General features: G+C 62.0%; 56 protein-coding genes and 3 pseudogenes (2 of these 59 only partly in view). 33 read left to right on the top strand and 26 right to left on the bottom strand.

Annotation, left to right across the window (positions count from 1 at the left end):
- From MIC97_RS14620 to MIC97_RS14610, 3 genes are all read left to right on the top strand, one after another.
- Positions 1 to 753: the 3' portion of an ABC transporter substrate-binding protein gene (locus MIC97_RS14620; RefSeq protein WP_239800607.1), read on the top strand. Its footprint begins 465 nt before the window's first position; only the last 753 of its 1,218 coding nucleotides appear in the window; the start codon falls outside the window, past its left edge; its stop codon occupies positions 751 to 753.
- 127 nt (positions 754 to 880) lie between these two features.
- Positions 881 to 1,747 (top strand): branched-chain amino acid ABC transporter permease, encoded by an 867-nt coding sequence (locus MIC97_RS14615; protein ID WP_239800606.1) that lies wholly within the window; start codon positions 881 to 883, stop codon positions 1,745 to 1,747.
- 12 nt (positions 1,748 to 1,759) lie between these two features.
- Positions 1,760 to 2,743, top strand: coding sequence for a branched-chain amino acid ABC transporter permease (locus tag MIC97_RS14610; protein WP_239800605.1), 984 nt, complete (start codon positions 1,760 to 1,762; stop codon positions 2,741 to 2,743).
- 115 nt (positions 2,744 to 2,858) lie between these two features.
- Here MIC97_RS14610 and MIC97_RS14605 read toward each other — a convergent pair whose 3' ends face one another.
- The 3 genes from MIC97_RS14605 to MIC97_RS14595 all read right to left on the bottom strand — a co-directional run bounded on the left by MIC97_RS14605 (position 2,859) and on the right by MIC97_RS14595 (position 8,111).
- A complete protein-coding gene (locus MIC97_RS14605; RefSeq protein WP_239800604.1) occupies positions 2,859 to 4,196 on the bottom strand; it encodes an amidase in 1,338 nt (445 codons plus the stop codon).
- A gap of 14 nt (positions 4,197 to 4,210) precedes the next feature.
- Positions 4,211 to 4,417 carry a hypothetical protein gene (locus tag MIC97_RS14600; protein WP_239800603.1) on the bottom strand — a complete coding sequence of 69 codons (207 nt, stop codon included), beginning with the start codon at positions 4,415 to 4,417 and terminating at the stop codon, positions 4,211 to 4,213.
- A gap of 70 nt (positions 4,418 to 4,487) precedes the next feature.
- Entirely contained in the window at positions 4,488 to 8,111 is a 3,624-nt protein-coding gene (locus MIC97_RS14595) for a hydantoinase B/oxoprolinase family protein (protein WP_239800602.1), read from the bottom strand.
- A gap of 138 nt (positions 8,112 to 8,249) precedes the next feature.
- Between MIC97_RS14595 and MIC97_RS14590 the strand changes: the two genes are divergently transcribed.
- Together MIC97_RS14590 and MIC97_RS14585 are read left to right on the top strand one after the other, a co-directional pair.
- A complete protein-coding gene (locus MIC97_RS14590; protein WP_239800601.1) occupies positions 8,250 to 8,795 on the top strand; it encodes a winged helix DNA-binding protein in 546 nt (181 codons plus the stop codon).
- Between the two features lie 59 nt (positions 8,796 to 8,854).
- Positions 8,855 to 9,187, top strand: a complete 333-nt coding sequence (locus tag MIC97_RS14585; protein ID WP_239800600.1) for a DHCW motif cupin fold protein — start codon at positions 8,855 to 8,857, stop codon at positions 9,185 to 9,187.
- A gap of 255 nt (positions 9,188 to 9,442) precedes the next feature.
- On the opposite strand, the gene MIC97_RS14580 is transcribed toward MIC97_RS14585, so the two are convergent.
- The 4 genes from MIC97_RS14580 to MIC97_RS14565 form a co-directional block, all read right to left on the bottom strand.
- Positions 9,443 to 10,585: an IS701 family transposase gene (locus MIC97_RS14580; protein ID WP_239801151.1), complete on the bottom strand. Its 1,143-nt coding sequence runs from the start codon at positions 10,583 to 10,585 to the stop codon at positions 9,443 to 9,445.
- A 236-nt stretch (positions 10,586 to 10,821) separates the two neighbouring features.
- Positions 10,822 to 12,600: an adenine deaminase C-terminal domain-containing protein gene (locus tag MIC97_RS14575; RefSeq protein WP_239800599.1), complete on the bottom strand. Its 1,779-nt coding sequence runs from the start codon at positions 12,598 to 12,600 to the stop codon at positions 10,822 to 10,824.
- Positions 12,597 to 13,505 (bottom strand): ATP-binding cassette domain-containing protein, encoded by a 909-nt coding sequence (locus MIC97_RS14570; protein WP_239800598.1) that lies wholly within the window; start codon positions 13,503 to 13,505, stop codon positions 12,597 to 12,599. Before MIC97_RS14570 ends, MIC97_RS14575 begins: the two co-directional genes overlap by 4 nt.
- Entirely contained in the window at positions 13,492 to 14,379 is an 888-nt protein-coding gene (locus MIC97_RS14565) for an ABC transporter ATP-binding protein (RefSeq protein ID WP_239801150.1), read from the bottom strand. The genes MIC97_RS14570 and MIC97_RS14565 overlap by 14 nt, the downstream gene beginning before the upstream one ends.
- On the opposite strand from MIC97_RS14565, the gene MIC97_RS25230 reads away from it, so the two are divergent.
- A complete protein-coding gene (locus MIC97_RS25230; RefSeq protein WP_239801183.1) occupies positions 14,287 to 14,508 on the top strand; it encodes a hypothetical protein in 222 nt (73 codons plus the stop codon). The two genes, MIC97_RS14565 and MIC97_RS25230, sit on opposite strands and share 93 nt — an antisense overlap.
- On the opposite strand, the gene MIC97_RS14555 is transcribed toward MIC97_RS25230, so the two are convergent.
- Genes MIC97_RS14555 through MIC97_RS14545 form a run of 3 tightly spaced genes read right to left on the bottom strand, consistent with a single transcriptional unit; the run spans position 14,496 to position 17,858 of the window.
- Positions 14,496 to 15,389, bottom strand: a complete 894-nt coding sequence (locus MIC97_RS14555; protein WP_275592351.1) for an ABC transporter permease — start codon at positions 15,387 to 15,389, stop codon at positions 14,496 to 14,498. The two genes, MIC97_RS25230 and MIC97_RS14555, sit on opposite strands and share 13 nt — an antisense overlap.
- Complete coding sequence (locus tag MIC97_RS14550) at positions 15,386 to 16,366, bottom strand: ABC transporter permease (protein WP_239800596.1); 981 nt, start codon at positions 16,364 to 16,366, stop codon at positions 15,386 to 15,388. The genes MIC97_RS14555 and MIC97_RS14550 overlap by 4 nt, the downstream gene beginning before the upstream one ends.
- Positions 16,367 to 16,391: 25 nt before the next feature.
- Positions 16,392 to 17,858, bottom strand: a complete 1,467-nt coding sequence (locus MIC97_RS14545) for an ABC transporter substrate-binding protein (RefSeq protein ID WP_239800595.1) — start codon at positions 17,856 to 17,858, stop codon at positions 16,392 to 16,394.
- Positions 17,859 to 18,215: 357 nt separating this feature from the next.
- Between MIC97_RS14545 and MIC97_RS14540 the strand changes: the two genes are divergently transcribed.
- Entirely contained in the window at positions 18,216 to 18,917 is a 702-nt protein-coding gene (locus MIC97_RS14540) for a GntR family transcriptional regulator (protein ID WP_239800594.1), read from the top strand.
- A 36-nt stretch (positions 18,918 to 18,953) separates the two neighbouring features.
- Here the strand turns inward: MIC97_RS14540 and MIC97_RS14535 are convergent, their stop codons facing one another.
- The 8 genes from MIC97_RS14535 to MIC97_RS14500 are packed head-to-tail and all read right to left on the bottom strand — an operon-like array spanning position 18,954 to position 26,753.
- The gene (locus tag MIC97_RS14535) at positions 18,954 to 19,352 is read right to left on the bottom strand and encodes a cupin domain-containing protein (protein ID WP_239800593.1); all 399 of its coding nucleotides are present in this window, start codon (positions 19,350 to 19,352) and stop codon (positions 18,954 to 18,956) included.
- 3 nt (positions 19,353 to 19,355) lie between these two features.
- Complete coding sequence (locus MIC97_RS14530) at positions 19,356 to 20,414, bottom strand: Gfo/Idh/MocA family oxidoreductase (protein WP_239800592.1); 1,059 nt, start codon at positions 20,412 to 20,414, stop codon at positions 19,356 to 19,358.
- A complete protein-coding gene (locus MIC97_RS14525) occupies positions 20,411 to 21,283 on the bottom strand; it encodes a TIM barrel protein (protein ID WP_239800591.1) in 873 nt (290 codons plus the stop codon). The genes MIC97_RS14530 and MIC97_RS14525 overlap by 4 nt, the downstream gene beginning before the upstream one ends.
- A 26-nt stretch (positions 21,284 to 21,309) precedes the next feature.
- Positions 21,310 to 22,137: a phosphoenolpyruvate hydrolase family protein gene (locus tag MIC97_RS14520; protein WP_239800590.1), complete on the bottom strand. Its 828-nt coding sequence runs from the start codon at positions 22,135 to 22,137 to the stop codon at positions 21,310 to 21,312.
- A complete protein-coding gene (locus MIC97_RS14515; RefSeq protein WP_239800589.1) occupies positions 22,130 to 23,365 on the bottom strand; it encodes a Tm-1-like ATP-binding domain-containing protein in 1,236 nt (411 codons plus the stop codon). Before MIC97_RS14515 ends, MIC97_RS14520 begins: the two co-directional genes overlap by 8 nt.
- Before the next feature lie 20 nt (positions 23,366 to 23,385).
- Positions 23,386 to 24,228, bottom strand: coding sequence for a QueT transporter family protein (locus tag MIC97_RS14510; protein WP_239800588.1), 843 nt, complete (start codon positions 24,226 to 24,228; stop codon positions 23,386 to 23,388).
- Between the two features lie 30 nt (positions 24,229 to 24,258).
- On the bottom strand, positions 24,259 to 25,038 hold the full coding sequence (locus MIC97_RS14505; RefSeq protein ID WP_239800587.1) for an energy-coupling factor transporter transmembrane component T: 780 nt from the start codon (positions 25,036 to 25,038) through the stop codon (positions 24,259 to 24,261).
- Positions 25,035 to 26,753 carry an energy-coupling factor transporter ATPase gene (locus MIC97_RS14500; protein WP_239800586.1) on the bottom strand — a complete coding sequence of 573 codons (1,719 nt, stop codon included), beginning with the start codon at positions 26,751 to 26,753 and terminating at the stop codon, positions 25,035 to 25,037. Before MIC97_RS14500 ends, MIC97_RS14505 begins: the two co-directional genes overlap by 4 nt.
- Before the next feature lie 236 nt (positions 26,754 to 26,989).
- Between MIC97_RS14500 and MIC97_RS14495 the strand changes: the two genes are divergently transcribed.
- Both MIC97_RS14495 and MIC97_RS14490 read left to right on the top strand, forming a co-directional pair.
- Complete coding sequence (locus MIC97_RS14495; RefSeq protein ID WP_345773550.1) at positions 26,990 to 28,708, top strand: AMP-binding protein; 1,719 nt, start codon at positions 26,990 to 26,992, stop codon at positions 28,706 to 28,708.
- A gap of 72 nt (positions 28,709 to 28,780) precedes the next feature.
- A complete protein-coding gene (locus MIC97_RS14490; protein ID WP_239800585.1) occupies positions 28,781 to 29,272 on the top strand; it encodes an enoyl-CoA hydratase/isomerase family protein in 492 nt (163 codons plus the stop codon).
- A 206-nt stretch (positions 29,273 to 29,478) separates the two neighbouring features.
- Here the strand turns inward: MIC97_RS14490 and MIC97_RS14485 are convergent, their stop codons facing one another.
- Positions 29,479 to 30,438: an IS481 family transposase gene (locus tag MIC97_RS14485; protein ID WP_239800584.1), complete on the bottom strand. Its 960-nt coding sequence runs from the start codon at positions 30,436 to 30,438 to the stop codon at positions 29,479 to 29,481.
- A gap of 65 nt (positions 30,439 to 30,503) precedes the next feature.
- Between MIC97_RS14485 and MIC97_RS14480 the strand changes: the two genes are divergently transcribed.
- A complete protein-coding gene (locus MIC97_RS14480; protein WP_239800583.1) occupies positions 30,504 to 30,989 on the top strand; it encodes a CopG family transcriptional regulator in 486 nt (161 codons plus the stop codon).
- Between the two features lie 7 nt (positions 30,990 to 30,996).
- On the opposite strand, the gene MIC97_RS14475 is transcribed toward MIC97_RS14480, so the two are convergent.
- Positions 30,997 to 31,389: a helix-turn-helix domain-containing protein gene (locus tag MIC97_RS14475; RefSeq protein WP_275592464.1), complete on the bottom strand. Its 393-nt coding sequence runs from the start codon at positions 31,387 to 31,389 to the stop codon at positions 30,997 to 30,999.
- A 110-nt stretch (positions 31,390 to 31,499) separates the two neighbouring features.
- On the opposite strand from MIC97_RS14475, the gene MIC97_RS14470 reads away from it, so the two are divergent.
- The 13 genes and pseudogenes from MIC97_RS14470 to MIC97_RS14410 all read left to right on the top strand — a co-directional run.
- Complete coding sequence (locus tag MIC97_RS14470) at positions 31,500 to 32,393, top strand: NmrA/HSCARG family protein (RefSeq protein ID WP_239800581.1); 894 nt, start codon at positions 31,500 to 31,502, stop codon at positions 32,391 to 32,393.
- A 201-nt stretch (positions 32,394 to 32,594) separates the two neighbouring features.
- Positions 32,595 to 33,578 (top strand): P-type conjugative transfer ATPase TrbB, encoded by a 984-nt coding sequence (gene trbB / locus MIC97_RS14465; protein WP_239800580.1) that lies wholly within the window; start codon positions 32,595 to 32,597, stop codon positions 33,576 to 33,578.
- 104 nt (positions 33,579 to 33,682) lie between these two features.
- Positions 33,683 to 33,964, top strand: coding sequence for a TrbC/VirB2 family protein (locus MIC97_RS14460; RefSeq protein WP_239801148.1), 282 nt, complete (start codon positions 33,683 to 33,685; stop codon positions 33,962 to 33,964).
- 21 nt (positions 33,965 to 33,985) lie between these two features.
- Positions 33,986 to 34,246: a VirB3 family type IV secretion system protein gene (locus tag MIC97_RS14455; RefSeq protein ID WP_239801147.1), complete on the top strand. Its 261-nt coding sequence runs from the start codon at positions 33,986 to 33,988 to the stop codon at positions 34,244 to 34,246.
- 13 nt (positions 34,247 to 34,259) lie between these two features.
- Positions 34,260 to 36,707 (top strand): conjugal transfer protein TrbE, encoded by a 2,448-nt coding sequence (trbE, locus tag MIC97_RS14450; RefSeq protein ID WP_239800579.1) that lies wholly within the window; start codon positions 34,260 to 34,262, stop codon positions 36,705 to 36,707.
- Positions 36,704 to 37,471, top strand: a complete 768-nt coding sequence (trbJ, locus tag MIC97_RS14445; protein ID WP_239800578.1) for a P-type conjugative transfer protein TrbJ — start codon at positions 36,704 to 36,706, stop codon at positions 37,469 to 37,471. Before trbE ends, trbJ begins: the two co-directional genes overlap by 4 nt.
- 10 nt (positions 37,472 to 37,481) lie before the next feature.
- The gene (gene trbK-alt, locus MIC97_RS14440; protein WP_239800577.1) at positions 37,482 to 37,769 is read left to right on the top strand and encodes a putative entry exclusion protein TrbK-alt; all 288 of its coding nucleotides are present in this window, start codon (positions 37,482 to 37,484) and stop codon (positions 37,767 to 37,769) included.
- Between the two features lie 3 nt (positions 37,770 to 37,772).
- On the top strand, positions 37,773 to 39,119 hold the full coding sequence (trbL, locus tag MIC97_RS14435) for a P-type conjugative transfer protein TrbL (protein ID WP_239800576.1): 1,347 nt from the start codon (positions 37,773 to 37,775) through the stop codon (positions 39,117 to 39,119).
- Entirely contained in the window at positions 39,116 to 39,805 is a 690-nt protein-coding gene (trbF, locus tag MIC97_RS14430; protein ID WP_239800575.1) for a conjugal transfer protein TrbF, read from the top strand. The genes trbL and trbF overlap by 4 nt, the downstream gene beginning before the upstream one ends.
- The gene (locus tag MIC97_RS14425; RefSeq protein ID WP_239800574.1) at positions 39,802 to 40,488 is read left to right on the top strand and encodes a TrbG/VirB9 family P-type conjugative transfer protein; all 687 of its coding nucleotides are present in this window, start codon (positions 39,802 to 39,804) and stop codon (positions 40,486 to 40,488) included. Before trbF ends, MIC97_RS14425 begins: the two co-directional genes overlap by 4 nt.
- Complete coding sequence (locus MIC97_RS14420) at positions 40,392 to 40,736, top strand: TrbG/VirB9 family P-type conjugative transfer protein (protein ID WP_239801146.1); 345 nt, start codon at positions 40,392 to 40,394, stop codon at positions 40,734 to 40,736. Before MIC97_RS14425 ends, MIC97_RS14420 begins: the two co-directional genes overlap by 97 nt.
- The gene (locus MIC97_RS14415; RefSeq protein ID WP_239800573.1) at positions 40,733 to 41,758 is read left to right on the top strand and encodes a TrbI/VirB10 family protein; all 1,026 of its coding nucleotides are present in this window, start codon (positions 40,733 to 40,735) and stop codon (positions 41,756 to 41,758) included. Before MIC97_RS14420 ends, MIC97_RS14415 begins: the two co-directional genes overlap by 4 nt.
- Positions 41,755 to 41,865 (top strand): annotated as a pseudogene (locus MIC97_RS14410) (hypothetical protein); the annotation flags it as partial. The gene MIC97_RS14415 and the pseudogene MIC97_RS14410, both read left to right, overlap by 4 nt.
- Here MIC97_RS14410 and MIC97_RS14405 read toward each other — a convergent pair.
- The 3 genes from MIC97_RS14405 to MIC97_RS14395 all read right to left on the bottom strand — a co-directional run bounded on the left by MIC97_RS14405 (position 41,817) and on the right by MIC97_RS14395 (position 44,307).
- The gene (locus tag MIC97_RS14405) at positions 41,817 to 42,683 is read right to left on the bottom strand and encodes a hypothetical protein (protein ID WP_239800572.1); all 867 of its coding nucleotides are present in this window, start codon (positions 42,681 to 42,683) and stop codon (positions 41,817 to 41,819) included. The pseudogene MIC97_RS14410 and the gene MIC97_RS14405 overlap by 49 nt on opposite strands.
- A 212-nt stretch (positions 42,684 to 42,895) precedes the next feature.
- Positions 42,896 to 43,594 (bottom strand): transposase, encoded by a 699-nt coding sequence (locus tag MIC97_RS14400; RefSeq protein ID WP_239800571.1) that lies wholly within the window; start codon positions 43,592 to 43,594, stop codon positions 42,896 to 42,898.
- Complete coding sequence (locus MIC97_RS14395) at positions 43,522 to 44,307, bottom strand: transposase (RefSeq protein WP_239800570.1); 786 nt, start codon at positions 44,305 to 44,307, stop codon at positions 43,522 to 43,524. The genes MIC97_RS14400 and MIC97_RS14395 overlap by 73 nt, the downstream gene beginning before the upstream one ends.
- 201 nt (positions 44,308 to 44,508) lie before the next feature.
- On the opposite strand from MIC97_RS14395, the gene MIC97_RS14390 reads away from it, so the two are divergent.
- From MIC97_RS14390 to MIC97_RS14345, 10 genes and pseudogenes are all read left to right on the top strand, one after another.
- Positions 44,509 to 45,255 (top strand): sulfite exporter TauE/SafE family protein, encoded by a 747-nt coding sequence (locus MIC97_RS14390; RefSeq protein ID WP_239800569.1) that lies wholly within the window; start codon positions 44,509 to 44,511, stop codon positions 45,253 to 45,255.
- Between the two features lie 135 nt (positions 45,256 to 45,390).
- Positions 45,391 to 45,762, top strand: a complete 372-nt coding sequence (locus MIC97_RS14385; protein WP_213332542.1) for a metalloregulator ArsR/SmtB family transcription factor — start codon at positions 45,391 to 45,393, stop codon at positions 45,760 to 45,762.
- Positions 45,755 to 46,282 (top strand): arsenate reductase ArsC, encoded by a 528-nt coding sequence (locus MIC97_RS14380; protein ID WP_239800568.1) that lies wholly within the window; start codon positions 45,755 to 45,757, stop codon positions 46,280 to 46,282. The genes MIC97_RS14385 and MIC97_RS14380 overlap by 8 nt, the downstream gene beginning before the upstream one ends.
- 8 nt (positions 46,283 to 46,290) lie before the next feature.
- Complete coding sequence (gene arsC, locus MIC97_RS14375; protein WP_239800567.1) at positions 46,291 to 46,716, top strand: arsenate reductase (glutaredoxin); 426 nt, start codon at positions 46,291 to 46,293, stop codon at positions 46,714 to 46,716.
- A 9-nt stretch (positions 46,717 to 46,725) separates the two neighbouring features.
- Positions 46,726 to 47,781: an ACR3 family arsenite efflux transporter gene (gene arsB, locus MIC97_RS14370; protein WP_239800566.1), complete on the top strand. Its 1,056-nt coding sequence runs from the start codon at positions 46,726 to 46,728 to the stop codon at positions 47,779 to 47,781.
- On the top strand, positions 47,781 to 48,497 hold the full coding sequence (gene arsH, locus MIC97_RS14365; protein WP_239800565.1) for an arsenical resistance protein ArsH: 717 nt from the start codon (positions 47,781 to 47,783) through the stop codon (positions 48,495 to 48,497). Before arsB ends, arsH begins: the two co-directional genes overlap by 1 nt.
- 66 nt (positions 48,498 to 48,563) lie before the next feature.
- Positions 48,564 to 49,763, top strand: coding sequence for a chromate efflux transporter (chrA, locus tag MIC97_RS14360; protein WP_239800564.1), 1,200 nt, complete (start codon positions 48,564 to 48,566; stop codon positions 49,761 to 49,763).
- A gap of 235 nt (positions 49,764 to 49,998) precedes the next feature.
- Positions 49,999 to 50,958: a zincin-like metallopeptidase domain-containing protein gene (locus MIC97_RS14355; protein ID WP_239800563.1), complete on the top strand. Its 960-nt coding sequence runs from the start codon at positions 49,999 to 50,001 to the stop codon at positions 50,956 to 50,958.
- Positions 50,955 to 51,339 (top strand): annotated as a pseudogene (locus MIC97_RS14350) (DUF2958 domain-containing protein). The gene MIC97_RS14355 and the pseudogene MIC97_RS14350 overlap by 4 nt, the downstream one beginning before the upstream one ends.
- A gap of 124 nt (positions 51,340 to 51,463) precedes the next feature.
- Positions 51,464 to 53,605 (top strand): ParB/RepB/Spo0J family partition protein, encoded by a 2,142-nt coding sequence (locus tag MIC97_RS14345; protein WP_239800562.1) that lies wholly within the window; start codon positions 51,464 to 51,466, stop codon positions 53,603 to 53,605.
- 39 nt (positions 53,606 to 53,644) lie between these two features.
- On the opposite strand, the pseudogene MIC97_RS14340 reads toward MIC97_RS14345, so the two are convergent.
- The 3 genes and pseudogenes from MIC97_RS14340 to MIC97_RS14330 form a co-directional block, all read right to left on the bottom strand.
- Positions 53,645 to 54,736, bottom strand: a pseudogene (locus MIC97_RS14340) (ATP-dependent metallopeptidase FtsH/Yme1/Tma family protein); the annotation flags it as partial.
- Between the two features lie 122 nt (positions 54,737 to 54,858).
- Positions 54,859 to 55,218, bottom strand: a complete 360-nt coding sequence (locus MIC97_RS14335; protein ID WP_239800561.1) for an SPW repeat protein — start codon at positions 55,216 to 55,218, stop codon at positions 54,859 to 54,861.
- A 354-nt stretch (positions 55,219 to 55,572) separates the two neighbouring features.
- A protein-coding gene (locus MIC97_RS14330; RefSeq protein ID WP_345773549.1) for an NADH dehydrogenase ubiquinone Fe-S protein 4 crosses the window boundary here: on the bottom strand, positions 55,573 to 55,936 show its end. 368 nt of this gene lie beyond the right edge of the window; 364 of the gene's 732 nt are visible here — the last part of the coding sequence; its start codon lies off the right edge, out of view; its stop codon occupies positions 55,573 to 55,575.

The following is a 55,936-nucleotide window of genomic DNA, read 5'->3' as shown; positions in this document are numbered from 1 at the left end:
ACCATGAAATACGTGGCGAAGAAAAACCCGGACGCCAAGCGCTGGTACATGCTCACCTCCGACTATTCGTTCGGCTGGACGCTTGAGGAACTGGAAAAGAAATTCGCCGAAGAGCTTGGCATCGAGATCGTCGGATCTCAGCGTCATGTTCTGGGTGAGCGTGAATTCAGCCCTTACATGGGCGAGATCGCGGCCGCCCGTCCCGACGTCATTCTGGTCAATAATTTCGGCCTCGACACGGCTCAGTCCCTGCGCACCGCACACTCCTTCGGTCTGTCGCAACAGGCCAAGATTCTGGTGCCATGGGGCAGCGGCATCGAAGACTATATCCGTCTCGATCCGAGCATCACCCAGGGCGTGGTCATTGGCTCTGCCTTCTACTACACGATCGACAACCCGATCGCGAAGAGCTTCTCCGAACGCTATATTGAACGCTTCGATGAAGCTCCGGGCTACCCCGCAGGCAGCGGCTACGGCACCATGCAGCTCATTCTGGAGGGCCTTGCAAAGGCCGAAGGCCTCACCCCGGCCGATCTGGTGACAGCTCTGGAAGGCTGGGAAAGCAATGATACGGTGGTTGGGCCGACCCGCATTGGTGCCGATAACCATCAGGCCTATCGTCCTTTCTTCGTGACCGAGGGCAAGGCTCCCAACGAAGTCGAAAACAAGTTCGACCTCGCGCGCATTGTCGATACCCATAGCGGCGACGTTCCGGCCGATGTTCTGGGGTGCAAAGACATGGGCGCACTGTAATCAAGCCGCAAGAGGAAGGGCAGCGCTCTGTTGCCCTCTTCCTACGCGATGAAAATCTGGCACCTCGCCTCTATTGCGGCGGCCGCTCGCTCGACATGCGGCCCCGCACACAAATCGGACGGATACCGTGGATCTCCTGTATCTAAAGCTGCTGAACGGACTAACGACCGGCGCGCTCTACGCGATGACCGCTTTCGGGCTGACGTTCATCCTGGGCATGCTGAACATCCCGAATTTCGCCCATGGCGCCCTGTTCGCGCTTGGCGGATATGCGGCTTACAGCATCATCCAGATCACCGGCTCCTACTGGTGGGCCTTGTTGCTGGCCCCGCTGCTGATGTCCATGCTCGGTGCGCTGCTGGAGCGGGGTGTTCTGCGCCACCTCTACGGTTCCAATCCCGATGACGACAACTATCTGCTGCTAGCACTGTTTGCGATGGCCATCATGCTGCAGGAGATGATCATCATCATCTGGGGCGGTGCGGGCGCAAGCAGCCTGCCTCCAGACCTGCTGGTCGGCGCGGCAAAGATCGGTCCGGTGTACTATCCGAAATTCCGCCTCTTCCTGCTCGTCATCTCCGCCGTCGTCATTCTGCTGGCATGGCTGTTCATCGAGCGGACCAGAGCGGGTGCCCTGATCCGCGCCGCGATTGAAAATCGCGAGGCGGTGATGCTGCTGGGGGTCGACATTCGCATCCTGTTTGCCCTGAGCTTTGCCCTTGGCACCTTCCTCACGGCTCTGGCGGGCGTGCTGAGCCTGCCGGTTCGTGGGCTCCATCCGTTCATAGGGATGGACATTCTGACGGTGTCCTTCGTCGTGGTCGTTGTTGGCGGCTTGGGCAATCTCTATGGAGCGATCTTCGCCGGCCTGCTGATCGGGCTGTTACAGGAGTTTGCTACCTATATCGATCCGCTGGCTTCGTGGCTGACGATCTATCTCGCGATGATGCTCGTTCTTCTCGTCCGCCCGAACGGTCTGTTCGGACGCCGCTGAGGAGATGCAATCATGCTGAAAAAGGAACATGCTCCGGTGCCGGCGAACCGCGTCATCTTCAATTTTCTGGGTCTGGGAGCCTTTCTTGTCCTGATCCCGTTTCTGCTGCCGATGTCGATCGCCATCGACATTCTCATCTACTCCATCGCTGCACTGGCGTTCGCCCTGTTGCTCGGACAGGCAGGAATGCTCTCCTTCGGTCAGTCTGCGTTCTTTGCGCTTGGGGCGTATTCGGCAGGCTATTTCCTGAAGGAATTCCAGTTCACAGCTATTCCCGCCTTGCTGGTCGCCGCGATTGTCGGCGCCGTGGCAGCGGCGGTCGTTGCACTGCTGACCGCGCGCCTGAAGGATGTCTATTTCATCCTCATGACGCTCGCCTTTGCGCAGATGGTCTATTTCATCGCCATGACCTGGCGTTCCGTGACAGGTGGACCTTCAGGACTGACAGGTTTGCCGCGCCCGGTTCTTTCCTTCGGAATTACCGAAATTGGGCTCGGCACGCCGATGAGCTTCTATCTGTTTGCCGCTTCCGTTCTGGTGGTGGTGTTCTGCCTGTTTTATGCGCTCGTGCTGTCGCCTGTCGGGCTGGTGCTGCGTGGCATCAAGGACAATGCCGACAGGCTGGAGGCGGTTGGCTATCCGGTGTGGAGCTATAGGCTGTTCGTCTTCACCGTATCCGGCGCGCTGACCGGAATCGCCGGCGCATTGTCTGCCTTCCAGTGGCAGATCGTTCCTGTCAGCAAGGCCAGCATGAACGAGTCCGCCAACATCGTGTTCATGTCAATTCTGGGCGGCGTCACCGCGCCGCTCGGGCCGGTGGCGGGAACCACCGCCTATATCGTGCTCAGCGATATCGTTTCCACTTACTGGGCTCGCTGGCCGATCCTGTTCGGCGCCTTCATCATCGCCATCGTGTTCTTCCTGCGCGGCGGAATCATTCAGGGCGTTTCCCTCATCTTCTCCGGATTGTCCCGTCTTTTCGCTCGTCGGGCCTGACGATCCGGAAGAACAGTCAGCCATAAAAAAGCGCCGGAACATGATGTTCCGGCGCTTTTTTCATGGATGGGGTCACGGCAAATGCCCGGCTCTCGGGGGAGTGGGTTCAGGCCGATCACGCAGCCTGCGCGCGCAGGCGTTCGAACTCTTCAGCTACGGAAAGCAGGTGGCGTTCACAATGAGGCTTTGCTGTCAGCATAAGGCTTGAGGGTATGCCCAGTCCTTCTGCTTCGCATGGCAGGGCAATGGAGGGCCAGCCGCTGAGATTTGCAATCCACTGGTAGAAAACCATGGCGTCGCGGGCAGACATTTCCCCATTGCCAGCCTGAACGACGTCAGCACCCCGCAAGGGCACAGCTGTCGGCAGCGTCGGGTTGGCGATGATGTCGATTCCGTTCATGTCGTCCATCAACTGCGCGCACCATGATCTGCGATAGCGCTGGGCATCGAGATACTGGCTGCTCTCCAGACAGGCTCCGGCCATGAGGAAAGGCCTAATGCCGGGATCGATCAATTCGCTTGAATCGCGCAGGTTCGCCCGATGATAGGTGGCAGATTCCGCCAGCATCACCACCAGCCAGGTGCGATAGGCTTCTTCGGTTTCGCCATAGTCGAACTCACGAATGACGGCCCCATTGTCCTTCAGCAGCTCCATCGCCTGCCAGAAAGCGCCCAGCGTGGTGGGGTCAGCGGTATCGGTCATGCTGCGCGGAACGCCGATCCGCAGGCCTTTCAGCGCCGGACTGCTGCAAGAAGCGTGAAAATTCTGCCCGGTCGCCGCTTCGAGCAGCAGTCGAACGTCGGTGACGGCGCGGCCCATCGGTCCAAGATGGTCCAGCGACCAAGCCTGCGGTACGGCATCGGCGGCGTCTATCAGGCCATAGGTGGGCTTGAGGCCGACGATCCCACAGCAGGCCGCAGGAATGCGGATCGAGCCGCCGGTATCGGAACCTATGCCGGCCGACACCATTCCCGAAACGATCGCAGCCGCCGTGCCGCCGCTTGAGCCGCCGGGAATCCGGTCCGGCGCACGCGGGTTGAGAACGGTCCCAAAGCGACGGTTGGCACTGGTGATGCCAAAGGCGTATTCGTGCATGTTGTTCTTGCCGACAAGAACGGCACCGGCCTGCTCAAGCCGTTTGATCAAAGGCGCGTCACGTCCGGCCATATAGGTTTCGAGGATTGGACTGCCCGCGGTGGTGGGTGCCCCCGCCGTCGCCAGAATGTCCTTCACGGAAATGGGAATGCCGTCCAGCGGGCCGAGACGGCGGCCCTCGCGCGCGCGCTGATCGGCGGCGCGCGCTTGCGCTCTGGCGCTGTCATCCATGACGGTGATGAACGCCCTGATCTCAGCGTTCTGCCGGGCGATGCTGTCGAGACTTGCGTCCAGCAGCTTATCCGCAGATGTTTCGCCGGCGGCAAGACGTGCCGAGAGTTCCGAGATCGTGGTCAAGGTCAGCCTGCCCGTCACAACGTCGTTTCTTTTCCTTCCGCAGCGATCGGAAGAAAGTGAGTTGCGGGATCGTCTCCGGTGGGGTGCATTGTGCCGAAAGGCTTTCGCGCCGTCTCCACAAGACCCATGATGATGTCGAGTTCCTGCACGGTCGGACGATAAGACGTCACTTCGCTGAACCGGGCTTCGAGCAGAGCCTGTTGCGGCGGTCTGTTCACCATCTGAAACGTCCTTTCATGAGCAGCGGCTTTGCCGCACCTCAACTGTGGTGCGGCAAAGCCGGTGTTTTAATCAGCGCTTTCGCGGCCCGAAACCGCCACCTGTGGGTGTCACTACCGTAACCGCCTCACCTGCCTCCAGAAGCACCTGATCGCAGCCTCCGAGCATCTCCACGGTACCATCCTTGCGGCGCACCAGCGTCTGTCCTACCTTACCGGGTTCGCCTCCGTCCACGCCAAACAAGGGCACCCGCCGGTGGGATGACAGGATGGCGCAGTGCATGGTCTCGCGGAAGCGGATGGTGCGGCTGGTTCCGTCACCTGCGCTCCATCTGCCCTTGCCGCCCGAGCCCTCGCGGATGTGGAAATCCTCCAGAACCACGGGGAAGCGCGTTTCCAGTATTTCGGGGTCTGTCAGGCGCGAATTGGTCATGTGGACATGCACCGCTGCCGTGCCGTGAAAACCCGGACCGGCGGGAGAGCCGGAGCAGATGGTCTCGTAATACTGGTAGGTCTCGTTGCCGAAGGTCAGGTTGTTCATGGTGCCCTGAGAGGAGCCAAGCGCGCCCAGTGCTCCAAACAGGCAATTGGTGACCGCCTGGCTGACCTCGACATTCCCGGCCACCACGGCAGCCGGATAGCGCGGCTTGAGCATGCAGCCGTCAGGTATGATGATCTCGATCGGCTCCAGACAACCGGCGTTCATGGGTATGTTGTCTTCCACCATCACCCTGAACACATAGAGCACTGCGGCACGGGTCACCGGCTCCGGTGCGTTGAAATTATCAGGGCGCTGCTCGGAGGTTCCGGTGAAATCGACCGTGACCTTGCGGTTGGTCTTGTCGACGCCGATCTTCACGCGGATGTGGCAACCCTGATCCATTTCATAATCGAAAGCACAGTCTTCGAGACGGTCGAGAACGCGGCGCACGCTCTCGGCCGCATTGTCCTGAACATGGCCCATATAGGCGCTGACCACATCGAGCCCGAACTGGTGGATCATGTTCCGCAACGCGGAAATACCCATTTCGTTGGCGGCGATCTGCGCCTTGAGATCGTTGACGTTCTGCACCACGTTGCGCACGGGATACGGACCGCCGCTGAGCAGTTCCACCAGCTCCGCTTCGCAGAAACGCCCCTGATCGACCATCCTGAAATTGTCGATATAGACGCCTTCCTCTTCGATGCGGGTGGCGCGTGGCGACATCGAGCCGGGGGCAACACCACCGACATCGGCATGATGGCCGCGACTGGCCACCCAGAACAATATCTCCTTGCCGGCCTCGTCGAACACCGGGCTGCACACGGTGATGTCGGGAAGATGCGTGCCGCCATTATAGGGAGCATTCAGGGCAAACACGTCACCTGGCCGGATCGTTTCGTTGTTGCGGATAACGGTTTCGACCGATCTGTCCATCGAACCGAGATGGACCGGCATGTGCGGTGCGTTGGCGACAAGGCGACCTTCCCTGTCGAAAACGGCGCAGGAGAAGTCCAGTCGCTCCTTGATGTTCACCGAATAGGCGGTGTTCTGCAGGGTCGTGCCCATCTGCTCGGCAATCGACATGAACAGATTGTTGAAGATTTCCAGCATGATCGGATCGACGCTGGTGCCGATGGCAACGCGCGACGGCAGAGCCGTGTGGCGTTCCAGGACGAGATTGTCATCCGCTGTCAGGCTGGCCTTCCACCCCTCTTCGACCACGATGGTCTGGTTGGGCTCGATGATAATGGCGGGGCCGTTCAGACTGTGGCCGGCCGTCAGCGCTTCGCGGCGATAGATACCTGCATCATGCCATTGCCCGTTGCAGAAGATGCGCGTGCGCTTTTCGACGCGTGGCTCTTCCGCCGCCGTTGTCTGAGCCGTTATGGTCGTATGGCGTGCGGCCTTGCCGATCGCTTCGACAGCCACAGCTTCGACGACGACCTGCTTGCTGGTATCGATGAAACCAAAGCGGCGGCGGTGAGCCTGTTCGAAGGCAGGCTTCAGGGCTGCGAAGTCGAAGTCCGGCAGTTCGCCGGTGCCGGTCACGAAAGCAGGAATATCCAGCGCGGTGTCGGTGCCCTGGTAGCGTATATGGGCATGCACATGGATCTCGATGGCATCGTCACGGACGCCTTGTGCCCGCACTTCTGCCTTACACTCCTCACCCAGCTGCATGCCGATCTCGAGGATATTTTCTCTGGACGCTTCAAGCGCCACATCCAGCGCGCTCTGGCGACCGGCGCGGATGTCGGCCAGTCCCATGCCATAGGCTGACAGCAGCCCCGAGAAGGGATGGATAAGAACCCGCGTCATGCCCAGCGCATCCGCTACCAGACAGGCGTGCTGACCGCCGGCCCCACCAAAGCAGTTCAGCGCATAGCGCGTCACGTCATAACCGCGCTGAACCGAAATCTTCTTGATGGCGCTTGCCATGCTGGCCACCGCGACCTGCAGGAAACCGTCGGCAACCTGTTCCGGCGTGCGTCCGTCACCTATAGATTCGGCAATTTCCGCAAATCCCGCCCGTACGGCCTCCACATCGATCGGCTGATCCTGCCCGGGTCCGAAAATATGCGGGAAAAACTCCGGCAGCAGCTTGCCGACCATGACATTGGCATCGGTGACAGCCAGCGGCCCCTGCTGGCGGTAGCAGCGGGGGCCGGGGTTGGCGCCGGCCGAATCCGGTCCGACGCGGAAGCGAGCGCCGTCATAGTGGAGGATGGAGCCGCCACCTGCCGCAACCGTATGGATCAGCATCATCGAGGCGCGCATGCGCACACCGGCCACCTCGGTTTCGAACTCCCGCTCGAAGGCGCCGGCAAAATGAGCGACGTCCGTCGACGTGCCGCCCATATCAAAGCCGATGACATGATCGAAGCCTGCCTGAATGCCGGTTTCCGCCATGCCGACGACACCCCCGGCAGGGCCGGACAGAATGGCATCCTTTCCTCTGAACAGATGCGCGGCGGTCAGTCCGCCGGCGGAGGTCATGAACATCAGCCGCGCACCGGTACGGGCGGGCTCCAGTTCACGTTCGACCTGGGTCACATAGCGCTTGAGGATGGGAGAGAGATAGGCGTCCACGACGGCAGTGTCTCCGCGCCCCACGAGCTTTATGAGAGGGCTTACCTCATGGGAGGCGGAAACCTGACTAAAGCCGGCCGCGCGAGCCAGATCGGCCGCTTGCTGCTCATGTTCGGGGTAGCGGTAAGCATGCATGAAGGCGATGGCGACGGCTTCAAAACCTTCTGCCCGGGCCTTTTCCAGCTCAGCACTCAACGCCGATCCATCGAGCTGTTTCTCGACGGTGCCATCTGCAAGAACCCGCTCCGCAACTTCAATCACTTTGCTGTAAAGCTCTTCCGGTTTGATGATCTGTTTGGCGAAAATATCCGCACGGGCCTGATAGCCGATGCGCAAGGCGTCGCGGAAACCACGAGTCGTCACCAAAAGAGTGCGCTCCCCCTTGCGCTCCAAAAGCGCATTGGTGGCCACGGTGGTGCCCATGCGCACATCGCCGATGATACCTGCCGGCATCTTCTGACTGCCGCTCAGCCCCAGATGATCGCGAATGCCCTGCACGGCGGCATCCGGATAGGCGGCGGGGTTTTCCGAAAGCAGCTTGCGGGCGTGCAGTGTGCCGTCGGGCTTGCGCGCCACGACGTCGGTGAAGGTACCGCCACGATCGATCCAGAAATCCCAGGTGCTCACGGTGTCTCGCTCCAGATGGCTGTAAGTTTTCACTTGCGTTACGATGATAAATTATCGATATTTTATTGATAACATATTATTTTGCTGTTTTGGAAGACCCATTTGGCAAATTCGGTGAAGCGCGATCAGGAGTTTGGCTTGAACAGGGAAAAAACGAGTGCGGGATCAGAGAGTTCACGCGTGCGGCCAGTCGTCTCTTCAGAGCATCTTGCCTCTGGCGGCTCGCCCGCCCTTTCCGAGATTGAGTATGGGCTGATCGTTGCCGGCCACGCCTTCTCACGCTGGATGAGCAGGGGAATGGCGGCTGCCGGCATTCCCGGTATGCAGCCGACCGAGGTGATGATCCTGCATACTGTGCGGCATCGGGATCGCCCAAAGCGCTTTGCGGACATTTGCCTCGTGCTCGGCATGGAAGATATGCATGTCGTGACCTATGCCGTGCGCAAGCTCGAAAAGGCAGGCCTGGTGCAGGTGGGACGTCAGGGCAAGGAAAAGCTGGTCAGCGCTACGAGGAAGGGTGTCGAGGTCTGCGCTCGCTATGCGGAACTGCGTGAACAGCTTCTGGTCTCCGGCACCGCTTCAGCCGGTTACGCGGAAAAGAACCTCTCGGAAATCGCCACGGTATTGAGGGCGCTGTCCGGCTACTATGATCAGGCCGCACGGGCTGCCGCAGCACTTGCCTGACCCCGCAAAATTACACCGGCTAAGAAAACTCCCTGCTTCTCGAAACGGAAAGCCCCACAATGAAGATCCCTGAACTTGCCTTCTCCGTCACCGACTGGTCGCAGATTGCGCCAACCGAACATCCCGGCGAAACCGGAAAAGCACTCTGGCGAACGATCAATGTCGGCGACATGCGAATCAGAATCGTGGAATACAGCGCCGGCTATCTGGCGGATCACTGGTGCGACCGCGGGCACATTCTGTATGTGCTGGAAGGAAGTCTGATTTCCGAACTCAAGGACGGCCGCCGCTTTACGCTAAGCGCCGGCATGAGTTATCAGGTTTCGGATTTCGGGGACGCTGCGCACCGATCCTCAACGACCGAAGGCGCTAAGCTTTTCATCGTTGATTGAGGCGGCTTCCTTACCAGAAAAATTGGAAAAGGCGACCAGCGCCATCATTTCCCCTGAAGACCAGAACGATGATCGCATTTGGCCAGTGGTGCGCAGCTTAGCATTACAGTTGCGGTTTTGATTTGAGATGAGCTTGTTGTGCGGTGGCTTGATGTGCTCGTCGCCAGAGCGACCAGGCGAAGATGTATGAAGGTTCGATGCGCGCCCGTGCGATGCGGGTGGCGATGCGGCGGATTTCCTGGACCGACCAGCGGATCAATGGCGGGTGCGACGCATTGTTTTTGGGGGCGGTGCGGCATTGGCGTGGTGACGGATCACCGCCATCATGGCGAAGGCGAGCATGACCAGCGAGACATGGCGATGCCAGCCATGCCATGAGCGGGTCTCGTTATGGTCGAGACCAAGTTCATTCCTGGCGGTCTCGAAGCTGTCCTCGATCGCCCAGCGATGGCCTTCCACCGTCACCAGCGTCTCGATGGATGTGCCGGCCGGACACCAGGTGGAGAAGAAAGCGAGATCGCCATCGGCGATATTGCGGCAGATCAGCAGTCCGCGTGTCCAGATGCCGGGGAATGTCGCATCAAAATCATCGGCGTCGAGGTCGGCAAGATCGAGATAGACCCAATCATGGAGTCGCGCACCTTTGGTTCCTTCGCCTGCCGACAGGCGTCGCCAGGCCTCTTCTGGCAAGGCCTCGGCGATGTCCTTCGCCGTCCCGGCGACAGAAGGCGATTTGCCCCATGAGTGGAAGGGATGGTTGGCGTTCACTCCCAGCACATAGCCCTTTGCGGCCCGTTTAAGTGCCATTTCGATATCGCCGACGCCGTAGACACTGTCGGCCGCCTCCCAGGAAAATGGCACGTTCGTCGCAATGGCTCGCTCGATCATCGTCAGCGCCAGAGCAGGCTTGGTGGCAAAGTTGGTATTGTCTGGCACATGGCACCTTGGCCATACGCGCGGCGTCGTCCGTCCAGGCCTTCGGCAGATAGAGCGCCGGTCGATGAAGGCATGGCCATGGTGCGAGACGTAGGAGGCGAAGACGCCGATCTGGCAATTGGTGATCTTGCCCGCCGAGCCTGTGTATTGCCGACCAACCCCACAGGACGCCTTGCCCTGCTTGAGAAAGCCGGTCTCATCAAGCACCAGAACAGCGCCAGGATCGGCCTGTGTCTCCAGAGTATAATCACGCACGATATCGCGCAGTGCGTCCGCATCCCACTGCCCGCGGCCAAGGATTGCCTGCTGCCGCCACGGGCCGGCATCGCCGGCGGCTTCCGCCCGCATCCAGCCTGTCTTGCGGCGCTCCTCACCAAGCAGCCCGTCCAGAAACTGCACCGCCGAAACCGCAACGCGCTCCTGGGTGAACAGCCGCCGCATCCGCCCCTTCACATCCCGCAGCGAGGACGCCTAAAGCTCCAGCGTCGTCTCGATCGATGCACCTGTCATCCATGACCTCCGAATCATGGAAACCCATGGATTCAGAAGTCAGAAAAAACGCAACTGTAATGCTAAGGCGAAAGCATGCGACAGTCTGAAAACGAGTGGCCGAGCGAGGCATCACCGCATATGAAAAGTGGGTGTCTCTCAGACAAATTCGAAGTCGGCCTCGCACACAGCGTTTTCCATGCCGGCCTCTATTCGGCGATCAGTCCAGATCCGAAAATCTCTCCGGTGCCGCCATCTGTCAGGCCAAGATCGGTGACATGCGGGCCAGGGTTGCAGGCAAGGCTTGCACCGATGATCGCCTTGATGATCGTAAATGGCTGCGCCCAATCTACCCGGTCGCCGATAGCTGCGCGCAGCTCTCGCAGATTCGCGGCGACGTCTACCGTCGCACTCTCGGCAACAAGGCCGCAGACGGGAAGCGGCAAAACCGTCAGCACACGTCCTTGCGCCACGACCGCCATTCCACCTCCAGCCTCGATCAGCGTGTTGGCGGCGAGCGCCATGTCAGCGATGTCGCGGCCGAAGACACAGAGATTGTGACTGTCATGAGCGACTGTCGTGGCAATGGCGCAGCGCCAGTCGCCCCAGCCCTGAAGCACGCCAAGTCCGGGTTTTTGCGACACCATGCCATGTCGATGGATGACGGCCATCAGCAATCCATCGTCCGGAAGCAAGGCGATCCCGTCGCGAACCACAAGTTCGGCCTCCCCCCAGCGCGTAAAGCGCGGCGTGTGCGCCGTGCGAAAGCGAGCCATCCCATTTTCGACCCCCGGCGCGTCGAGTTCGAAATCGGTCGGTGACAGAGGCGACAGCCGCATCGTGCCGGTGGGCAGGGACGCAGTCTCGGGCGGAAGTTCCACGACCAGCCGGTTGCGATTAGCGACCATCTCGCCGGATACGAAAACCGTATCGGCAAAGAAGCTTTCGAGATCGTCGAGCAGGACGATGTCGGCACGGCGGCCGGGCGCGACGAGGCCCAGATCGCGGCGACCGATACGACGCGCGGCGTTGAATGTCGCCGCACGCAATGCCTGAACCGGGTCCAGCCCGTAGCGGACGAGACGGCGCAGCACGTCGCACATGCCGCCAGCTACCACGAGATCGTCGGGAAACACGTCGTCCGTGCAGATTGTCAGCGTCGCAGGCATGATCGGCAGGCTGTTCAGCACCTCGACGGCGCCGGGCAGAACCGCGTCATGTGCGCCGCGCAGTTCGATGTCGAAGCCGGCTCGAACCTTCTCCAGAAGATCGGCTCCCGAGACCATTTCGTGATCCGATTCGATTCCGGCCACGGCGAAAGCGGTCAATTTGCCGCCAGAAAGATCGCGCGCATGCCCACAGACGAGCTTGCCGCTTTCGAGCCCGGCCTGCACGATGCCGGACATGCGCGGACTGCGATCGAGAACGCCGCGCATGTCCATCACCTCGGCCACCCCGGCGACTTCGGACCAGGACAGCATTTCGCGCATTTCATCTTCACCGAAGGATGCGCCGGCCGTTTCGATGCCGGGCGCCGAAGGCACGCTCGACGGCGCGAGGACAAGAATGCGCAGCGGAAGGTTGCGGCTTGCCTCGACCGCCCAGCGAACGCCTTCCAGACCGAGCACATTTGCAACTTCATGTGGATCCCAGCAGATCGTGGTCGTGCCTTGCGGCACAACGGTCTCCGCATAACGGCGCGGCGTCACCATCGAGCTTTCGATGTGAAGGTGCGTGTCGATGAAACCGGGAGCGACGATCTTGCCATGCGCGGCGACGCGCTGGGCCGTATCGGACCGCGCTCTGGGAGCATGAACGCTGGCTATGAAAGGTCCGACCAATCCGACATCCGCCGGTCTCAGTTCCCCCGTGACCATGTTGGCGACGACCCCTCCCTCGATCAGCACGTCGAAGGGTGCCGATCCGAGCGCAGCTCGTATGGCGCGGTCGCGCAATTGCGGGTCGTTGAGGTCGAAAGCCGCATTCATGGAAAAGCTCGTGTCTGGGAAGGATGTGGCAGGGATGGCGGCGAGGCGCGACGGCGCGGGTCGGGCACCGGCGTCGCAGCGACGAGCGAGCGCGTGTAAGCATGGCTAGGCTGGCCGATCACCTGCGCGGCCTCGCCTTCCTCGACGATCTCGCCGCGGAACATGACCAGCGCCCGATCCGCCAGGGCTCGAACGACGCCGAGATCGTGGGTTATGAACAGATAGGCCACGCCCTCCTCGCGTTGCAGATAGCGCATCAGCGACAGAATGTTCGCCCGCACCGAAACGTCGAGCGCCGAGACAGGCTCGTCGGCGATGATGAGGCGGGGGCGCGAAGCGACGGCGCGCGCCAGGCCGACGCGCTGCCGCTGCCCGCCGGACAGCTCATGAGGATAGCGGTTCTGAAACAGCGACGGCGTAAGGCCGACGCGATCGAGCAGCTCGGCGGCGCGGTAGCGCGCCTCTTCGCGATTCATGCGCAGATTGTAGACGAGCGGAATCATCACGCTCGACAGGATCGTGCGGCGTGGATTGAGCGAAGCGCCGGAATCCTGGAAAACGACCTGAACCTCGCGGCGAAAGATTGCGCCCTCTTCGCGCGTGAACATCGCGACGTCGACGCCGCGATAGCGGATTTCTCCCATATCGGGCTCCGTCAGCCCGAGCAGCATCCGGCCAAGCGTCGACTTGCCGCTGCCGCTCTCCCCGACCAGTGCGACGAACTCGCCAGGCAGTATCGCCAACGTCGCCTTGTTAACGGCCGGGCGTGGTTCGTCGGATTTGAAGAGCCGGGTCCACCCCTCGTTGAAGCTTTTGGTCAAGCCGGCCGCCTCGATGATCGGATGAGGCGGCGTCGGAGCCAGAAAGCGCGAGCGCGATGTGGCGTGACGGTCATTGTTCGACATGGGACCAGGCCTGTTTTGCGACAGCTTCGTCCGACCGCCAGCACGCGTCGGCCGAGTCCGGATCACGAAATACCAAAAGCGGATCTTTTATCTCGCATGGATCGGCGAGCGAGAGCGGGCAGCGCGGGTTAAAGCGGCAGCCGGTCGGGAAAGCGCGCGGATTGGGCACCCGTCCCGGGATGGAAAAGAGTGCGGCATCGTCCTTCAGAACGGGAAGAGTGCTTTTCAGGAGGCCCTGCGTGTAGGGATGACGCGGGTTTTCGAACAGATCGTATATTCCGGCGGTTTCGACCACGCGTCCGGCATACATGACGTAGACGCGATCACAGGTTTCCGCGATCACCCCGAGATCATGCGTGATGAGCAGGATGGACAATCCAAGCTCGTCGCGCAGGCGCAGCAGCAGTTGCAGGATGCCTTTTTGCACCGTCACGTCTAGCGCGGTCGTCGGCTCGTCCGCGATCAGCAAAGCCGGGTTCATTGCCAGTGCGGCGGCTATGAGAACACGCTGGCGCATACCTCCCGACAATTCGTGCGGGTATTTGCGCGCGACCCCCGCAGGGTCGGGAAGCTCCGTCAGTGCAAGCAATTCCTCAATCCGCGCGCTGACATTTCCGCTATATCCATGGACACGGAGCGCCTGGCCGACCTGATCGCCCACGCGCATCAGCGGATCGAGAAAGCTCGACGGGTCCTGGAAGACCATGCCGATATCGCGTCCGCGCATCCGGCGCAGCCCGCGCGCCTCCATCGTCCGCAGATCGTTGCTCCTGAACAATATGTGTCCGGCGGATACGCGCACGGCGGCGGACGGGAACAGGTCGAGGATGGAAAACGCAGTCAGCGACTTTCCACAGCCGGACTCGCCGACAATGCCTACGATCTCGCCTTCACCGACGTTCAGCGACACGCCATCGACAATGCGCAGATCGTCACGGTCGCGCTGAAGGTCGATGCAGACCTTATCGAGTTCGAGCAAAGGCTGCGGCATCATTGGGCCTGACGTAGTTTCGGATTGAGTGCGTCGTTCAGCCCGTCGCTGAAGATATTGAAGCACAGGACGACCACCGCGATAGCCAGACCGGGAAACAAAGCCATCCACCAGGCCTGACGCAGATATTCCTGCGCCTGGTTGAGCATCGTGCCCCACGATGGAAGGTTCGGATCCCCCACACCGAAGAAGCTGAGGCCAGCCTCCAGCAAAATGGCCGACGCGATGGCAAGCGCGGTCACCACGACGATCGGCGCCGCGACATTCGGAAGGATTTCGCGCACAATGATCGCGCGCGCGCCCATTCCACCCACGCGAGCGGCCTCAACGAAGGTCGCCTCGCGCAGCGACAGCACCGAGGACCGGACGATGCGTGCCGTCTGAGGCCAGGACAGGAACCCGATCACGAGGATGAGTTTGAAAAGGCCCGTTCCAAAAAGGGCCACAACGATCAGCGCCACGACGAAGCGCGGAAGCGTCTGGAAGAATTCCGACAGCCGCATCAGCACAGCATCGGTCCATCCGCCGAAATATCCGCTGAGCGCGCCGATCAGAACGCCGATCGATAAGGCGCTGAGGGCGGCGAGGATGCCGACACTGAGCGACACGCGCGCGCCGAAAGCAAGCTGCGCCCATACATCTCGACCGAGATGATCCGTCCCCAGCGGATGGCCCTCGCTCAGCGGAGGCAGCAAAGAGGCAGAACTGCCGATGCCCGGGTCGTGGCCGACCAGCAGTGGCGCAAACACCGCGATGAGCGTGATGATCACGATCACGATCAGCGCTGCGACCGCCATGGGCGAGCGCCGGAAGTTTCGTACGAAGGAACGCCACGGGCTGACGCTTGCGGCAAGTCCTTCACGCGTTTCGATGCGGGTTTCAGCAACGCTCATCGATATTTGATCCTCGGATCGATCAAGCCGTAGATTATGTCGGTGACGAGATTGGTGATGACCACGGTCGCCGAGATCAGCAGCAGAATTCCGACCATTACGGGATAGTCGCGCGCCGAGATCGACGTGAACAGGAGGCGGCCAATGCCAGGCCAGCCGAACACGGTTTCGATGAGCGCCGCGCCGGCAAGCACGAAGCCGAGATTGTAGCCGATCACCGTGACGACGGGCGCGGCGGCGTTGCGCAGCGCGTGAACGTAAAGGACGGTGCGCTCGCTGGCACCTCGCGAGCGCGCCGCGAGTATGAAATCCGAACTCATCACTTCGACCAGACTTGCTCGGGTGATACGTGATATCAGCGCCAGATAGCGAAAGGACAGTGCCAGAGCGGGAAGCACAAGATAGTGCGCCTGGCTCAAGATCGCGGCGAAACCCTCGCCCGGCGCACGCAGCGACATGGCGCCTTGCGAGGGAAACCAGCCGAGACCCACCGCAAAGACGACGATGAGAATCTGTCCAAGCCAAAATTCCGGGATCGAATCGCCTGCCACCACAACGCCCTGAATGGCGCGGTCGATGGGCTTGCCTCTGTGGCGGGCGGCAATGGCGCCGAGGAAGATGCCGACGGCACTGGCAAAGACCAGCGCCGTCAGGGTCAATTTGAGCGTCGCACCAAGCCGGTCGAGCACGAGATCCAGAACCGGCTGGCGGTTGGCGAAGGAAAAGCCGAGATTGCCCTGAAAGACCTGCCCGACATAGATCACCAGCCGCTCGAAGAACGGCTTGTCGAGCCCGAATTCGCGGCGGATTTCCTCGATATAGGCTTCCGGAACCGGAAAATCGCCGATCAGTACGTTAACGGGATCGCCGGGCGCAAACTGGATGAGCGCGAAATTGAAGACGACGACCAGCAGCAACAGAGGAATCGCAAGCAAAAGGCGCTTGGAAACGAAAACGGCGAAGGAGCGAGCGTTCATGAGGGGTCAGCCGACAACGGTAAGATTACTGTTCCATCCACACCTCGTCCCACCGCGCCCGCGCATCGACCGAGGCGAACAAACCGTGCAGCGTCTTGGCGGCCAGGTCGGCCCCCTGTCCTTCGAAGAGATCGAGCAGCGGCAAATCCTGGTCGAGAATATGCTGGGCCTGCCGGTAGATTTCGCCGCGCTTCTCGCGGTCCAGTTCGGCGGTCGCCTTGTTGAGCAATTCGTCTATTTCGGGATTCGAGTAACCCGACGCATTCGTGTTGATCGCATTGGCTGTGTTCGTCAGATAAAGGCGATGGTAGCCGATCGCCGGGTCGCCACTCGAAAAGTACGACAGAATGGCGATGTCGAAATCACGACGCTCGTAGAGACGCGGGACGAGAACAGTGTTTTCGACCGGCTCCAGCACGGGATCGAGGCCGATCGTCGCCAGGCTCTCGCGAATGAGCTGGGCCGTCGTGACAATTTGCGGTCGCGTCGCCTCGTAGAGAATGCGGACCGTGGTGCCGGGTTTTATATCGGCCTTCGCCAGCATTTCCTTCGCTTTTTCGGGGTCGTACGGATAGAGCGTTTCGTAATTGACCTCGCGATCTACCATCCAGGGGAAGCCATCGCCCCATGCGCCGATGCCGGGACGGCCGAAGCGGTTCATGACCTGCTGTGCCATACGCCGGCGATCGACCGCGAAAGCCAGCGCCTGCCGCGCCTCCTTGGTGGCGAATACGGGGCCGGTGGTGTTCATCTTCGCGAGATAGAAGGCCGGGAGGCTGCCGCCCTCGCGCACCTGGAACTGGCCGCTGTCCATAAGCCGCGGCAGATCGGTCTTGGCGAGATAGTAGTCGGCGGCAAAGTCGATCTCGCCGGTTTCAAGCGCTGCGACACGGCCGGCGGGCTGCGGGATTATCTGATATATGATGCGGTCGAGATAAGGCTTGGGGGCAGCCCAGTGGTCCGGGTTCCGCTCCAGCGTGATGTTCAGCCCCCGGTTCCATTCGGAAAGCTTGAATGGGCCGGTACCTACCGGGTTCTGGTTGGCCGCGTTCGTCCTGAAATCCGTATCGCGATACAAATGAGCCGGAATGATCGGTGCGTCCATCACCGTGAGCTGGCGCAGGAAAGGTGCGTAGGACTGGTTCAGTTCGAACGTCACCGTAACCGGATCCGGGGTCTCGACCTTCAGATCCAGGCGCTCGATCATGCTGGCCGCACGCGGATGATATTTCGATAGCGCCTCATCGAAAGTGAACTTAACGTCGGCACTGGTGAAGGGCGTTCCGTCGTGCCATTTGACGTTTTCGCGCAGTTTGAACGTGTAGAGCTTGCCGTCGTCGGATACGGACCAGCTACTGGCAAGCAGAGGTTTTTCGACCGATTCGGGATCGAGCCAGACGAGGCCTTCGAAAATCTTCGCCTTCACGTCCTCCGCATTATACTTGCCGCCCTCGGCGCCGCTCAAACTCTCTGGATCCGCATCGAGCGCCATGATTACGGTTCCCCCCGACTGGGGTTCCTGCGCATGCGACGGCATAGACGCTGCGAGCAAGAGCGCGGCTGTCAACGAGATTGCTTTGCAATGCATGATACGTTTCCCATTTGTGGGACGGGAGCATTTTGCATTCTCCGTCAGATTTTGGTATACCAAACACCAAATGGAGCCTTGGTCAAGAGGTTTCCGTTTTCGGACGGCAAAACCCGCGATCAGAGCTGTTTCGCGCGGTCGGCTTTTAATGAAAGTTATTTGTGTATACCAAGAACCACTATATGATCAGCTTTCCGGCATTGAAAAAGCTGTCCTTTATGGGCTCAGACGGAAGCTTGCCCGCTCTCGAAAGAACGTTAGATGGAAAATATCAATTCAGGCATGGTCGATCTGGAAATTCCGACCCAAACCGTGAACCAACGCGCCTACGATCGGCTTTGCGAACTTATCTTTTCCGGTCGAGTGCGGTTTGGCGAAAGGCTGGATGAGCGGATACTGGCCGAACGGATGAAGATCAGCCGCACGCCGATCCGCGAAGCGATCGGTCGGCTCGCCACCGAGGGCATCATAGAGCGTCGCCCCTATCAGGGCAATTTCGTGCGCAACTTCACCCCGCTCCAGATCCACAACCTGTATGAGGTTCGCAAGGAACTGGAAGGGCTCGCGGTCCGTCTCGCGCTGGAAACGGCGACCAACGCTGAAATCGACGAGCTGGGCCGTATCATCGCCGAGTGTCACCAGGCCCTTGGCGACAACCGCCTGCTCGAGTTCGAGCGGCTCGACCAGCAGTTTCACAGCTATCTGGCCCGTTTGTCGCGCAACGAGACTCTCATCGAATGCCTTGAGAACCTGCGTTTGAAGGTTCAGCTTGCGCGTCACTACGCCAATGAAGCGCCCGATGCGCCGCAGCGCACGGTTGCAGAGCGCAACGCTATCCTTCGAGCTTTCCGCGAAAAGGATGTCGAAACGGCTGTTGCCCAGATGAAGCTGCACATCGACGGTGCGCGCGAGGCGTTCGCGGTAAGGGTCTCGAAGAAGGAACTGCCCGCCCGCTCCGCTTGAGGGCAGGCGAAGCATATGCTTCGCCTGCATCCAATGTCAGGCGGGGCCGCTACCTTCTTCTTCCGCCACGGTCGTGCGATATGCACTTGAGAAGCAGATCGCCAGTTCGGCGACTCCGTCGCCGATATTGCGGGCATTGTGCATCACCCCCGCAGGAATTGTGATCGTATCGCCTTCCCGCATCTCCACTTCCTTGTCTTCCCAGGTGTGGACGATGTGACCGCGCCAGACTGCCAGCACTTCCTCGCAATCTGGATGATAGTGTCTGCCGTTCTCCTGTCCGGGATCGATGTAGCAGATGCCCACCGTCATCAGTTCGGAGTTCTTTTGTTCGGCGGAAACCTGCCAGACGAGCTTGCCCCATGAAGTCGGCTGAACATCATGAGCGGATGCACGGCTTACCTTGGTTTCGATATCGAAATCTTCGCTGCTCATCGCTCATGCACCCTGCCTGATCTCGACCGTGTCGCCCTCGGACAGAAGGGCCGCCTCGTAGACGCGAGTCAGGTCGAGCGCGAATTCGAGAGTGCCGATCGTTGCGGGCTGCGAGGCGAGAACCGATTCGCAGAAATGCGCGAGTTCGCCGTAAAGACCCTGCGTGAACACCGCCTTGTTCTCCAGCGTGTTCAATCCGTCCTGCGCTTCCCAGACAATGGCGCCGCCGGCGAGTCCGGGAGGTGCGAACGACGTACCTGTAGCGTAGGCGAATTCTATGCCGCGCTGATAGGAGAGGCGACGCGAGTTCTCGATCTCGATGCTCTGCTTGTCGGCGTAGATGACATAGCGTTCGAATGGCTGGAATGCAGGCGCACCCTGGGCGAGATGGAAATTGCCGATCGTGCCATTGGCGTGATGAATGATCAGCGCGCCGCCGCCATTCTTTCCGCGATGGGTCGTCACCGCCGCCGCGGGCCCGCCGAATTCCAGAAAAACGGAGAGCGGATGGCAGCCATTAGCGAGCCAGTTCGTGGCCTCGCGCTCGTCCAGCACCTTGCGCCCGTTTTCGGGGATGGACATGGGGTATGTGCCGACAACGCTGCGAAGCGGGCCTACTCCATCCATGGCGAGGATTTCCTGCGCCTTTCTGACAGCCGGCATGAAGGCTTTTTTATAGCCGACGACGCCCACGCGGTCGCCGCGCGCAGCGATCATCCCGGCAACTTCGTCGGCGACCATCGCAGCAGGCTTCTCCATGAACACGTGGAGGCCGGCCTTGAACGCGGCGATCGTCAGGGCAGGATGCATCTGCGGAGAAACGCACAGAACGACCGCCTCAATATCGGACTTCGCATACATCTCCTCGGCCGATGCGTAACTTTCTGTCGCGCCGTACTGCCTGGCCGTCGCGGAAGCGCGGTCCAGATCGATATCAGCCACTGCCACGAGTTCGACCGGCAGATAGGTCAAGGTGGGAAAGATATTGCGGTAGCTGTGCGAACCCGCGCCGACGATGCCGATGCGTATGCGGCGCTTGGCGTCTCTCATATATTCCATCATTCCACTCCCGGGACGTTATTGCGCAGGAAGTCGATGTCCCGCTTGACGATGTTGCTGTAGTCGTAGTCCGGCTTGTTCTCGCCGTGCTGCGCCGGATTGATGCAGATGACCGGCGAAACGCCGTCGGCGACCACCTTGCTGGTGATCTCGACGACCGGCCAGTCGGCGTCCTCGAGAGCAACGTTCCATCGCAATTTACGGTCGTCGCCTTCCATCGCGCCGCCCTTGACATGGTAATACTGAATCAGCGGCCTGAGCTGCTCATAAACGTCGAGCGTCGGAAAGACGCCGGTCGCCCACTGATTCTGCACGTCCCATGTGAAGTCGACGCTGTCCTTGCGGTCGAGCCGATCGAAGAACTCCACGACCTCGCCGGGCTGGGAGAGCATACATTTGAAGGCTTCGTTCTCGATCGTGGGGCGCAAGCCTGCCGCCACGATGCGGTCGACCGCTTCGCGGTATACGTCGAAGACCCAAGGGTATTTCTCGTCGATCAATTCGACGGCGTTTTCTCCGGGCTGACGCGATGGCAGCTGCGCGGCGATAATGCGCATTACCTTAGGCTTGAAGATCTTGCCGAGTTCGATGAGGTGGCCAAGCTTGCCGAGATGCTTTTCCCGGAACAGGTCCTCGCCCTTCTCTATCTCTTCGAAAAAGGTGCTGGTCGACATGCAGAAGACGTCGAGACCGCTGGCGTCGATCGCTTCGCGCGCGCGTTTGGCGGAATCGATGTCCACATTCGCCACCCAATTGCCGTAGATGCCGTCCCGCAGATCGAGCCATTTCAGGCCCCATTCCTTGTGGATCGCCAGCGCCCGGTTGAAATCCGGATCGGCCATTGAATTCAAGATTGTAAGCTGACTAGTCACGCGATGTCCTTTCTGTGAAGCCGGCGCTATTCGAACGATACCGATTTGAATTTTCGCATGTTTTCGGTGATCGCCGTTTCGGTGGGCAGGCGCTCCATGCTGGAAGCGCCGAAAAAGCCCGAGACACCTTTCGTACGCTTCAGCACGTAAGCGGTGTCGTCGGGCGTTGCGATCGGACCGCCATGGCAAAGCACGATGACATCGCTGCGCTCTGCGGCCGCCGCGTCCCGGATGTCCTGGACGAGCCGGACCGACTCGTCGAGAGACAGCGCGGTCTTCGCGCCTATGGCGCCCGACGTGGTCAGCCCCATATGCGCGACGATCACATCGGCACCGGCTTTCGTCATCGCGACGGCCTGATCCGTATCGAACACGTAGGGCGAGGTCATCAAGCCGGCGTCATGCGCCATGCCGATCATCTCGACCTCGAGGTCGAAGCCCATGCCGGTCTCTTCCAGATTAAGCCGGAACGTGCCGTCGATCAGGCCGACGGTCGGAAAGTTCTGGACACCGGCAAAACCGGCATCGGCTATCTGTTTCAGAAAGACCGGCATGCGACGGAACGGATCGGTGCCGCAGATGCCGGCCAGCACCGGAGTGTCTTCGACGATCGGCAGAACTTCGCCGGCCATCTCCATGACGATGGCATTGGCGTCACCGTAGGGCATCAGCCCGGCCAGAGAACCACGGCCGGCCATACGGTAACGGCCGGAATTGTAGATGATGATCAGATCCGCGCCGCCCGCCTCGGCGCATTTCGCCGACAGCCCGGTGCCCGCACCGGCGCCGACGATCGGGCGTCCCTCCTGGATTTGCTTTCTGAGGCGGTAAAGCGCTGTAGTCCGGTCAACCATTCGTCGCTCCTTGATTTTCATTGCTCATGGCATCGACAAGCGCATCGACGAGAGCCGCCGCGAAAGCGGGGTCGTTGATGTCCGTATCGACTTCGTGAAGTTCCACCGCATCCGAAAGATGCGCCTTGATCGCCTCGATCAGCGCCTTGTCGGCATCGGGATCGTGGAAGACCTGCCCCTCGGTCGCGATCAGCGAGACGCCGCGCAAGGGAATGAACAATTTGCGCAGCCCGCTGCCGGCCGACAGCCGTTCGGCGAGCCGCTTGCCGAGTTCGGCGCATTCCTGCGGGGTCGTGCGCATCAATGTGATGGAGGCATTATGCTTGTAGAGGTTGCGGCCCTCGAATTGTGAGGGGACGGTCTCACGAGGCCCGAAATTGACCATGTCGAGCGCACCGAGGCTGACAACCTGCGGAATGCCCGCCCGGCCGGCAGCCGTCAGGCGCGTCGGCCCGGCCGAAAACACCCCTCCGACGAGTTCGTCTGCAAGTTCGGTCGTGGTCGTGTCGAGTATGCCGACCAGCATACCGGCGTCGACCAGTGCTTCCATCGACTGTCCGCCGGTGCCGGTTGCGTGGAAGACCAGGACTTCGTAGCCCTTGGCTTCGAGCAATTCCCGCGCTTTCTGGACGCAAGGCGTCGTAACGCCGAACATGGTCGCCCCGATCAGCGGCCTGTCGTCGCTGTCGTTCGTCGTCCGGCCCGGCGTCGCCATGCCCGCGATCGCGCCCGCCGCATTCGAAAGAATACGGCGGGAGATCTTGTTGATGCCGGCGATGTCCACCACCGAGTACATCATCGAGATGTCGGTAGCGCCCACGTAAGCGCGGGTATCGCCCGAGGCGACCGTGGAAACCATGAGTTTCGGGACTCCGACCGGCAGCGCGCGCATGGCCGCCGTGATCAGCGTCGTTCCGCCGGTGCCGCCGAGCCCGATGATGCCGGCGACCTCTCCCTTCTCATGCAAATCCCGCACGAGGCTCGCCGCGCCACGCGACATCGCTTCGACGGCCGCGCCCCGGTCATTGCCTGCGACAAGTCCGTCAAGCTCGACACCGGCTGTGCGAGCAACCTCCTCGCGGTCGATGTCGGGCCTGAATGACGGCTCGCCCAGTACACCCGCGTCGATGACTGTTGTCCTGATATTCCGAGCGGCCAACTCGTCACGCAAAAAGGCGTATTCCGGGCCCTTGGTATCGAGGGTTCCAAGCAAAATGACTGATGGCACTTTTTTCCTCCCTTTGAGCTTCATGCGACTTTCGGGCCAGGACGATGGACGGCGCTCGCCAGTGCCTCCTGCTGCATGGCCTCGACCTGATTGCGGCCGCCCATCATGACAGCACCCAGGACCTGCATGATGATGAAGGGGACCGGCAGGAAGCGGACCAGCGGATCACCGATATCGAGACCCGACATGAACAGCGACCAAAATAGGGCCGCACCGCCGCCGAGGCTGCCTATGATCAGCAAGACGAAACCGACGCCGGGCATGAAGCCACGGGAGACTTCCTCAGGCTTCATGATTTCCGTCCACAGCAGGCCCCATTTGCGAATGCGCGGTTCGAGAATTTTGAGGACGAAGGGTCCACCGATGACCGGCGCGACGAGATTGCTGATCAAAACGGCTGTGGCGTAGGCGTGCGGCGGCGCAATACGCAGCAACAGGCACACCCACCAGGTAAGAATGACCACGGTGCCGAATGCCTTGAGCACGGCAATGATTTCGAAGCGTACGAGCTTTTGAAAGGAGTTCAGTCCGACGCCGAGATCTTTCGACGGGCTCAGAACGCTCCACAACTTGTAGGAAACGAAGCCGGTGAAAAAGTTGGAGAAGAAGCCGCCGACAGCACCTGGGCTGAGTGTACCGAAGAAGTCGCCGATGAGATTGCCGATCGCTGCGCCCCAGGCACCCGCCGGCCCGAACATGAGGCCAAGCGCGATCGGCAGGACGCCGGCTACGCGGAACGAGACATGACCCGGAATGATGGGAATGCTCTGGAAGGGGATGAGGACAGCGGCGTAGATAGCGGCGCAGAGCGCCGTCAGCACGATCATGTTGGTATGCCGCCACATCGTGAATACTTCAGTCATGACGAGTCTCCTGTGTTCCCATTGATGTTGTTATCCTCGGTACCCTTCGATGCCACCGTGGCCTTCGAGGCGAAGCCAAAGCGCGCCCGCAAGAACAACGACGCTGACGGCAGCCACCAGCGCGTCGTTGCGTCCGAAACGGGGATTCAGGAAAAAGGTCCGTACGCCGCCGGCGTTGAATCCCTTCGATTCGAGCGCCATGGCGAAGACCTGGGTCGAGCGGATCGTCGAGATGAAGATCGGCACGACGATCGGCGTAAATTTGCGCACGCGCGCGAAAATGCTGCCCGAATCGATGTCATGTCCGCGAGAGCGCTGCGCCTGCGTGATGACGAGCGCGGTTCCCAATATGGTGGGTACGAGCCGCAATGCAGTCGAAACGGCGAAGCTGATGCGGTAGGGCACGCCGAACCGGACCAGCGCAAGCGCGATTTCCTCGTTCGTCGTCGTCGACAGGAACACGAGCCCCGCGATGATCAGCACGTTGAGGCGCAGGGCGACCGAGATGCCGTAGGCCAGGCTTTCCTGCTCAACGATCCAGAAAAGCGGGGTGTCGCCCGGCGCGCTGACGGCGAAAAGGGCGGCCGTCACCACGGCGATGACCAGCAGAAGCTTCCACATGCGAAGGACGTTCGGCCACGCACGCGCCAGGGTGACCAGCAGGAGCTGAAAGGCGAGAACACCGACATTGTACAGCGGGTTCGCGAAGCTGAAGGCGAGAATGAAGCTCGCCAGCAGCAGCGCCACTTTCGTGCGCGGATCGAGGCGATGCAGAATGCTGTCGCGGTCCAGATAAAGATATACGTTCACGACCGTGCTCCTTCGCTGGTCAGTGACAGCATCTCGGCCACGGTCAGAACCGGATAGCCAAGCCTGTTGCCGAGTGAGACGATGGGCGGCGGCAGCAGGAACATGTCCTGAAGAACCTGCTCCTCAGCAAAAACCTGCCGCGTCGGCCCATCCTCCACGAGCTTGCCACCCTTCATAACCAGAACCCGGTGAGCGAACTCGCAGACCACCCACATGGCGTGCGTGACGATGATGATGGTCGAGCCTTGCTCGTTGAGACCGCGCACCAACTCCATCATTCCGCGCTGCTCGAGATAGTCGAGCCCGGTCGTCGGCTCGTCGAGGATCAGAACGTCGGGGCGCATCGACAGGACGGATGCCACGGCCACACGCTGGCGCTGCCCTTTGGTGAGCGAGAACGGGTCCTCCTGCTCGAAGCCCGCAAGCCCCACCGCGGCGAGCGCTTCGGTGACGCGCTGACGAACCTCCTCATCTTCAAAGCTGCGCTTGCGAAGACCGAACGCGACTTCGTCGAAGACGGTATCGGAGAAAATCTGATGATCGGGGTTTTGGAAGACGTAGCCAATATGCTCTCCAAGCTCGAGAACGCTCGACGTGGCAGCATCGCGCCCGACAATGCCCACGCGACCCGAAGTTGCGCGCAACAAACCATTGAGATGCTTAATCATCGTCGTCTTGCCCGACCCGTTCTGGCCGAGGACAGCAACGAATTCGCCACGCCTGACCGTGAAGGTGACGTCGTCGACCGCCAGAAACCCGTTATCGTAGCGATGGCCGAGATTGGAAATCTCGATCAAGGGTTCGCCATAGGTTTCAAGGCGGCGCGCATCACGCTCGACGCATCCAGCATGCCGGGCAGCATCTACCTTCAATCCGTTCTCGCCGAATTCGGCCAACGCCTTCTCCACCGTCAACGGGCGCGCAGACGTCTCGTAACCAAGCTGGCAAAACAGATCCGGAATCTGCAAGGGCATCGCCCGGATTTCATGGAACAGTTCAACCTCGCGCAACACGTCCTCGGCCGGGCCGTCCCGCAGGATCGTCCCCTTTTCCATGAGCACGATCCTCGTCGCGCTCAGCGCTTCAGGCGTCTCGTGCTCGACCACTACGAGGGTTTTGTTCTGACTGCGCAGCGCATTCGCGATCGTGAAGACTTCCTGCTTGCCTACCGGATCGAGGTCGGTCGTCGGCTCGTCGAGGCAAAGCACGGTCGGACCGGCGGCCAGGACGGAAGCGATGGCGAGCCGCTGCTTCTGGCCTCCCGACAGGGTCGCGGGCTGACGATTGTCGAAGCCTTCAAGATGAACCCTGCGAAGCGCGTCCTCGACGCGCCGGCCGATCTCCTCACGCGGCAGGCCGAAGTTTTCCGGCGCGAACGCCACTTCGAGCCTGACATTGGTGGAGAAAAGTTGCGCCTCGAAATCCTGGAACACCATGCCCACATGTCGAGCCATCTCGCCCACCGTCGTGGAGCGCGTAGGGATGCCGCACACGAGGACCTCGCCCTCCATCTCCCCGCGTGTCAGATGCGGAATCAATCCATTGAGTGCCTGGCACAGCGTGCTCTTGCCGGCCCCCGAAGCGCCCATGATCACTACGAACTCGCCCGGCGCGATGCTCATGTTCAGACTGTGAACCGCCCGTTCCGGCGTTCCCTTGTAGCGAAAACCCAGTTCGCGAATCTCGACCGCCGGCGAAACGTCCGGGGTACTCATCTCCTCCATCGAACTCACGCTGTGTGAAAACATTCGAACGGCCCTCTTTTATAGATTTTGGAGTATTGTATACCAAATAACGATTGTGGCAATATGCAAATCCGGGTTGCTTTCCTGCACAGCCAGAGCCGGATGCGGTGAATGAAGGCACTGCAATTTCCGATGAAGAATCTTGACGCATCGCGGCGGCATTCGATCCGGCCTTTGCCCGGGACGGAACGATCGGTGCACAGGGCATGCGCGCGGCACCTCGGTCCAATTCGCCCATGAGCGAAAAAATGCCGGTCCGCCCTCTCTTGCAGAAAGGCAATCGTCGGGACGGCGCGGTTCTTTTGTCGAACCGGCTATCGCTTCCCAGCCCGCTGGAAGACATCGCAGCCCGCTTCCGCTACTGGGCGTCTCGCATGCCCAGCCGCGTTCTGATCTCCGCGCATTGGAACGGAAGTCGCAGCTCCCTCACCTATGGGGACGCTTTGGACGACGCCCGCATCTTGCGTGCCCGCCTTGCAGCGACGGGGCTACGCCCGGGCGACAGGGTCGCGACGCTATTGTCGCCCGGTCTCGATGCGCTGCGATTGCGGCTTGCATGCCTGCTGGGCGGCTTCGTCCACATCGCGATGCCGCCGTGCCCTTTCAGGAACGTTTCTTGCTTTCCGCCTCCTGAAGGGGAGGCGGCCCGTTTGTGGCGAATCGCAACGCCAAATCTTATCGTGGTCGCAGACGATCATCCGTTTCAGGAAAACGATCCCGTCCGAACCCTGGCCGATCTTCCCAAGGCCAATAAGATTTTTCCCGATCATGATAGCGCACCGGATGAATGGAGCGCCGTCTTCTTCACCTCGGGCAGCACGGGAGCGCCCAAAGGCGTGCCTGTGACGCGTGGCATGATTTCCTCGTGCCAGTCCGCCTGCGCTACGATGTGGCCGTTTCTTCACGAGCGATCCCCCGTTCTCGTCGACTGGATGCCATGGAACCACGTGTTCGGCGGCCTCGACAATCTGTTCAAGGTCATCTGGAACGGCGGAACATTGCATCGTGCTGCTGCACCGTCCGCGCAGGGGATAGGCGAGCTGCTCGAACTTATGGTGGCAACCGCGCCGACCATGTCGATCGGTGTGCCGCTCGGTCTGAGACTGGTGCTCGATCGCTACGACGATGATCCGGAGCAGGTCGCGCCGGGCTTTCGCAACCAGACGCATATCTTCTTCGCGGGCGCTGCGATGGAACCCGCTTTGTGGCATCGTCTCCTCGGTTTTCGCGCGGACATGGAGTTCCGCTTTGGAACGCGGATTTCGATCCTGTCTGGCTACGGCGCGACCGAGACCGCCTCGACCATGTGCCTTGCCCCTTCGGACGTACCCACGCCCGGCATTCTCGGCTGGCTGCTTCCCGGTCATGAGATCGCTCTGGTCCCCGGCGATTCGGGACATGAGATTCGGTTTCGTGGACCCAATCTCGCACCCTACTATCTCGGTGAGAATGGCGCCGCGCCACTGCCGCTGGATGAGGAAGGCTTCTATCGCACGGGCGATGCCGGCATTCTGGACGGCGAGGTTTTGCGTTTCGACGGCCGCTTGTCCGAAGATTTCAAACTGTCGAGCGGGACGAAAGTGCGTACCGGCGCCGTGCGTGCCGCGATCATAGCGCGAATCGGCCATCTGGCCGACGACATCGTGCTCTGGGGCGAAGGTCGAGACGCCGTGGTCGGCCTCGTTTTCGCCAAAGCGCCGGCTTCCGCCGACTGTATCGCGTCGCTGCTGGCGCAGTGGAATCGCGACAATCCCGGCTCGTCGAACGCCGTTTCGAGGTTCGCCATAGCAGACTTCGTCCCCGATCCCGGGTGCGGCGAGATCTCCGCAAAAGGCCAGCCGGTCCACAAGGCCATTTTGAGAAACCGCGCGGGCCTGTTCGCTGCCCTTTCGGACGGAACAACCGGAACGGATTTGCAGATATGAACCCGCTGACGATGACGGCGCGGGGGCGAGCGAGCGGGATTCAATTTGCCGAATTCGAATGAGTAGACACCGATGTCCAACGATCTGGTACTTTGGAAGCAAGATGAACGGGATGCATTCGTCACGCTGGTGATGAACCGTCCCGATAAGATGAACGCTATGAACCAGGTGCTCGACGATGCGCTCGAAGCGGCCATCTTGCGCGCAACGCGAGATCAGGAAATCCGCTCGGTCATCATCACCCGCGCCGGATCGGCTTTCACCGCTGGTTTCGACCTTGGCGGTGAGGACTTCGAAATGGATGCCGATCGCTGGCGTGCCGATATCGGTCAGAACATGCGCCGGATGAAAGCCATACGTGAGGCACCCGTCCCCATCATAGCTGCCGTCAACGGCTACGCCCTCGCGGGCGGTCTCGAACTCATGATGCGCTGCGACATGACGATCGTCGCCGAGGACGCCCTGCTCGGCGAACATGACGTCGCCTTTCCCCGTCTTCTTTTTGTCGGTGCGGCGGGCGAAGGTATGTGCACCCTGGACGATCGCGAAATCTCCTGTCGCTAGCAGTTGGTGCGCGGTGCCGCGGTCGAGCAAATCGGAGAAATTAATGACGGTGATGCGTTCGATCACTGCTTCGAGCACGGCGCGGACATAGTGGTAAAGTGTCATGCCCAGTACGTCGTCATACATATAGGAAAACGTGCTCTTGCGAGAACAAAGATTGCCCGATGCGTCAGCTAAGCCTTGCGTCTTGGCGGCCGTGAAGCCTTCTAGGTGTTCAGTCCCGGCATCTGGTGGATCGGGTTTAGGATGAATCGATCTGGCTCTGAAGTCCAGATTTTACAGATGTATTCATAGGGAGTGAGGCCGCCGAGGGTCTTGAGCCTGCGCGCAAAGTTATAGGCCGCCATGAAGTCGGCGAGGTGCGTTCGTAGCTGGTCGTGGCTGTCGTAATGGAAGCGTTTGACGGTGGCCTCCTTGATCGTGCGGTTCATCCGCTCGACCTGGCCATTGGTCCAAGGGTGATTGGGTTTGGTCAGCCTGTGCTCGATCCCGTTTGCCTCGCAGATCATGTCGAAGCGCATCGGACGGGAGGTGATGGTGTTCCGGTTCCGAGGCTGTTCTGCGAACTGGATGCCGTTGTCCGTGAGGACGGTGTGGACCTGATAAGGCACGGCCTCGAGCATGTGCTGAAGGAACTCCCAGGCCGTCTTCCTGTCGGCTTTGTCGACGAGCTGGGTTACGGCGAACTTGCTTGTGCGGTCGATGCCGACGAATAGGTAGAGCTTTCCTTCAGCGGTCTGCACCTCAGCAATATCGATGTGGAAGAAGCCGATAGGATAGCGCTTGAACTTCGACCGTTTCGGTTTGTCACCGCCCACGTCGGGCAGTCGAGAGATGCCATGGCGCTGAAGGCACCGATGCAGCGCCGAGCGTGTCAGGTGCGGGATGGACGGCTGCAAGGCATAAAGGCAGTCGTCCAGCGGCAGCAACGTATGGCGTCGAAACGCGACGACGGCCGCCTCTTCGGCCTCGGTCAGGATCGTCGAACTCGGCACCGATGGCCCGGTCTTCATATCCTCGACCGTCGCGCGCTTGCGCCACTTCGCAACCGTTTTGGGATTGATGCCCAGCTCTCTGCTCAGCTGCGCGAGCGAAGCTTGCGATCGCTGTATTGCTGCTCGGACAGCGTGCGTAGTCGTGGCGCTGCCATGACGAATTTGTCCCATAGGGCTTCCTTCCATTCCAAAGAAAGGATCGCACCATTAAACCATGGGATCAAACAGAGACGCCAATGGCAAAACGCATCCGTAAGAACATCTATTTTGATCCGGCTTTGCTCAGTCAGGTAGAGGCGCTGTCGCTTCGGCGAAACGTGTCCCAATCGGCCATTGTCGACGCCGCCGTCGCGTCCTTCCTGTCCGGTGACACGTCGGATCGGCTGGAGGCGGCCATGTCGCGCCGCCTCGACAAGATCGGCCGCGAGATCCACACACTCGACGAGGATCTGGCCGTGCTCGGCGAAACCCTGTCCCTGTTCATCCGTATCTGGCTTTCTTCCACGCCGACGCTGCCGGAGAGCGCCCAGGCCGCCGCCCGCGCGAAGGGGGCCGAACGGTTCGAGGGCTTCATGCAATCGCTCGGCCTGCGTCTGGCGGCGGGAGACAGGTTTCTGAAGGAGCTATCGCGCGACGTCGAGCCGTCCCACCATGCCCCTACGGGAGTGAATGAAGATGACCAGCCAAGCGGCGCATCCGCTTCAGGCGGTCGGCCTGAATGATAGAGACTTACAATCTCACTTCGTCGTAAGCGCGGCGGTGCTCTCTGATGGAGTGCAGGTTGTCGTGGACCCAAAAGTTAAATACCTCAAGGGCACGCAAAGCTCCGATGCCCATCTCGGTCAGTTCATATTCGACACGCGGTGGTACTTCAGGGAAATAATGGCGGGCAACCAGTCCATCACGCTCAAGATTACGAAGCGTGAGCGTCAACATGCGCTGAGTGACACCGTCAATCTCCTTTTTGAGCGTTGAGAAGCGGAGCCGATGATTCTCCGCGAGTGAAAGCCGCCAAAGGACTGGAACAGTCCACTTGTCGCTCAGCAGGGTGCAAACCCCGTTTGACGGAACAGGTCTGAACGATCGACCATCTCCTGACCCTTGTGATGCGTCGGCATGCATTTGTTTGTCCAAGGGTACCATCCTTGTGCCTGATGCAGAAAAATGTGCCGTCTTCCAGCGGACTCTTGTTGGTATATATGGATAACCCTTGTTCCATGCGAGGGTATCCAATGACCGACGACAAAAGACCCATTCTGGTTTTCGGCGCCACCGGGCGGCAGGGAGGGTCTGTCGCCAAAGCATTGCTGAAGATGGGATGGCCCGTTCGCGCACTTGTACTAGACGCCGCCGGGACCGCATCTTTGAAGCTGCGAAATGCAGGCGTCGAGCTTGTGCAAGGCTCATTCGAGAACGCGAATATCGTCCGCTCAGCCATGAAAGATGCTTATGGTGTCTTCAGCGTACTGCCGGGCAACCTGACTGCTGAAGAGGAAGTCCAGTATGGGGTCGCGATCGCAGATATCGCAGCCGAAACCGGCATCGAGCATTTCATATACTCTTCGGGAGCCAGTTCTGGGGATGTGCTGACGGGCGTGCCGCGCTTCGACGCCAAGCCGCGCATCGAAGCGCATGTCCGAAAACTTCCCATCACGACTACCATCATTCGACCGATGATCTTCATGGAGATGCTGGTGCGGCCGGGCTTCGGCATGGATCAGGGCCGGTTGGTGTCACTGATCCGGCCGGATCACTCGATTCACCTTACCGCCGTGGAAGACATCGGCAAATTTGCTGCTGCCATGTTTGCCGACGAGGCCCGCTTCGGCGGCAAGACCGTGAAGATTGCCAGCGACCGGGTGACAGGGCGCGAGCTTGAGACCGCCTTCACCGAAGCTGCCGGGCGTCTGATCACCTATGAACGCTTTCCCGATGATATTCTCGCAGAAAATGCGGACCTCGCGCATATGGCAAAGAGTCTGGAAGACGGGCCTCTCGCAGAGAAGGTCGATCTCGATGCCATGCGTGACATCAACCCGGAGCTGCTCAGTCTGCGTTCCTGGCTCGCGGGCAGCGGGCGCGGGGCACTTGAGAAAGCCTTGGGAACAACGGGTCCAGTGAAATGACCCCAGCCTAGATCATGGAATAATCTGCTTCATGCGGCAGGAGGGCCACGCCGCCAAAATACAACCCATCCTATTCGCCGCCGATGGCCGCCGATGCCCGCACGCGCTGCGATAGTTGTTGAATAGACCCGATTTCGGGCTTTCTTAATCGACCCCGTTGCGGGGACCGTCTGTCGCGCCCCGCCAGGAAACGGGGCCGAGATGACCGCCACTCACCACAGACCGGAAGCGATCCAGCGCGGCGCACGCATGTTGCGCACCGCGCTCGGCCCGGCCATCGCCCGGTTTCTGGAAGACCCGGCCGTGGTCGAGGTCATGCTGAACCCCGATGGGCGGTTGTGGATCGACCGCCTTTCCGAAGGGCTGTCCGATACGGGCGAGCGCCTGTCCGCCGCCGATGGCGAACGCATCGTGCGCCTGGTCGCCCATCATGTCGGCGCGGAGGTGCATCCGCGCTCGCCTCGCGTCTCGGCCGAGCTTCCCGAAACCGGCGAACGCTTTGAAGCCTTGCTTCCTCCGATTGTCGCCGGCCCCGCTTTCGCGATCAGGAAGCCGGCCGTCGCCGTGTTCACGCTCGACGACTATGTAGCCGCCGCCATCATGACCGCCGATCAGGCGGAAACGCTGCGCGAAGCCGTCGCAGCCCGCGCCAATATCTTGGTGGCGGGCGGCACGTCCACCGGCAAGACCACCCTCGTCAACGCGCTTCTGTCGGAGATCGCTAAGAGCGCGGATCGCGTCGTCATCATCGAGGACACGCGCGAGCTGCAATGCCGCTCGGAAAACAAGGTGCCCATGCGCACCAAGGACGGCGTGGCCGACCTCACCGAACTGGCGCGCTCGTCCATGCGCTTCAGGCCCGACCGCATTCTGGTGGGCGAGGTGCGCGGCCCGGAAGCCCTCGACCTGCTCAAACTATGGGGGACAGGCCATCCGGGCGGGGTCGGCACCATCCATGCCGGCTCCGGCATCGGCGCGCTGCGCCGCCTCGAACAGCTCATTCAGGAGGCCGTGGTCACGGTCCCCAAGGCGCTGATCGCCGAAACTATCGACCTTGTTGCCGTCCTCGCCGGACGCGGTTCCGCGCGCCGGCTGGCCGAACTCGCCCGCGTCGAAGGGCTCGGCCCGGACGGCGATTACCGCATCACCCCCGCAACCCCCGTCAGCACAGGAGATTCCAAATGAAACCGTCTGTCTTCAACACGAACAACATGGTCAATCAGGCCGACCCGCCGGCCCGCTCCATCCTGCGCGATCACGTCAAGCATCTCGCCAGTTCGACCGCGATCATGACCATCATGGCGATGGCGGCGGTGACGCCTGCCCATGCGTCCGGCTCGTCGATGCCGTGGGAAGCGCCGCTTCAAAGCATCCTCCAGTCCATCGAGGGGCCGGTCGCCAAGGTGGTGGCCGTCATCGTCGTCATCGCCACCGGCCTCGCGTTGGCATTCGGCGACACGTCGGGCGGCTTCCGTCGTCTGATCCAGATCGTGTTCGGGCTCAGCATCGCGTTCGCCGCGTCGAGCTTCTTCCTGTCGTTCTTCTCCTTCGGCGGCGGGGCGCTCGTTTGATGGGGGGGCGCGTTCGAGCAACTGGGCACGGTGCCGGGCTTCACGATCCCGGTCCATCGGGCGCTGACCGAGCACATCCTGCTCGGCGGCGCACCGCGCTCCATCGCGATTCTGAACGGGACGCTTGCCGGGGCCGTGGGCTTCGGCCTGCGCCTTTGGCTGGTCGGCCTCGCCATCTGGGCGGTCGGTCATTTCCTCGCGGTATGGGCAGCCAAACGCGATCCGCTCTTCGTCGAGGTCGGGCGCAGGCATCTGCGTATCCCCGGTCATCTGGCGGTTTGATGGAGGCGCGTCCATGATGAACCTTGCCGAATACCGCCGCATCGCCACCCGCCTTGCCGACTATCTGCCATGGGCCGCGCTTGTCGGCTCCGGCGTCGTCTTGAACAAGGACGGCAGTTTTCAGAGGACGGCGAAGTTTCGCGGTCCCGATCTGGATTCCGCCGTCGCGGCCGAACTGGTCGCCGTCGCCGGCCGCATCAACAACGCCGTGCGCCGCCTCGGCTCCGGCTGGAGCATCTTTGTCGAGGCGCAGCGCAGCGAGGCGGCGACCTATCCCGACAGCATGTTTCCCGATCCCGCGTCGGCGCTGGTCGATGCGGAGCGGAAAGCCGGTTTTGAGGAAGCGGACGCGCATTTCGTGTCCGGCTACTTCCTGACCTTCCTCTGGCTGCCCCCGGCCGAGGAAGCCGCCCGCGCAGAAACATGGCTCTATGAGGGCCGGGAGAAAGCCGGCGTGGACCCGTGGGAGCTGCTGCGCGGCTTCATCGACCGCACCGACCGCGTGCTGGCCTTGCTCGACGGCTTCATGCCCGAGTGCCGTTGGATGGATGACGGCGCGACGCTGACCTATCTCCATTCCACCATCTCGACCAACCGCCATCGCGTGCGCGTGCCCGAGGTGCCGATGCACCTCGACGTGCTGCTCGCCGACCAGCCGTTGACCGGCGGGCTGGAGCCGCGCCTTGGCGACGCGCATCTGCGCGTCCTGACCATCGTGGGATTCCCGACCGCGACGACGCCGGGCCTGCTCGACGAAATGAACCGGCTGCCGTTCCCCTACAGGTGGAGCACGCGCGCGATCCTGCTCGACAAGACCGATGCGACCCGGCTGCTGACCCGCATCCGTCGCCAATGGTTCGCCAAGCGCAAGAGCGTCGCCGCGATTCTGAAAGAGGTGATGACCAACGAGGCGTCCGCCCTTGTGGACACCGACGCCGCCAACAAGGCGCTCGACGCCGACATGGCGTTGCAGGAGCTTGGGGCGGACGTGGCGGGCATGGCCTACGTCACGGCGACCGTCACCGTTTGGGATACCGACCCGCGCGTGGCGCAAGAGAAGCTGCGCCTGGTCGAGAAGATCGTTCAGGGCTGCGACTTCACCGCCATGCCCGAGACGGTCAACGCGGTTGACGCATGGCTCGGCAGCCTGCCCGGACACGCCTACGCGAATGTGCGGCAGCCACCCATCAGCACTTTGAATCTCGCTCACATGATCCCGCTTTCGGCGGTGTGGGCGGGGCCGGAACGGGACGAGCATTTCGGTGCACCCCCTTTGCTCTTTGGAAAGACCGAAGGCTCAACCCCGTTCCGGCTAAGTCTGCATGTCGGCGACGTAGGCCACACCCTTGTCGTCGGCCCCACGGGCGCGGGCAAGAGCGTGTTGCTCGCCCTCATGGCGCTCCAGTTCCGGCGCTATGCGGCCAGCCAAGTCTTCGCCTTCGACTTCGGCGGAAGCATCCGCGCCGCCGCGCTCGCCATGGGCGGGGATTGGCACGATTTGGGCGGTGGCCTCACGGAAGGAGACGAGGCGTCCGTTTCGCTCCAGCCACTTGCCCGAATCCACGACACCTATGAACGCGCATGGGCGGCGGACTGGATTGCCGCCATCCTCATGCGCGAAGGCATCGCCATCACGCCCGAGGTCAAAGAGCATCTTTGGACGGCGCTGACTTCGCTCGCCTCCGCGCCGGTCGAGGAACGCACGATCACCGGCCTTGCCGTGCTGCTCCAGTCTAATGACTTGAAGCAGGCATTGCGTCCGTTCTGCGTCGGCGGAGCCTATGGCCGCTTGCTCGACGCCGAGACAGAGCATTTGGGATCGGCGGACGTGCAGGCGTTCGAGATCGAGGGACTTGTCGGGACCGGCGCGGCCCCGGCCGTGCTCGCCTATCTGTTCCATCGCATCGGCGACCGGCTCGACGGGCGGCCCACGCTGCTCATCATCGACGAGGGTTGGCTTGCGCTCGACGACGAGGGGTTCGCGAACCAGCTCCGCGAATGGCTGAAAACGCTGCGCAAGAAGAACGCCAGCGTCATCTTCGCCACGCAGAGCCTCAGCGACATCGACGGCAGCAACATCGCGCCCGCCATCATCGAGAGCTGCCCGACGCGGCTTTTGTTGCCCAACGAGCGCGCCATCGAGCCGCAGATCACGGCCATTTATCGCCGCTTCGGCCTGAATGACCGGCAGATCGAAATCCTCGCACGGGCCACGCCCAAGCGAGATTATTACTGCCAGAGCCGCAGGGGCAATCGCCTGTTCGAGCTGGGCCTGTCCGAAGTCGGCCTCGCGCTCTGTGCCGCATCCTCGAAATCCGACCAGACGCTCATTGCGCAGATCGTCGCCGAGCACGGCCGCGACGGCTTTCTCGCCGCGTGGCTGCGCGCCCGCGATGTCGGCTGGGCCGTCGATCTTCTCCCGACGCTCATCCCCCAATCCGAAAAGGAGACCCAGCCATGACCATCCGTCGTTCCAACCCGCGCGCCGTCCTTCTGGCCGCGACCATGCTCGCCGCGCCGCTCGCGGTCTCGCCCATCTTTGTTGCACCCGCGTCGGCGCAATGGATCGTGTTCGACCCGAGGAACTACGTCGAGAACGTCCTGTCGGCGGCCCGTTCCCTGGAGCAGATCAACAACCAGATTCAGAGCCTCCAGAACGAGGCGACCATGTTGATGAACCAGGCCCGCAATCTGGCGAGCCTGCGGTTGTCGTCGCTCCAGACGCTTCAACAGAATGTCCGGCGCACGCAGCAGCTCTTGAGCCAGGCGCAGAACATCGCCTTCGACGTGCAGCGCATCGACCAGGTGTTCCAGAGCCAATACGGCAATGCGTCGATGTCGGCGACGGATCAGCAGCTCGTCGCCAGCGCACGCACCCGCTGGCAGAACACAGTGGGCGGCTTGCAGGACGCGATGCGCGTCCAAGCTGGTGTCGTCGGCAACATCGACACCAACCGCACGCAGATGTCGGAGCTTGTCGGCCAGAGCCAGAACGCGACCGGCGCGCTTCAGGCGACACAGGCCGGCAACCAACTTCTGGCCCTTCAAAGCCAGCAGCTTTCCGACCTTGTGGCGCTTCTCGCCGCCAACGGCCGGGCGGGCGCGCTGACCGAGGCGGAACGCGCGGCGGCGGCCGAACAGGGGCGCGAGCAGCGCCGCCGCTTCCTCACGCCGGGTTCGGGCTACCAGCCCGGCAACGCGCAGATGTTCAACAACGGCAATTGAGGGCGGGCGTATGGACGGCAAGATGCTGGCCCGTCTGGGCGCTGTCGTGTTCGTCGCCATCGCCATCACGGCAACGGTGATCGAACTCACCCGCAAGGAAGTCGCGCCGGCAGAGACGCCGGTGCGGCTTCTCCAGCCCGAACGCAACCCGCTGCGCGAGGGACAGCGCCGGTGCCAGCAGCTTGGGGCAAAGGCGGCCGACGACGCCGAATGCCTGCGCGTATGGGCCGAAACCCGCGACCGCTTCCTTGGCCGCACGCCTGCGCCCGCGTCGCCGTCCTCCAGCGAAGGGCGGTGACGCATGGGCGGCGCGGGAGTCATCGACAATTTCCTTGGGGTCTTCACCCAATATATCGACTCCGGCTTTGGCTTGCTCGATGGCGAGGTCGCGTTCATCGCGACCACGCTCATCGTCATCGACGTGACGCTCGCCGCCCTGTTCTGGAGCTGGAGCGCGGATGACGACATCGTTGCGAGGTTGGTGAAGAAGACGCTGTTTGTCGGTGTCTTCGCCTACCTGATTTCCAACTGGAACAACCTCGCGAAGATCGTCTTTGACAGCTTCGCCGGCCTTGGCCTGAAAGCATCCGGCACGGGGTTCACCGCGCAGGATTTGATGCGGCCCGGCAAGGTCGCGCAAACCGGCCTCGACGCGGCGCGGCCGCTGCTCGACTCGATTTCCGACCTTATGGGCTGGGTGGCGTTCTTCGAGAACTTCATCCAGATCGCGTGCCTGCTGTTCGCCTGGGCGCTGGTTATCCTCGCGTTCTTCATCCTCGCCATCCAGCTTTTTGTGACGCTGATCGAGTTCAAATTGGTGACGCTCGCCGGCTTCGTGCTGATCCCCTTCGGCTTGTTCGGCAAGACCGCGTTCATGGCCGAGAAGGTGCTTGGCAACGTGATTTCCTCCGGCATCAAGGTTCTGGTGCTGGCCGTCATCATCGGCATCGGCAGCACCTTATTCTCGCAATTCACGGCCGGTTTCGGCGGGGCGACTCCGACCATCGACGACGCCATGGCCATCGTGCTCGCGGCCTTGTCGCTCGTCGGTCTGGCCATATTCGGCCCTGGCATCGCATCCGGGCTTGTCAGCGGCGGCCCGCAGCTCGGCGCGGGTGCGGCGGTCGGAACGGGCCTTGCCGTTGGCGGCGCTGCTCTTGCCGCAGGCGGCGCGGCTGGGCTTGCCGTCAAGGGAGGCGCAGCCGCGCTATCGGGCGGAGCCGCCGCCGTGCGTGGCGGAGCCACCGCAGCCGGCGCAGCTTCCGCCGCCTACAGCCTGGGCTCGGTCGGCCAGTCCGGCGCGGCCGGCGTCGCCTCCGGCATGGGCGGCGTGGCGCGGGCCGCAGGCTCCGCCGCCATCTCGCCGCTGAAGCGCGCCGTCGCGCGCGCCACCGAAAGCGTCAAATCCAGCTTTTCCGATGGCGTGAAAGCCGGGTTCGGCGCGACCGGCGGCACATCCTCCATGGGATCGGCCGGCAGCACGTCCGCATCCGCGCCGGCCGCTGGCACATCGCCCGGTTGGGCGCAGCGGATGCGCCAATCCGGCCACACCGGCCATGCCGTCCAGACGACCGCGCACGCCGTCCGCTCCGGCGACAGCCACGCCTCTGGTCCTTCCGTCAACCTCTCTGAAAGCGACCGCACATGAGCATCTTCAAGCGACCCGCCGTGCATTACGGCAAGACCCCACAACCCAAAACACCTTATCAGCGCGCCGCGCAGGTTTGGGACGAGCGCATAGGCTCGGCCCGCGTGCAGGCGAGGAACTGGCGCTACATGGCGTTCGGCAGCCTGATCCTTTCGGCCGGCTTCGCCGCCGCGCTTGTCTGGCAATCGGCGCGCGGGACCGTCGTGCCCTGGGTAGTCCAAGTTGATCGGCTCGGCCAGGCGCAGGCCGTCGCGCCTGCCACGGCCGACTATCGCCCGACCGATCCGCAAGTGGCATGGCACCTGGGGCGCTTTGTCGAACAGGTCAGGAGTATCCCCGCTGATCCCATCATCGTCCGCCAGAACTGGCTACGCGCTTACGAGTGGACGACTGACAGGGGCGCGGCGGCGCTCAACGACTATGCCCGCGCCAACGACCCGTTCACCAAAGTCGGAAAGCAACAAGTCGCGGTCGAGGTGTCGAGCGTTATTCGCGCCTCGCCGGATTCCTTCCGCGTCGCTTGGACCGAACGCCACTACGAGTCCGGCCAGCTTTCCACCACGGAGCGATGGACCGCTATCCTCACCATCGCGATCCAGCCGCCGCGCGACGCCGCGCGACTGCGCGCCAATCCGCTAGGAATCTACGTCAATGCAATTTCGTGGTCGCGGGAGATGAGCCAATGAGGACGATCCCCCGCACCCCGGCGATTCCCGCCGTCCTGCTTTCCGCGACCATGCTGGCCGGCTGCGCGACCTATAAACCGCCGCAGATCAGTTACGACGCGAGCGTGCCGCCGTTGCCGGCGATCCCCGCGGCCGTCACCGACGACCGGCCGCAGCCGATCCATGTCCCGCCCGCCTGGACCGTCGCACGCGGCGGCCAGACCGCCAGCACCGCGACGGGCCGTGTCGAGAATGCCAACGCGGCCGCCCGCGTGCAGCCACGCCGCGAAGGTTATTACAACGCCATCCAGATTTATCCGTGGAGCGAAGGCGCGCTCTATCAGGTCTATGCCGCGCCCGGCCAGATCACCGACATTGCGCTTGAGCCAGGCGAAAGCCTGACCGGCGCGGGGCCGATAGCGGCCGGCGACACGGCACGCTGGATTATCGGCGATACCGAATCCGGTTCGGGCGTCACGCGCCGCGTCCATATCCTCGTGAAGCCGACCCGGCCGGACATCACGACCAATCTTGTCGTAACGACCGACCGCCGCGTTTACATGCTCGAGCTGCGTTCCGGCGAGAAGCCCTATATGCCCGCCGTCGCCTGGGCGTATCCGCAGCAGCCGGCCGGGCAGCGCCAAGCCGTGCCCGCAACGCCGATCATCCCGGCGTCGCCGCGCGCAACTACCGCTATGGCCTGACCGGAGACATGCCGCCGTGGAAGCCCGTCGCCGTCTATGTCGAGTTTCCGCGCGGCATCGTGCAAGGCGAGATGCCGCCGATCTTTGTGCTCGGCGCGGACGGCGAGGCGCAGATCGTCAACAGCCGCATCCATCAACACATCCTGATCGTGGACCGCCTGTTCGGCGCGGCCGAGCTGCGTCTTGGCTCCGGCGACCGCCAGCAGACCGTCCGGATTGTTCGCACGGACGGGAGGCCATCGACATGAGCGATACCGAATCCAACGCCGCGCCGATGCGGCTTCGTGCCGAAGCCCCGCGCGTCACCCGCCTGTCTCGCAAGGTGCTCGCCAGCGTGGCGGCCGTCGCCCTGGTCGGCGTCGGCGGCGCGCTGATCTACGCGCTCCAGACCCGCGACGGCGGCACGGGCGGCGAAGAACTCTACTCCACCAACAACCGGCAAACCGCCGATGGGCTTGCCGGCCTGCCGCGCGACTATACCGGGCCGGTCCTGGGGCCGCCGCTGCCGGGTGATCTTGGACGGCCTATCCTCGACGCGCAGAACAGGGGCCAGCCTGTCGTGCCACCGACGATTACCACGCCAACTGTGGACGAGGCGGAACAGCGCCGCTTGGCCGAGGAAGAAGCAGCGCGCGTCAGCCGCGTCTTTTTCCAGACCGAGGCCCGCACCGGAAGCCCGGCCGGGACGCTGGGCGGCGCGACGACGCCGGGACTCCCCGGCCTCGACCTCGCCGGCCTGGCCGGGCAGCAGACCGCGCAGGACCGGCAAGCCGCCTTCCTCGACGCCCCTGTCGATCGCCGCGCCACATCGACGGATCGCGTCATGCCGCCCGCGTCGCCCTATGTGCTCCAGGCCGGGGCCGTGATCCCCGCCGCGCTCATTACAGGCATCTGTTCCGACCTTCCGGGCCAGATCACCGCCCAGGTGACGCAGCACATCTATGACAGCCCGACCGGCAGACTGCTCCTGATCCCGCAGGGGACGCGGATCATCGGCCAGTATGACAACAGCGTGCAGTTCGGCCAGCGCCGTGTGCTGCTCGTCTGGAACCGGCTGATCCTCCCCAATGGCCGCTCCATCGTTCTGGAGCGCCAGTCGGGCGCGGACGCGCAGGGCTATCCGTCGCTGACCGAGGACAAGCTGGAGCTTGCGACGCTCTACGCTGAGGCCAATCCCCTTCGCGGGCGGCCGAAGCCGGTCATCGCCAATCTGCCGAGGGGCGCGCGCGTCATCTCGGATCATCGTATCCCTCGCAGGCGGGCCGGATGAAGTTTCTGGTTGATGAGTGCCTTAGCCCGAAACTGACCGTACTGGCTCATGAGAGAGGTTATGGGAGATCGTCCCATGTCGTCTGGCTGGGGCGTTCCGGGGCGAAAGACTGGGATCTCCTCCCTCTCATCGTCGAAGGGGACTGGACCTTCGTGACCCGCAATTCACCCTCATTAGCGAACCAAACCCCGACAAGATCGGCAATTTCCTTCAACTGCTTCAGGACAGCGTGAGCGTCCCGGACATCGAAACTGTCCAGCACCTTGTGTTCCCGACTCTGCTTGTTTCCCGCATGGGCGACATGGGAGCTGACATGGTCAGCTATTCGGTCCAGTTCGACCAAACGGGCCTCGATCCTCATGAAAGTCGCTGGCGATATCAGATCGATCGAACTTCGCTGCGTTGGCAGGACACCGCTCAGGCTGTCGAAATGACGATGCGCTGCCTCACTCTTAATCAGATCCGGATCCCCCCAGACCGGATGTCCCTTTGCTGCAATCAGAGCCTCATGCTGCTCCTGGTGCAGGCGCTCAAGATCATATTGCGCACGCAGCACCTGCTCAACGTAGACGCGCCGGTTGAGCCAAGGCTGACACGCTTCAACGTCCTTCACCACGGATCGGATCGAATAGACACCTTTCATGCCTTGTATGTTGCCCCGGTCGAGGAGCCGACGTGTGCCCAGCAACAAGCTTGACCAGAAACCTTCTGCGGCGAGGTTGAAGATCATGTGGTTCAGCGGAACTCGTGCGCCTCTCGTATCGTTCGCAAGACGGACTATTCTGACTGTTGTGCGAAATGCTGCATAGTTCCAAAGCAGATCCTGAATTGTTCGATGGATGCCCGTTCTGTCGTCGGTAAATGCGTCCCGCCAGGCAGCAATCCGTTGTTCACGGCGTATCGAGCTTGTTTGATTGCCCTCCATCTGATCCCCCGATTCCTTCGCGTCACCTATGTTTCATTTACACCTATATCCCTGTTTCCCATAAAGGCGGGGGAACGCTTGCCCCCTGGTCGGCACTGGCGTTGCCGACACACCCCCATCAGCGGGGAGACCCCCAGGCTGTGCAGAAACTCAGCGAGGACGCAACGCGGCGGCGATGACGCGAACCGAATAGAGCGGGGTTCTCAGCCCCGCTACATCAGCGCTCCGGTTCCGAACGCGTTCGAAGCGCGGATAATGTTGAATGCCAGGACCGACAGGGCCGCTTCGGCTTTCACCCGCCGCAAACCGCGGGTCAGGAAGCGACCTCCGCCAGACATTCGCTTGATGGTGCCGAAGGGGTGCTCGACCGTGCAGCGCCGGATCGTCATAAGATCAGAGTTCTCGTGAACTCGACGTTCGATCCGATCGAGCGCGCCCTGATCCACGAGCCTGTGAAGGGTGCGCTGATATCCCGGCGTGCACTGCTGTTTGATCTGGCAAGTCTGGCAGGCGGGCGTTCTGTAACGGATCGCCCGATTTCGGGTATGCTTGCCCTTGGGATACATGGTTTCACCAGCAGGGCAGCGGATCGTGTCGGTCTGCTCGTCGTGGACGAATTGCACGGGGCGGAAGTATTGCGCGCTCATGGCCCCGCGCTTGATCGGCGCTGCCACGCGGACACCGTCCTGTTCGCAACGCGCGACTTCCTGCGCGTTCGAGTAGCCCCCGTCCGCCAGCACTTCTAGCTGGTCGACGTCGAGCACTTCTTTTGCCGCTATCGCCATTGGATGCAGCAGCTGGCTGTCGTTGGCTTCGTTGGCGACATCGTTGTGAATGATCAGGCCGCTTTCGATATCGACGACACTCTGGAGATTATAGGCTGGGAACTTCGGAGACCGGCCATATCCCATTGGTCGTGCATCCGGTTCTCCGAAGACCACGACGTTGGTATCATGCTCAGCAAGTTCGGCCTGCCGCTTTTCCAAGCGCTGCTTACGGCGTTCGAGTGACGCGATCGGCTGGCAAACGCCGCGCGATTGACCGTCTGATCGCGCGCGCCCGCCGAGTGTTGATCTGCTATGTTGAGGCGGTCGAGATAGTAGGCGATTTCTGTTTCGGTATGAGCGATGTCGCGTGCCAGACGATCCGCTCCTGCAATATTCTTCGCGCTGGCAACCGCCCGCATCTTTGTTCCGTCCAGCGCCACCTTGCCAGGAGTGACCAAGCCATTCTCGCGACAGAAGCTGATGAATGCGGCCCCCGTGCGGATGATCGCTTCGGGGTTGTCGTGCCGGAACGCCGCAATGGTCCGATAGTCCGGGGTCATGCGCCGCATCAGCCAGATGGCCTCCAGATCGCGCTGGCAGGCGCGCTCCAATTGTCGCGATGAACGCAACTGGTTCAGGTAGCCCCAGATGTAGAGCCGCAGCATATCGCCGGGGTGACAGCCAGGGCGTCCTGTCGGGGCAGAGACGGTGCGCTCGAAGCCGAGCGCCGTGAGATCGAGGGTTTCGACGAAGGCATCAATGACGCGGACGAGAGAGTCCTGCGACACGTAATCTTCAACATAGGCGGGCAGCAGTAACGGCTGGCTGCGATCATATCCCTCAATAAAACGTCCCATTTTGCCCCCGTCCAGCAAGTAATGGAGTATAGCATCCGCGGGCGAATAACCCCAGTAAATGCTTGGCAATACATGCAATTTCTACTGTGGCAAGCTTCAGAACATATTGCTCGCACCAGTCTGGTGATAGACAAGGAGGCTTCGGGGAACGCGCACGCTGTCGCACGCTCGGGGTGCGGACTATGATGAGGTTCAGGCAAGGTGGAATTGGATGCGCTCTGGCTCGCGGTAGCCTTCTTCCTCATCGCGCTGATCTATGCATCGGCCGGTCAGGCCGGGGCATCCGGCTACATCGCGATCATGGCACTGCTCGGCTTTGCGCCGCTGGCCATGAAGACGACCGCGCTCGCTCTCAATCTTTTGGTTGCGGCAATCGGGACAGCCATGTTCCTGAAGTCTGGAAGGCTGTCATGGCGAAGCGTATGGCCTTTTGCGATCCTTGGCTTCCCATTCTCTCTGCTCGGCGGCGCTGTCCAGCTACCGGCGGATATCTATTACCCGGTCGTCGGGGTGGTTCTCGTCCTTTCGGCCGCTCAGATGGCGAGGACGGCCCTTCGTAGATCTGGAGTATCTGCGGACCTGCCAACCGATCCGCCGTTCATTCCGGCGCTGGCCACGGGTGCGATCATCGGCTTCATATCCGGCACGACAGGGACCGGAGGGGGTGTATTTCTTGCGCCGGTGATCCTCGCGATGAACTGGGGAACAGCGCGCCAGACTGCCGCGACAACCGCCGTCTATAACCTGATGAACTCGGCGGCCGCACTGCTCGGAGCCTATGCCTGGTGGGATCAGATTCCGAGTGCGCTACCCGGCTGGCTGATCGCCGTCGCTGTTGGCGGCTCGCTCGGGGCCTTCATCGGCAGCCGTTACCTGCCCGAACTATGGCTGCGCATTATTCTGGCTGTAATCCTTTTTGCCTCAGGGGTAAGGCTGCTGTTCGGGTGACAGCCAGTTTGCCTGTCGCGACCGAGTTTCAGTGATGTCCCCGCCGTCGCGCAATTATCGCGGTTACCCGACGAGGCGGAAACTACGGACCATTGCCACCTAGACTTAAACCCATATGTCGATTAGTCTCGACATATGGAATCAGATAACGCCATCCTCGCTTTCGCCGCGCTCGCGCAACCGACCCGCCTCGACGTGTTCCGTCTGCTGATGGAGCATGAGCCGGATGGGTTGCCCGCAGGTGAGATCGCCCGCAGGTCGGATGTCCCCCACAATACCATGTCCACACATCTGGCGACGCTGGCGCGCGCCGGCCTGATCGAGGCCGAGCGGCACAGCCGGTCGATCATCTATCGGGCAAGGCTTGATGCCGTGCGCGCGCTCGCCAGCTTTCTCGTCAAGGATTGCTGCGGCGGCCGCCCCGAGATCTGCGCGCCGCTGATCGCTGATTTTTCCCCTTGCTGCCCACCGCAAACCCTCGCCGCTAAGGAGGCCACCCATGACTGACCGTATCTACAATGTCCTGTTCCTCTGCACCGGCAATTCGGCGCGTTCGATCCTCGCGGAAAGCATCCTGAATAAGGATGGCGAGGGTCGCTTTCGTGCCTTCTCCGCCGGGTCGCAACCGAAGGGGACGATCAATCCCTTCGCGCTGAAGGTATTGAAGAGTTTCGACTACCCCTCTGAAGGCTTCTGCTCGAAGGGTTGGGAGGAGTTTGCGGGGCCTGACGCGCCTGTCATGGATTTCGTGTTCACCGTCTGCGACAACGCTGCCGGCGAAGCATGCCCGGTCTGGCCCGGCCAGCCGATGACCGCCCATTGGGGTATCGAAGACCCTGCCGCCGTCGATGGGCCAGATATCCAGAAGGAAGCCGCTTTCGTTGCAGCCTTCCGCTACATGAAGAACCGCCTCTCGGCGTTCACGTCCCTGCCGGTCGCCAGTCTCGACAAGGCGTCGCTGAGCACGAAGCTGACCGAGATCGGCCAGTCTGATGGCGCGTCGTCTCCACGCAACAGCGCAGCGTGAAGCCGGCCATGGACGTCATCATCTATCACAACCCGGATTGTGGCACCTCGCGCAACACGCTGGCGATGATCCGCAATGCGGGCGTCGAGCCGCATGACATCGAATATCTGAAGACACCGCCGTCGCGCGAGATGCTGACCCGACTTATTGCGCGCATGGGCATATCGGTGCGGGAACTGCTGCGCGAGAAGGGCACTCCATATGCGGAACTGGGACTTGGCGACCCGGCTTTGAGTGACGCGCAATTGCTTGACGCGATGATGGCACATCCCATCCTGATCAACCGGCCCATCGTCGTTAGCCCGAAGGGCGTGAGGCTCTGCCGGCCGTCCGAGGAAGTGCTCGACCTGTTGCCCCCGCAGCGCGGCGAGTTCGTCAAGGAAGACGGCGAGCGAGTGATCGACGAACACGGCCAGCGTGTCGCAACGGCCTGAGGGAATTCCATGTCTACCTTCGAACGCTCCCTCACCCTCTGGGTTGCGCTGTGCATCGTGGTCGGCATCGCGCTCGGCCATTTTCTGCCGGGTGCATTTCATGCCATCGGGGCAATGGAAATTGCCAAGGTCAACATGCCGGTGGCGGTGCTGATCTGGCTGATGGTCATCCCCATGCTGCTCAAGATCGACTTCGCCGCACTGGGCGAGGTCGGCCGCCACTGGCGCGGCATCGGCGTGACACTGTTCATCAACTGGGCAGTAAAACCGTTTTCGATGGCGCTGCTGGGATGGTTGTTCATCGGCTGGCTGTTCCGGCCCTATCTGCCGGCGGATCAGATCGACAGCTATATCGCCGGCCTCATCATCCTCGCCGCAGCACCTTGCACGGCCATGGTGTTCGTCTGGTCGAACCTGACCAAGGGCGAGCCGCATTTCACCTTGAGCCAGGTCGCCCTCAACGACGCCATCATGGTTGTCGCCTTCGCGCCTATTGTCGGGCTGTTGCTGGGCCTGTCGGCCATCACGGTGCCATGGGGCACGCTGGTTCTGTCGGTCGTGCTCTATATCGTCATTCCCGTCATTATCGCGCAGATCATCCGTCGTCGGATGCTTGCGAATGGCGGGCAGGCAGCGCTTGACCGCCTGCTTGCAAAGCTCGGCCCGGCTTCCCTCGTCGCCTTACTGGCGACTCTGGTTCTGCTGTTCGGATTTCAGGGCGAGCCGATCATCGCGCAGCCGGCGATCATCGGCCTGCTGGCCGTGCCGATCCTGATTCAGGTCTATTTCAACTCCGGGCTTGCCTATCTGCTTAACCGGATGGCCGGCGAGCAGCATTGCGTCGCCGGTCCCTCGGCGCTGATCGGGGCGTCGAATTTCTTCGAGCTGGCGGTTGCTGCCGCCATCAGCCTGTTCGGCTTCCATTCAGGCGCGGCGCTCGCAACCGTCGTCGGGGTGCTGATCGAAGTGCCGGTGATGCTCTCGGTCGTCTGGATCGTGAACCGCTCCAAAGGCTGGTATGAGCGTGGCGGCAAGGTATCCGCGTTGTCAGAAGCGCAGCGCTGATGCCGGATGAACTTCCCAATCTCGATGCCGCCTGCGTTGATGTTCCGAACATCGGCCGATTGCGTGCAACAACGCCGTCTACCCATCCGCCGCGTATCCTGCTGCTTTACGGCTCGCTTCGCGAGCGATCCTACAGCCGCTTCCTGACATACGAGGCCGAGCGTCTGCTGAAGCATTTCGGGGCGGAAACACGTATCTTCGATCCGCATGGTCTGCCGTTGCCGGACGGGACCGACGTCAATCATCCCAAGGTGCAGGAACTGCGCGACCTCTCGCTCTGGTCGGAGGGACAGGTATGGACCAGCCCGGAACGTCACGGTGCGATGAGTGCGGTGATAAAGGCTCAGATCGACTGGATTCCGCTATCGGTCGGCGCGGTAAGGCCGACGCAGGGCCGCACACTTGCCGTCATGCAGGTCTCCGGCGGCTCGCAGAGCTTCAACGCCGTTAACCAGATGCGTGTGCTCGGCCGCTGGATGCGGATGGTCACGATCCCCAACCAGTCCTCCGTCGCCAAAGCATATCAGGAGTTCGATGAAGCCGGCCGGATGAGATTATCGTCATATTATGATCGAGTGGTCGACGTGATGGAGGAGTTGGTGAAGTTCACGCTGCTAACGCGCGATTTCTCACCCTACCTGACCGACCGCTATTCCGAACGCAAGGAGAGTGGCGAGGTCCTTATGAAGCGGGTCAATCTGACGGCTGCAACCTGAGAATCTATCCTGCGCCGATCACACGTCACCGCTCGCATCAATGCCCGAACCAACGAGGTCTCATGAATGGATCAAAGCCACCAGCAGTCAAAGGCCAGCGTCGCTGAAGTTTTCCGCGTTTTCCTGAAGCTGGGGCTCACCTCATTCGGTGGACCGATCGCGCATCTGGGCTATTTCCGGGACGAGATGGTGACGCGGCGAAAATGGCTGAGCGAAAGCGCCTATGCCGATCTGGTGGCGCTATGCCAGTTCCTGCCCGGTCCGGCCTCAAGCCAGGTTGGCTTTGCGCTTGGTTTGACGCGAGCGGGATGGCTCGGCGCGCTTGCGGCTTTCCTCGCCTTCACACTTCCATCGGCTCTGGTCCTTCTCGCGCTCGCCATGACGGCTACGCGGCTGGAAAGCCCGCTTGCGCTCGGCGTCCTGCATGGTCTGAAGATCGTGGCCGTCGCCATTGTGGCGCAAGCTGTGTGGGGCATGGCGAAGAACCTCTGCCCCGATAAGGAGCGCGCTACGATCGCGGTCGTCGCCGTGCTTCTGCTTGCCTGGGCGCCGGGCGCCAATGGAATGATGACCGCCATACTCCTTGGCGCAATCGCCGGGCTGGTTCTCAGCAATGGACAGGTCGCGGTCGGCGACCATCTGCCGGTCCCGGTTTCACGGACAGCCGGACTGACGGCCTTTGCGCTGTTCGCTGCCTTGCTGATCGGTCTCCCGCTCCTCGCCGGACAGGCGCAGGGATGGGCGCTGGCCGATAGCTTCTACCGCGCCGGCTCGTTGGTTTTCGGCGGCGGGCATGTGGTGCTGCCGCTTTTGCAGGCCGAAACCGTCACGCCGGGATGGGTGTCGGATGACGCCTTTCTCGCGGGCTATGGCGCGGCGCAGGCAGTGCCGGGGCCACTGTTCACATTCGCGGCCTGGCTCGGGGCGGTCATGGGACCGCAGCCGAACGGCGTAGCCGGTGCCGCAATCGCTCTTGCCGCACTTTTCCTGCCGGGCTTCCTGATCCTGATCGGGGCGCTGCCCTTCTGGGATCAGTTGCGCCGCACGACATGGGCGCAGTCGGCCATGCAGGGCGCCAATGCTGCGGTCGTCGGCATTCTCGGAGCGGCCCTCTATACGCCGGTCTTCACCAGCGCGATCGGAGGCATGTCGGATTTCGCACTGGCCTTGATTTGTTTCGTGGCGCTGATCGCCTGGAAAGCTCCGCCATGGGTTGTCGTATTGTTGGCGGCCGTGGGCGGAGTTGCCCTTGGCTTGGTGACGTAAGGCGGTTTCGAAAAACTATCGGGCTCACTCTGTCAAACCCGAGGTGGCACGATGCTGAATTCTGTCGCGCCGCGCCACCGCTAGCGGGCGAGATCCAAGCCCAGCGACATCAGAGCGAGTTTCTGCACAGCCTGCCCCGCAACGCCCCCCTGAGAGTAAGAGTGCGGACGGGTTTTCCGTGACGGGTTGAGGGCTGGAAGGGAGGCTTCCGGCGCCCGTCGCGGAGATCATCCCGATGGCCAGACAGGATCGCAGCCCCGCGGAAGGCGGCGCGCGCAGCAACCTTTACGATGACATCACCAACAAGATCATCGCCGAGCTGGAGCAAGGGCGTCTTCCCTGGGTCCAGCCCTGGGGAGCGTCGCCCGATACCGCCCCGCTGGGCCTGCCGAGAAATGCTTCAACCGGCCGGTCCTATTCCGGCATCAATATTCTCATTCTCTGGGGCGCTGTCATCCAGCATGGCTTTCCCGGTCAGGCGTGGCTCACTTTCCGCCAGGCCCTGTCGCTTGGCGGCAATGTCAGGAAGGGCGAGCGCGGCACCACCGTCGTTTATGCCGACCGCTTCACCCCCGAGGGCGAAAAGCGCCGTGCCCGCGAAACGGGTGAGGATGCACATGCCATTCCGTTCCTGAAGCGGTTCACGGTCTTCAACGCCGCACAATGCGATGGCCTGCCCAATGAGATCACGGCAGACGCGCCGCCACCGCCGCCGGGTCTGATCGAGCCTCGGGTCGAGGCGCTGATCCGGGCCACCGGCATCGACTTCCGTATCGGTGGCAATCGTGCCTTCTATATGCCGTCACTCGACTATGTGCAGGTGCCGCCTCCGCAGGCTTATTTCGAGCCGATCAACTGGCACAGGACAGCCCTGCACGAGCTGGGTCACGCCAGCGGCCATCACAGTCGTCTCAACCGCGATTTGACCGGCTCGTTCGGCTCGAAGAAATACGCCTTCGAGGAAATGATTGCCGAACAGACCGCGGCTTTCAGCTGCGCCGCGCTCGGGATTGTGCCGACCGTGCGCCATGCCGATTACATCCGGTCGTGGCTGGAGGTCATGCGGGAGGATTCCCGCGCCATTGTCCGCGCAGCCTCGCAGGCCAGCAAGGCGGCAGACTGGCTGCTGTCGCATCTGCCTGCCGAAGACACCGGGCAGCCGGATGCAGCGGCCGAACGGAGGGCTTCGGCATGATCCTCCTGACCGGCACACAGCACGACCGGCTGTTGGCGAATGGCCGCCAGCGCGATCAGGATCACATCCCGGTCGTGAAGTTCTTCAATCCTCTCGGTGAAGGTGTCTGCCTCGCCACCGAACTGGATGAGGGTGGTGACATCATGTTCGGCCTAGCCGATCTCGGTTCTGCCGAACTGGGCTCGTGGAGCCTGAGCGAGATGCAGTCAGTCCGGTTGCCCTTCGGCATGGGCATCGAGCGCGATCTGCTCTTCACCGGGGATTTTCCGATCTCGGTCTGGGCCGAGGCCGCCCGCGAGACCGGCAGCATTCGCGCCGCCGAGAGTCTGCTCTACCGCGTTGGGGCGAGCTTTTCCCGATACAGAAAACCGGAGTGCCTGATTTCCGGGTTTCAGGTTCTGCGGCTGGCGTCGCTCTCTTCAGAGGAAGAGGGCGGCGCTTCGCTTCGTGACGGGCTGATAGCCGGAGAGAGAGGCTCACCGGCGTCCGTCATGGAGTAACTGACATGGCCACTGCCGTTCAGAAGATCACCCTGTCGTCCTCGCGCGACATTCCCTTCAACAAGCTGGTTCTCAGCCAGTCCAACGTCCGGCGCGTCAAGGCCGGGATCTCGGTCGAGGAACTGGCCGAGTCCATCGCCCGCCGCGGCCTGATCCAGTCTCTGCATGTTCGCCCGGTGGTGGATGCCGAGGGCAAGGAAACGGGCATGTTCGAGGTGCCCGCCGGCGGTCGCCGTTTCCGCGCGCTGGAACTGCTGGTCAAGCAGAAGCGCCTCGCCAAGGTCGCGCCAGTCCCCTGCGTCGTGTCGGAGGCCAGCGCCGATGTGCTGATCGACGAGGTGTCGCTCGCCGAGAATATCGAGCGCGCACCGTTGCATCCGCTCGACCAGTTCCGCGCCTTCCAGGCCATGCGCAAGAAGGGCATGACCGAGGAGGCCATCGCCGCCGCCTTCTTCGTGGATGCCAAGGTAGTGAAGCAGCGCTTGCGTCTGGTTTCCGTCTCACCGGCCTTGCTCGACGTCTATGCCGAGGACGGCATGACGCTGGAACAGCTTATGGCCTTCAGCGTCAGTTCTGACCATGCCCGTCAGGAGCAGGTCTGGGAAGCGATCAAGGATGGCTGGCAGAAGGAACCCTACCACATCCGCCGCCTGCTGACCGAAACCACGGTCCGCGCCGCCGACAAGCGGGCAGTGTTTGTCGGCATTGCTCCCTATGAGGAAGCTGGTGGCTGCGTCTTGCGCGATCTCTTCCAGCAGGACGATGGCGGCTGGCTGCAAGATCCGGTGCTGCTCGACCGGCTGGTGGGCGAAAAGCTCAAGGCGGAAGCCGAAGCCATCGCCGCCGAGGGCTGGAAATGGATCGATGTCGCTATCACCTTTCCCTATGGTCACGATCATGGTCTTCGCCAGCTTGTCGGCATCACAGTCGATCTGACCGAAGAGGAACGCGCCACCCGCGAGGCATTGCGCGACGAATATGACCGGCTTGAAGCCGAATATGGCGAGGCTGACGAACTGCCGGACGAGATCGACGCCCGCCTCGGTGAGATCGAACAGGCGCTGGAAACCTTCGAGCGCCGTCCGATGACCTTCGACCCCGATCAAATCGGCATGGCTGGCGTCTTCGTCAGTATCGACTCCGATGGCTCCCTGCTGATCGAACGCGGCTATGTTCGCGCCGAGGATGAAACGCCTTCGGAACCGGAGGCTGAGATAATTGACCCGGAAACCGGCGAGGTAATCCAGCCGGCAGAACCAGAGGTGAGCCGCATGCGTGCGGTTATCACGCGGGGCGGTCAGCCGGTCGAACAGGAGGATGACGACGAGAGCGAGACCATCAAGCCTCTGCCTGATCGTCTGGTCAGCGAGCTGACCGCACATCGCACGCTGGCGCTGCGGGATGCGGTTGCGGTGAACCCGCATGTCGCCATGACGGCGCTACTCCACCGGCTGGTCATGGATTGCTTCATGCCGCATTCCAGTCGCGGTTGCCTGGAAGCCCAGGTCCGGGAGGTTCATCTGCCCGCACAGGCCGAGGATCTGCGCGACAGCGCGTCGGCCAAGGCCATCGCTGACCGCCACGAACGCTGGGGCGATCATGTCCCGGCAGACGATACCGCCCTCTGGGATTGGCTGACCGATCTGGACGATGGCTCGCGCATGGATCTGCTTGCTCATTGCGTCAGCTTCGGTGTCAACGCACTATATGAGAAGCCGAACCCTTACAGCGGCACGGGTGTCAGCCAACACGGGTTGGACATCCGCCTGTCGCAAGCTGACCGGCTCGCGCGTTCGACCGGCCTCGACATGGTGGCGGTAGGCTGGCAGCCGACGGTTGGCAATTATCTCGGCCGCGTGACCAAGCCGCGGATCCTTGAAGCCGTGCGCGAAGGGGCCGGTGATCGGGCCGCCGAGTTGATCGGACACCTCAAGAAGGGCGACATGGCCCAGGAAGCTGAACGCCTGCTTGCGGATACCGGCTGGCTGCCCGAGCCGCTGCGCATGGCGGACGAAGGTATCGAAGTCGATCCGGCATCGGATGCCACGGCAGAAGCCGACGATCTGCCCGATTTCCTCTCCGGCGATCGCGAGGATGATGATCCCGCTGACGACGAGGAAGAACAGCATATGGTCGCTGCTGAATAGCTCTCATACGGGGTGGCCTCGGTCGCCCCGTTTATCACCCTCCGCGCCGGTGAAGCTGGGCGTCAGCGCCGCGATCTGCTCCGGCGACACGTCCGGCGCGAGCTTTGCCTTCTTCATGTGGACATGCAGGATGGCGATGCGGCCCTGCTTGTCCGGCCGGTCGACCAGGACCTGCCGGTCGAAGCGCCCGGCGCGCAGCAGCGCCGGGTCGAGGATCTCCGGCCGGTTGGTGGCGGCGAGCAGCACCAGCCCGCTCGACGGGTCGAAGCCGTCGAGCTCGACCAGAAGCTGGTTGAGCGTCTGCTCCTTCTCGTCGTGGCCGCCGGCCATCGGACCGATGCCGCGGGCGCGGCCGAGCGCGTCGAGCTCGTCGATGAAGATGATGGCCGGCGCCTTGGCGCGCGCCTGCTCGAACAGGTCGCGAACGCGCGCGGCGCCGACGCCGACGAACATCTCGACGAATTCGGAGCCGGAGATGGAGAAGAAGGGCACGCCCGCCTCGCCGGCCACCGCTCTCGCGAGCAGCATCTTGCCGGTGCCGGGCGGGCCGACTAGAAGCACGCCCTTGGGCATTCGCCCGCCGAGCCGGCCGTACTCCTCCGGGTCCTTCAGGAAATCGACGATCTCCTGCAACTCGGCCTTGGCCTCGTCGACGCCGGCGACGTCGGCGAAGGTCACGCCGGTGTCCGTCTGCACATAGACCTTGGCCTTGGACTTGCCGATCTGCATCAGGCCGCCGCCCATGCCGCCGCCCATTCGCCTCAAGATGAACATCCACAACCCGACGAACAGCGCGACGGGAACGACCCACGACAGGAGGTCGCGCAGGAAGGTGCTCTCGACCTGGCCGGTGACGACGACGTCGTGCTGCTGGAGATCGCGCGCCAGATCGGGCTCGACGCGGGTGGTGATGAACATCGGCCGGCCGTCCACCGGTTCGGTGAAGCGACCCTGGATGAAGCGGTCGGAGACGGCGACCTCGGCGATGCGCCCCTGCGTAAGATAGGTCTGGAACTCGCTGTAGGGAATTTGCGCGACTTGCGTCGCCGCCGCGAAGAGGTACTGGAAGACCATCAGGCCGAGAAAGGCGGCGATCCAGTACCAGATATTGAACTGCGTCTTCTTGTCCATTCTCTATCGCCATGCATCTGCGTGGGGCACGCCGCCCCTACCGACATCACTTTAGCCAGACCACCCTGTCCTCGTTTGAGGCAGATCAACGTGAAAGGGCCCGGCAGAGCCGGGCCCCTCGGTCAGGCCGTTGAGAACGGTTTGTCGGAGCCGTTCCAAAGACTGTAGCCCGCAGCAGCAGCCACGATCAGGCCGACGACGACATGGGAGATCGTCGCGCTGCTGTTGGTCGAGAATGGCAACACCCATGGCGCCGCGACCGACCAGACGCCTAACGCCGTGTTAACCCACTGTTGCCATTCGCTGAACGCGAACAGCGCAATGCATGCAACAACGGCGATCGCCGCTCCTACAAGCCATGCGTTCCAGGCCGCAGTCGTTAGAGCCGCATAACCCAGAATCCATGGCGTTATGGCCAGTCCGAGGCCGGCGGCAATATTCACAACATCAAAGGCAGAGCGGTTTTCGAATGTCTTCAGCATCGTTTTCCTCCATTCCGGTTTGATGCGTCGTCAATGAGCGGTCCGCCTGTCGGGCGGAACGCAGGTGCCGGTGTCACGAGATGGGAAGCCGGCACACAACTGCTGATGTGGAGCGCGCAGACGCCCCACAGGCTGCTGTCCGATACGGAACGGAGCAAGCTCCGCATCGGTGAAAGCACCCGCAGCAATCTCATGCAGCGCAAGATCCTGCGTTGTCATTCCTTCCAGCGCCAGTCGAGGCTCATCGCCCCGCCTCAGCGCTCTACAACGCATGGCCCCTGCGAGAGCCAGCCCGAACCTGTTAGGCAGAACCTTTTGTGCATCGATCGTGACAAATGGATCCATGGAATCACCTCATGCTGCTTCGAGATGCCCCGGACCATTCGACTGGGCATCCACGCCTCTTTCGAGAGCAAGCAGCGCCTGCTCAACCTCATCAAGGCGCGAGGGGCGGCCGTTCTCAGGCATGCCCTCGTTGGTGGCCTGATCGATCAGGAATTCGGTCCAGGCCCAGTTCATCAGGATCGACCGCCTCGCATCAAGGGGGAGCCGGTTGTCAGTCACGACATCCATCGGCGAAGCCCAGCCGCCATCCCCATCATTGCGATTGGCGTCATTCGACATGGCCCGACGGTACTTGTCCGAAAGCCCGGCGAGGCCAAGCTTGCCGAGCGTCGCATCGGAGAATGTGTTTCGCTTTTCTCCAGACTTATCCATG

Origin of the sequence: Aquamicrobium sp. NLF2-7, assembly GCF_022359935.1 — a bacterium.
Classification (GTDB): Bacteria; Pseudomonadota; Alphaproteobacteria; order Rhizobiales; family Rhizobiaceae; genus Mesorhizobium; species Mesorhizobium lusatiense.
The sequence above is the reverse complement of the archived record's forward strand: the minus strand, read 5'-3'. Positions and strand labels throughout refer to the sequence as shown.

What these genes read in the sequence shown, in the direction of transcription:
- MIC97_RS14610 (WP_239800605.1), top strand. Translation starts at nt 1,760, where the DNA reads ATGCTGAAAAAGGAACATGCTCCGGTGCCGGCGAACCGCGTCATCTTC.
- MIC97_RS14600 (WP_239800603.1), bottom strand. Translation starts at nt 4,417, where the DNA reads ATGGTGAACAGACCGCCGCAACAGGCTCTGCTCGAAGCCCGGTTCAGC.
- MIC97_RS14585 (WP_239800600.1), top strand. Translation starts at nt 8,855, where the DNA reads ATGAAGATCCCTGAACTTGCCTTCTCCGTCACCGACTGGTCGCAGATT.
- MIC97_RS14575 (WP_239800599.1), bottom strand. Translation starts at nt 12,600, where the DNA reads ATGAATGCGGCTTTCGACCTCAACGACCCGCAATTGCGCGACCGCGCC.
- MIC97_RS14570 (WP_239800598.1), bottom strand. Translation starts at nt 13,505, where the DNA reads ATGTCGAACAATGACCGTCACGCCACATCGCGCTCGCGCTTTCTGGCT.
- MIC97_RS14555 (WP_275592351.1), bottom strand. Translation starts at nt 15,389, where the DNA reads ATGAGCGTTGCTGAAACCCGCATCGAAACGCGTGAAGGACTTGCCGCA.
- MIC97_RS14550 (WP_239800596.1), bottom strand. Translation starts at nt 16,366, where the DNA reads ATGAACGCTCGCTCCTTCGCCGTTTTCGTTTCCAAGCGCCTTTTGCTT.
- MIC97_RS14545 (WP_239800595.1), bottom strand. Translation starts at nt 17,858, where the DNA reads ATGGCGCTCGATGCGGATCCAGAGAGTTTGAGCGGCGCCGAGGGCGGC.
- MIC97_RS14540 (WP_239800594.1), top strand. Translation starts at nt 18,216, where the DNA reads ATGGAAAATATCAATTCAGGCATGGTCGATCTGGAAATTCCGACCCAA.
- MIC97_RS14535 (WP_239800593.1), bottom strand. Translation starts at nt 19,352, where the DNA reads ATGAGCAGCGAAGATTTCGATATCGAAACCAAGGTAAGCCGTGCATCC.
- MIC97_RS14530 (WP_239800592.1), bottom strand. Translation starts at nt 20,414, where the DNA reads ATGATGGAATATATGAGAGACGCCAAGCGCCGCATACGCATCGGCATC.
- MIC97_RS14520 (WP_239800590.1), bottom strand. Translation starts at nt 22,137, where the DNA reads ATGGTTGACCGGACTACAGCGCTTTACCGCCTCAGAAAGCAAATCCAG.
- MIC97_RS14510 (WP_239800588.1), bottom strand. Translation starts at nt 24,228, where the DNA reads ATGACTGAAGTATTCACGATGTGGCGGCATACCAACATGATCGTGCTG.
- MIC97_RS14500 (WP_239800586.1), bottom strand. Translation starts at nt 26,753, where the DNA reads ATGAGTACCCCGGACGTTTCGCCGGCGGTCGAGATTCGCGAACTGGGT.
- MIC97_RS14495 (WP_345773550.1), top strand. Translation starts at nt 26,990, where the DNA reads ATGCGCGCGGCACCTCGGTCCAATTCGCCCATGAGCGAAAAAATGCCG.
- MIC97_RS14490 (WP_239800585.1), top strand. Translation starts at nt 28,781, where the DNA reads ATGTCCAACGATCTGGTACTTTGGAAGCAAGATGAACGGGATGCATTC.
- MIC97_RS14485 (WP_239800584.1), bottom strand. Translation starts at nt 30,438, where the DNA reads ATGGGACAAATTCGTCATGGCAGCGCCACGACTACGCACGCTGTCCGA.
- MIC97_RS14480 (WP_239800583.1), top strand. Translation starts at nt 30,504, where the DNA reads ATGGCAAAACGCATCCGTAAGAACATCTATTTTGATCCGGCTTTGCTC.
- MIC97_RS14475 (WP_275592464.1), bottom strand. Translation starts at nt 31,389, where the DNA reads ATGCATGCCGACGCATCACAAGGGTCAGGAGATGGTCGATCGTTCAGA.
- MIC97_RS14470 (WP_239800581.1), top strand. Translation starts at nt 31,500, where the DNA reads ATGACCGACGACAAAAGACCCATTCTGGTTTTCGGCGCCACCGGGCGG.
- trbB (WP_239800580.1), top strand. Translation starts at nt 32,595, where the DNA reads ATGACCGCCACTCACCACAGACCGGAAGCGATCCAGCGCGGCGCACGC.
- MIC97_RS14460 (WP_239801148.1), top strand. Translation starts at nt 33,683, where the DNA reads ATGACCATCATGGCGATGGCGGCGGTGACGCCTGCCCATGCGTCCGGC.
- trbE (WP_239800579.1), top strand. Translation starts at nt 34,260, where the DNA reads ATGATGAACCTTGCCGAATACCGCCGCATCGCCACCCGCCTTGCCGAC.
- trbJ (WP_239800578.1), top strand. Translation starts at nt 36,704, where the DNA reads ATGACCATCCGTCGTTCCAACCCGCGCGCCGTCCTTCTGGCCGCGACC.
- trbK-alt (WP_239800577.1), top strand. Translation starts at nt 37,482, where the DNA reads ATGGACGGCAAGATGCTGGCCCGTCTGGGCGCTGTCGTGTTCGTCGCC.
- trbL (WP_239800576.1), top strand. Translation starts at nt 37,773, where the DNA reads ATGGGCGGCGCGGGAGTCATCGACAATTTCCTTGGGGTCTTCACCCAA.
- trbF (WP_239800575.1), top strand. Translation starts at nt 39,116, where the DNA reads ATGAGCATCTTCAAGCGACCCGCCGTGCATTACGGCAAGACCCCACAA.
- MIC97_RS14425 (WP_239800574.1), top strand. Translation starts at nt 39,802, where the DNA reads ATGAGGACGATCCCCCGCACCCCGGCGATTCCCGCCGTCCTGCTTTCC.
- MIC97_RS14415 (WP_239800573.1), top strand. Translation starts at nt 40,733, where the DNA reads ATGAGCGATACCGAATCCAACGCCGCGCCGATGCGGCTTCGTGCCGAA.
- MIC97_RS14405 (WP_239800572.1), bottom strand. Translation starts at nt 42,683, where the DNA reads ATGGAGGGCAATCAAACAAGCTCGATACGCCGTGAACAACGGATTGCT.
- MIC97_RS14400 (WP_239800571.1), bottom strand. Translation starts at nt 43,594, where the DNA reads ATGGGATATGGCCGGTCTCCGAAGTTCCCAGCCTATAATCTCCAGAGT.
- MIC97_RS14395 (WP_239800570.1), bottom strand. Translation starts at nt 44,307, where the DNA reads ATGGGACGTTTTATTGAGGGATATGATCGCAGCCAGCCGTTACTGCTG.
- MIC97_RS14385 (WP_213332542.1), top strand. Translation starts at nt 45,391, where the DNA reads ATGGAATCAGATAACGCCATCCTCGCTTTCGCCGCGCTCGCGCAACCG.
- MIC97_RS14380 (WP_239800568.1), top strand. Translation starts at nt 45,755, where the DNA reads ATGACTGACCGTATCTACAATGTCCTGTTCCTCTGCACCGGCAATTCG.
- arsC (WP_239800567.1), top strand. Translation starts at nt 46,291, where the DNA reads ATGGACGTCATCATCTATCACAACCCGGATTGTGGCACCTCGCGCAAC.
- arsB (WP_239800566.1), top strand. Translation starts at nt 46,726, where the DNA reads ATGTCTACCTTCGAACGCTCCCTCACCCTCTGGGTTGCGCTGTGCATC.
- arsH (WP_239800565.1), top strand. Translation starts at nt 47,781, where the DNA reads ATGCCGGATGAACTTCCCAATCTCGATGCCGCCTGCGTTGATGTTCCG.
- chrA (WP_239800564.1), top strand. Translation starts at nt 48,564, where the DNA reads ATGGATCAAAGCCACCAGCAGTCAAAGGCCAGCGTCGCTGAAGTTTTC.
- MIC97_RS14355 (WP_239800563.1), top strand. Translation starts at nt 49,999, where the DNA reads ATGGCCAGACAGGATCGCAGCCCCGCGGAAGGCGGCGCGCGCAGCAAC.
- MIC97_RS14345 (WP_239800562.1), top strand. Translation starts at nt 51,464, where the DNA reads ATGGCCACTGCCGTTCAGAAGATCACCCTGTCGTCCTCGCGCGACATT.
- MIC97_RS14335 (WP_239800561.1), bottom strand. Translation starts at nt 55,218, where the DNA reads ATGCTGAAGACATTCGAAAACCGCTCTGCCTTTGATGTTGTGAATATT.